51 protein-coding genes (2 of these 51 only partly in view) are annotated in these 57,254 nt (G+C 59.6%); 28 read left to right on the forward strand and 23 right to left on the reverse strand.

What is annotated here, in order from left to right; translation table 11 throughout:
- Positions 1-244, reverse strand: the 5' portion of a protein-coding gene (locus PFAS1_RS10725; protein WP_076029142.1) for a DUF2782 domain-containing protein. Its footprint begins 47 nt before the window's first position; the window shows 244 of its 291 coding nt (coding positions 1-244); the start codon lies at positions 242-244; its stop codon lies beyond the left edge, outside the window.
- Positions 245-318: 74 nt separating this feature from the next.
- Between PFAS1_RS10725 and polA the strand changes: the two genes are divergently transcribed.
- Entirely contained in the window at positions 319-3,090 is a 2,772-nt protein-coding gene (gene polA / locus PFAS1_RS10730; RefSeq protein WP_076029143.1) for a DNA polymerase I, read from the forward strand.
- 301 nt (positions 3,091-3,391) lie between these two features.
- On the opposite strand, the gene yihA is transcribed toward polA, so the two are convergent.
- Positions 3,392-4,033 carry a ribosome biogenesis GTP-binding protein YihA/YsxC gene (gene yihA / locus PFAS1_RS10735; protein WP_074872299.1) on the reverse strand — a complete coding sequence of 214 codons (642 nt, stop codon included), beginning with the start codon at positions 4,031-4,033 and terminating at the stop codon, positions 3,392-3,394.
- Between the two features lie 191 nt (positions 4,034-4,224).
- Here yihA and PFAS1_RS10740 point away from each other — a divergent pair, with 191 nt between their 5' ends.
- The 7 genes from PFAS1_RS10740 (at position 4,225) to PFAS1_RS10775 (ending at position 11,551) form a co-directional block, all read left to right on the forward strand.
- On the forward strand, positions 4,225-4,515 hold the full coding sequence (locus PFAS1_RS10740; protein WP_074872298.1) for a c-type cytochrome: 291 nt from the start codon (positions 4,225-4,227) through the stop codon (positions 4,513-4,515).
- Positions 4,516-4,561: 46 nt separating this feature from the next.
- Complete coding sequence (locus tag PFAS1_RS10745; RefSeq protein WP_074872296.1) at positions 4,562-5,173, forward strand: c-type cytochrome; 612 nt, start codon at positions 4,562-4,564, stop codon at positions 5,171-5,173.
- Positions 5,174-5,373: 200 nt separating this feature from the next.
- Positions 5,374-6,015, forward strand: a complete 642-nt coding sequence (locus tag PFAS1_RS10755; RefSeq protein ID WP_076029144.1) for a thiol:disulfide interchange protein DsbA/DsbL — start codon at positions 5,374-5,376, stop codon at positions 6,013-6,015.
- Positions 6,016-6,029: 14 nt separating this feature from the next.
- On the forward strand, positions 6,030-6,908 hold the full coding sequence (locus PFAS1_RS10760; protein ID WP_033059783.1) for an endonuclease/exonuclease/phosphatase family protein: 879 nt from the start codon (positions 6,030-6,032) through the stop codon (positions 6,906-6,908).
- Entirely contained in the window at positions 6,905-8,980 is a 2,076-nt protein-coding gene (locus PFAS1_RS10765) for a GGDEF domain-containing protein (RefSeq protein ID WP_076029145.1), read from the forward strand. The genes PFAS1_RS10760 and PFAS1_RS10765 overlap by 4 nt, the downstream gene beginning before the upstream one ends.
- Positions 8,981-9,083: 103 nt before the next feature.
- Positions 9,084-9,863 (forward strand): N-acetylmuramoyl-L-alanine amidase, encoded by a 780-nt coding sequence (locus PFAS1_RS10770; RefSeq protein WP_076029146.1) that lies wholly within the window; start codon positions 9,084-9,086, stop codon positions 9,861-9,863.
- Positions 9,864-9,937: 74 nt separating this feature from the next.
- The gene (locus PFAS1_RS10775; protein WP_076029147.1) at positions 9,938-11,551 is read left to right on the forward strand and encodes an EAL domain-containing protein; all 1,614 of its coding nucleotides are present in this window, start codon (positions 9,938-9,940) and stop codon (positions 11,549-11,551) included.
- A 12-nt stretch (positions 11,552-11,563) separates the two neighbouring features.
- Here PFAS1_RS10775 and PFAS1_RS10780 read toward each other — a convergent pair whose 3' ends face one another.
- On the reverse strand, positions 11,564-13,354 hold the full coding sequence (locus PFAS1_RS10780) for a KinB sensor domain-containing domain (RefSeq protein WP_076029148.1): 1,791 nt from the start codon (positions 13,352-13,354) through the stop codon (positions 11,564-11,566).
- A gap of 10 nt (positions 13,355-13,364) precedes the next feature.
- Complete coding sequence (gene algB / locus PFAS1_RS10785) at positions 13,365-14,711, reverse strand: sigma-54-dependent response regulator transcription factor AlgB (RefSeq protein ID WP_076029149.1); 1,347 nt, start codon at positions 14,709-14,711, stop codon at positions 13,365-13,367.
- 436 nt (positions 14,712-15,147) lie between these two features.
- On the opposite strand from algB, the gene PFAS1_RS10790 reads away from it, so the two are divergent.
- From PFAS1_RS10790 to PFAS1_RS10810, 5 genes are all read left to right on the forward strand, one after another.
- The gene (locus PFAS1_RS10790; RefSeq protein WP_074872280.1) at positions 15,148-15,435 is read left to right on the forward strand and encodes a hypothetical protein; all 288 of its coding nucleotides are present in this window, start codon (positions 15,148-15,150) and stop codon (positions 15,433-15,435) included.
- Positions 15,436-15,515: 80 nt separating this feature from the next.
- Positions 15,516-15,680: a DUF1328 domain-containing protein gene (locus PFAS1_RS10795; RefSeq protein ID WP_003177151.1), complete on the forward strand. Its 165-nt coding sequence runs from the start codon at positions 15,516-15,518 to the stop codon at positions 15,678-15,680.
- A 2-nt stretch (positions 15,681-15,682) separates the two neighbouring features.
- A complete protein-coding gene (locus tag PFAS1_RS10800; protein WP_076029150.1) occupies positions 15,683-16,147 on the forward strand; it encodes an inhibitor of vertebrate lysozyme family protein in 465 nt (154 codons plus the stop codon).
- 707 nt (positions 16,148-16,854) lie between these two features.
- On the forward strand, positions 16,855-18,186 hold the full coding sequence (gene gltP, locus PFAS1_RS10805) for a glutamate/aspartate:proton symporter GltP (protein ID WP_076029151.1): 1,332 nt from the start codon (positions 16,855-16,857) through the stop codon (positions 18,184-18,186).
- A 219-nt stretch (positions 18,187-18,405) separates the two neighbouring features.
- A complete protein-coding gene (locus PFAS1_RS10810; protein ID WP_074872274.1) occupies positions 18,406-19,635 on the forward strand; it encodes a nucleoside recognition domain-containing protein in 1,230 nt (409 codons plus the stop codon).
- 192 nt (positions 19,636-19,827) lie between these two features.
- On the opposite strand, the gene PFAS1_RS10815 is transcribed toward PFAS1_RS10810, so the two are convergent.
- The 9 genes from PFAS1_RS10815 to PFAS1_RS10855 form a co-directional block, all read right to left on the reverse strand.
- Entirely contained in the window at positions 19,828-20,454 is a 627-nt protein-coding gene (locus PFAS1_RS10815) for an ABC-type transport auxiliary lipoprotein family protein (protein ID WP_076029152.1), read from the reverse strand.
- Entirely contained in the window at positions 20,451-21,389 is a 939-nt protein-coding gene (locus tag PFAS1_RS10820) for an MlaD family protein (protein WP_076029153.1), read from the reverse strand. The genes PFAS1_RS10815 and PFAS1_RS10820 overlap by 4 nt, the downstream gene beginning before the upstream one ends.
- Before the next feature lies 1 nt (position 21,390).
- A complete protein-coding gene (locus tag PFAS1_RS10825; protein WP_076029154.1) occupies positions 21,391-22,194 on the reverse strand; it encodes an ABC transporter ATP-binding protein in 804 nt (267 codons plus the stop codon).
- Complete coding sequence (locus PFAS1_RS10830; RefSeq protein WP_076029155.1) at positions 22,191-23,339, reverse strand: ABC transporter permease; 1,149 nt, start codon at positions 23,337-23,339, stop codon at positions 22,191-22,193. Before PFAS1_RS10830 ends, PFAS1_RS10825 begins: the two co-directional genes overlap by 4 nt.
- A gap of 54 nt (positions 23,340-23,393) precedes the next feature.
- A complete protein-coding gene (locus tag PFAS1_RS10835) occupies positions 23,394-24,422 on the reverse strand; it encodes a DUF5924 family protein (protein WP_076029156.1) in 1,029 nt (342 codons plus the stop codon).
- 287 nt (positions 24,423-24,709) lie between these two features.
- Positions 24,710-26,086 carry a M16 family metallopeptidase gene (locus PFAS1_RS10840; RefSeq protein ID WP_076029157.1) on the reverse strand — a complete coding sequence of 459 codons (1,377 nt, stop codon included), beginning with the start codon at positions 26,084-26,086 and terminating at the stop codon, positions 24,710-24,712.
- 194 nt (positions 26,087-26,280) lie between these two features.
- Positions 26,281-27,939, reverse strand: a complete 1,659-nt coding sequence (locus PFAS1_RS10845; RefSeq protein ID WP_076029158.1) for a Na/Pi cotransporter family protein — start codon at positions 27,937-27,939, stop codon at positions 26,281-26,283.
- Between the two features lie 213 nt (positions 27,940-28,152).
- Entirely contained in the window at positions 28,153-28,920 is a 768-nt protein-coding gene (locus tag PFAS1_RS10850) for a TerC family protein (protein WP_076029159.1), read from the reverse strand.
- Positions 28,921-29,005: 85 nt separating this feature from the next.
- Positions 29,006-30,313, reverse strand: a complete 1,308-nt coding sequence (locus PFAS1_RS10855; protein ID WP_074872260.1) for a CitMHS family transporter — start codon at positions 30,311-30,313, stop codon at positions 29,006-29,008.
- 360 nt (positions 30,314-30,673) lie between these two features.
- Between PFAS1_RS10855 and PFAS1_RS10860 the strand changes: the two genes are divergently transcribed.
- Positions 30,674-31,075, forward strand: a complete 402-nt coding sequence (locus PFAS1_RS10860) for a GFA family protein (RefSeq protein WP_076029160.1) — start codon at positions 30,674-30,676, stop codon at positions 31,073-31,075.
- A gap of 5 nt (positions 31,076-31,080) precedes the next feature.
- On the opposite strand, the gene PFAS1_RS10865 is transcribed toward PFAS1_RS10860, so the two are convergent.
- Positions 31,081-31,407 carry a DOPA 4,5-dioxygenase family protein gene (locus tag PFAS1_RS10865; protein ID WP_074872256.1) on the reverse strand — a complete coding sequence of 109 codons (327 nt, stop codon included), beginning with the start codon at positions 31,405-31,407 and terminating at the stop codon, positions 31,081-31,083.
- Between the two features lie 82 nt (positions 31,408-31,489).
- Here PFAS1_RS10865 and PFAS1_RS10870 point away from each other — a divergent pair, with 82 nt between their 5' ends.
- Positions 31,490-32,161 (forward strand): NAD(P)-dependent oxidoreductase, encoded by a 672-nt coding sequence (locus PFAS1_RS10870; RefSeq protein WP_076029161.1) that lies wholly within the window; start codon positions 31,490-31,492, stop codon positions 32,159-32,161.
- Here the strand turns inward: PFAS1_RS10870 and PFAS1_RS10875 are convergent.
- Positions 32,148-33,098 carry a choline sulfate utilization transcriptional regulator gene (locus tag PFAS1_RS10875; RefSeq protein ID WP_076029162.1) on the reverse strand — a complete coding sequence of 317 codons (951 nt, stop codon included), beginning with the start codon at positions 33,096-33,098 and terminating at the stop codon, positions 32,148-32,150. The genes PFAS1_RS10870 and PFAS1_RS10875 overlap by 14 nt on opposite strands.
- 114 nt (positions 33,099-33,212) lie before the next feature.
- Between PFAS1_RS10875 and betC the strand changes: the two genes are divergently transcribed.
- From betC to PFAS1_RS10890, 3 genes are all read left to right on the forward strand, one after another.
- Positions 33,213-34,727, forward strand: coding sequence for a choline-sulfatase (gene betC, locus PFAS1_RS10880; RefSeq protein WP_076029163.1), 1,515 nt, complete (start codon positions 33,213-33,215; stop codon positions 34,725-34,727).
- 16 nt (positions 34,728-34,743) lie between these two features.
- Positions 34,744-35,664: a choline ABC transporter substrate-binding protein gene (gene choX, locus PFAS1_RS10885; protein WP_076029164.1), complete on the forward strand. Its 921-nt coding sequence runs from the start codon at positions 34,744-34,746 to the stop codon at positions 35,662-35,664.
- Positions 35,665-35,835: 171 nt separating this feature from the next.
- Positions 35,836-37,404, forward strand: coding sequence for a SulP family inorganic anion transporter (locus PFAS1_RS10890; protein WP_076029165.1), 1,569 nt, complete (start codon positions 35,836-35,838; stop codon positions 37,402-37,404).
- A gap of 143 nt (positions 37,405-37,547) precedes the next feature.
- On the opposite strand, the gene aroE is transcribed toward PFAS1_RS10890, so the two are convergent.
- Positions 37,548-38,369 carry a shikimate dehydrogenase gene (gene aroE, locus PFAS1_RS10895; RefSeq protein ID WP_076029166.1) on the reverse strand — a complete coding sequence of 274 codons (822 nt, stop codon included), beginning with the start codon at positions 38,367-38,369 and terminating at the stop codon, positions 37,548-37,550.
- 13 nt (positions 38,370-38,382) lie between these two features.
- Entirely contained in the window at positions 38,383-39,297 is a 915-nt protein-coding gene (hemF, locus tag PFAS1_RS10900; protein ID WP_008155665.1) for an oxygen-dependent coproporphyrinogen oxidase, read from the reverse strand.
- Positions 39,298-39,475: 178 nt separating this feature from the next.
- On the opposite strand from hemF, the gene PFAS1_RS10905 reads away from it, so the two are divergent.
- Positions 39,476-40,453 carry an NADPH:quinone reductase gene (locus PFAS1_RS10905; RefSeq protein ID WP_076029167.1) on the forward strand — a complete coding sequence of 326 codons (978 nt, stop codon included), beginning with the start codon at positions 39,476-39,478 and terminating at the stop codon, positions 40,451-40,453.
- Positions 40,454-40,551: 98 nt separating this feature from the next.
- Here the strand turns inward: PFAS1_RS10905 and tsaC are convergent, their stop codons facing one another.
- From tsaC to PFAS1_RS10920, 3 genes are all read right to left on the reverse strand, one after another.
- On the reverse strand, positions 40,552-41,109 hold the full coding sequence (gene tsaC / locus PFAS1_RS10910; RefSeq protein WP_076029168.1) for an L-threonylcarbamoyladenylate synthase type 1 TsaC: 558 nt from the start codon (positions 41,107-41,109) through the stop codon (positions 40,552-40,554).
- A 54-nt stretch (positions 41,110-41,163) separates the two neighbouring features.
- Positions 41,164-42,264: a DNA-processing protein DprA gene (dprA, locus tag PFAS1_RS10915; protein WP_076029169.1), complete on the reverse strand. Its 1,101-nt coding sequence runs from the start codon at positions 42,262-42,264 to the stop codon at positions 41,164-41,166.
- Positions 42,265-42,343: 79 nt separating this feature from the next.
- Positions 42,344-43,369, reverse strand: a complete 1,026-nt coding sequence (locus PFAS1_RS10920; protein ID WP_076029170.1) for a LysM peptidoglycan-binding domain-containing protein — start codon at positions 43,367-43,369, stop codon at positions 42,344-42,346.
- 170 nt (positions 43,370-43,539) lie between these two features.
- Between PFAS1_RS10920 and def the strand changes: the two genes are divergently transcribed.
- The 5 genes from def to PFAS1_RS10945 all read left to right on the forward strand — a co-directional run bounded on the left by def (position 43,540) and on the right by PFAS1_RS10945 (position 48,214).
- Positions 43,540-44,046: a peptide deformylase gene (def, locus tag PFAS1_RS10925; RefSeq protein ID WP_074872237.1), complete on the forward strand. Its 507-nt coding sequence runs from the start codon at positions 43,540-43,542 to the stop codon at positions 44,044-44,046.
- 57 nt (positions 44,047-44,103) lie between these two features.
- Positions 44,104-45,063, forward strand: coding sequence for a methionyl-tRNA formyltransferase (fmt, locus tag PFAS1_RS10930; protein WP_076029171.1), 960 nt, complete (start codon positions 44,104-44,106; stop codon positions 45,061-45,063).
- Positions 45,060-46,370, forward strand: a complete 1,311-nt coding sequence (gene rsmB, locus PFAS1_RS10935) for a 16S rRNA (cytosine(967)-C(5))-methyltransferase RsmB (protein ID WP_074872234.1) — start codon at positions 45,060-45,062, stop codon at positions 46,368-46,370. Before fmt ends, rsmB begins: the two co-directional genes overlap by 4 nt.
- 21 nt (positions 46,371-46,391) lie before the next feature.
- Positions 46,392-47,765 (forward strand): Trk system potassium transporter TrkA, encoded by a 1,374-nt coding sequence (gene trkA / locus PFAS1_RS10940; RefSeq protein ID WP_076029172.1) that lies wholly within the window; start codon positions 46,392-46,394, stop codon positions 47,763-47,765.
- Between the two features lie 134 nt (positions 47,766-47,899).
- On the forward strand, positions 47,900-48,214 hold the full coding sequence (locus PFAS1_RS10945) for a tetratricopeptide repeat protein (protein ID WP_076029173.1): 315 nt from the start codon (positions 47,900-47,902) through the stop codon (positions 48,212-48,214).
- A 24-nt stretch (positions 48,215-48,238) separates the two neighbouring features.
- Here PFAS1_RS10945 and PFAS1_RS10950 read toward each other — a convergent pair whose 3' ends face one another.
- Together PFAS1_RS10950 and tag are read right to left on the reverse strand one after the other, a co-directional pair.
- Positions 48,239-49,126 carry a lysophospholipid acyltransferase gene (locus PFAS1_RS10950; protein ID WP_074872229.1) on the reverse strand — a complete coding sequence of 296 codons (888 nt, stop codon included), beginning with the start codon at positions 49,124-49,126 and terminating at the stop codon, positions 48,239-48,241.
- Positions 49,127-49,166: 40 nt separating this feature from the next.
- A complete protein-coding gene (tag, locus tag PFAS1_RS10955) occupies positions 49,167-49,724 on the reverse strand; it encodes a DNA-3-methyladenine glycosylase I (RefSeq protein WP_074872227.1) in 558 nt (185 codons plus the stop codon).
- 81 nt (positions 49,725-49,805) lie between these two features.
- On the opposite strand from tag, the gene glyQ reads away from it, so the two are divergent.
- The 4 genes from glyQ to PFAS1_RS10975 all read left to right on the forward strand — a co-directional run bounded on the left by glyQ (position 49,806) and on the right by PFAS1_RS10975 (position 54,215).
- On the forward strand, positions 49,806-50,759 hold the full coding sequence (glyQ, locus tag PFAS1_RS10960; protein ID WP_003213601.1) for a glycine--tRNA ligase subunit alpha: 954 nt from the start codon (positions 49,806-49,808) through the stop codon (positions 50,757-50,759).
- Positions 50,756-52,810, forward strand: a complete 2,055-nt coding sequence (gene glyS, locus PFAS1_RS10965; protein WP_076029174.1) for a glycine--tRNA ligase subunit beta — start codon at positions 50,756-50,758, stop codon at positions 52,808-52,810. Before glyQ ends, glyS begins: the two co-directional genes overlap by 4 nt.
- A gap of 4 nt (positions 52,811-52,814) precedes the next feature.
- Positions 52,815-53,354, forward strand: a complete 540-nt coding sequence (gmhB, locus tag PFAS1_RS10970) for a D-glycero-beta-D-manno-heptose 1,7-bisphosphate 7-phosphatase (RefSeq protein ID WP_198044979.1) — start codon at positions 52,815-52,817, stop codon at positions 53,352-53,354.
- 81 nt (positions 53,355-53,435) lie between these two features.
- Positions 53,436-54,215, forward strand: coding sequence for a lysophospholipid acyltransferase family protein (locus PFAS1_RS10975; RefSeq protein WP_076029176.1), 780 nt, complete (start codon positions 53,436-53,438; stop codon positions 54,213-54,215).
- Between the two features lie 639 nt (positions 54,216-54,854).
- Here PFAS1_RS10975 and PFAS1_RS10980 read toward each other — a convergent pair.
- Positions 54,855-57,254 carry the 3' portion of a hypothetical protein gene (locus PFAS1_RS10980; protein WP_156886715.1) on the reverse strand. 135 nt of this gene lie beyond the right edge of the window, so the window shows 2,400 of its 2,535 coding nt (coding positions 136-2,535); the start codon falls outside the window, past its right edge; it ends in the stop codon at positions 54,855-54,857.

The following is a 57,254-nucleotide window of genomic DNA, read 5'->3' on the forward strand; positions in this document are numbered from 1 at the left end:
GATCCGAGCGGATGAAATTTGCATCGGTCCCGTCCGCGCGCACCAGGAAATACGGCGGTGCGCCCTTCGGTGTGACCTTGATTGCATACAGGAAACCGTTTTGACGGTACTCCTGGATGGTTTTATCCCCCTCCGTGCGGATAGTGACTTCCGGCTCCGGTGTCGGTGCATCGTCCGCCGCCATGACGGCCAACGGAACGGTTGCAAACAAGCCAGCCAGCAACAGGCGATTTAGTGTGCGCATGATAACCTTGTCCCTTTGTCGTCAACGGTCCCGCTATTCTAGCGCCGGACCCGCCGAAAAGGTTGATCCTGCTCATGAGCCAAGCCCCCCTCGTCCTGGTGGACGGTTCTTCTTACCTGTACCGCGCCTTTCACGCCCTCCCACCACTGACCACGTCCAAAGGTTTGCCAACCGGTGCGGTCAAGGGCGTATTGAACATGCTCAAGAGTCTGCGCAAGCAGTATCCGGACAGTCCGTTCGCTGTGGTGTTCGACGCCAAGGGCGGGACATTCCGCGACGAGATGTTCGCCGAATACAAGGCCAACCGCCCGAGCATGCCCGACGACATGCGGGTTCAGATCGAGCCGCTGCACCAGAGCGTGATCGCCCTGGGCTTTCCATTGTTGTGCGTCGAAGGCGTCGAAGCCGATGACGTGATCGGCACCCTGGCCCGCAGCAGTGCGGCAGCCGACCGTCCGGTGGTGATCTCCACTGGCGACAAGGACATGGCACAGCTGGTCGACGGCCACATTACCTTGGTCAATACCATGACCGGTAGCGCGCTGGACGTGGAAGGCGTGAAGGAGAAATTCGGCGTCGCTCCCGAGCAGATCATCGATTACCTGGCACTCATGGGCGATTCTTCCGACAACATTCCGGGCGTTCCGGGCATTGGCCCGAAGACCGCTTCCGGCCTGTTGGTCGGTGTGAACGGCGGCCTGACCGAGCTCTATGCGCAGCTCGACATCGTCCCGACCTTGCCGATTCGCGGGGCCAAAACCCTGCCGGCCAAGCTCGAAGAACACAAGGAGATGGCGTTTCTCTCCTATCAATTGGCAACCATCAAGATCGATGTGCCGCTGGATATCGGCCTCGACGACCTGCAAATGGGCAAGCCGGATCACGACAAGCTCGCCGAGCTCTACACCTTGCTGGAGTTCAAGAGCTGGTTCGAAGAGAACCAGCGCGACGCCAAGCGTTCCGGCCAGGAAGTCGTCGCGCCGGTGGCTGAAGAAGCGGCTGTCGGCACCGAACTCAACTACACAACGATCCTCACCCAGGCTGATTTCGACCTGTGGCTGAAGAAGCTCAACGACGCCAAGCTGTTTGCCTTCGATACCGAAACCACCGGCATCGATGCGCAGCAGGCGCAACTGGTCGGCCTGTCTTTCGCTGTACAAGCCAACGAAGCGGCCTACATCCCGCTGACCCATTCCTACATGGGCGTGCCGGATCAGCTCGATCGCGACACCGTGCTGCGCGCGCTGAAGCCGATTTTGGAAGACCCGAGCAAACTCAAGGTTGGCCAGCACGCCAAGTTCGATATGAACATCCTGGCCAACTGTGCCATCGGTGGCGATCAGAGCTGCGGCATCATTGTGCAAGGCATCGCTTTCGACACGATGCTCGAATCCTACGTGTTGGACTCCACCGCGACCCGTCATGACATGGACAGCCTGGCGCTCAAGTACCTGAATCACACCACCACCGGTTTTCAGGACATCGCCGGCAAAGGCGCCAAACAGCTGACATTTGACCAAATCTCCCTGGAACTGGCCGGACCTTACGCTGCCGAAGACGCCGACGTAACGCTGCGCCTGCATCAAACCTTGCTGGAAAAACTCAACGCCATCCCGAGCCTGAGCAAGGTGCTGAGCGAAATCGAAATGCCGTTGGTGCCGGTGCTGGCGCGGATCGAACGCCAAGGCGCGCTGGTCGATGCCAACCTGCTGGGCATTCAGAGCGTTGAGCTGGGCGAGAAAATGGTCGCCCTCGAGCGTGAGGCGTTCGCCATTGCCGGGGAAGAATTCAACCTCGGCTCACCGAAGCAATTGGGCGTGATCCTGTACGAAAAGCTCGGCCTGCCAATCCTCAGCAAAACCGCCAAGGGCCAGGCGTCCACCGCCGAAGCCGTGCTGGCGGAACTGGCCGAACAGGATTTCCCGCTGCCCAAAGTGCTGATGCAGTACCGCTCGATGAGCAAGCTGAAAAGCACCTACACCGATCGTCTACCAGAGCAGATCAACCCGCGCACCGGGCGAATTCATACCTCTTACCATCAGGCCGTCGCGGCAACCGGGCGCTTGTCGTCCAGTGACCCGAACCTGCAGAACATTCCGATCCGCACCGCTGAAGGGCGGCGGATTCGTCAGGCGTTCGTCGCCCCCAAAGGCTACAAGCTGCTGGCGGCGGACTATTCGCAAATCGAATTGCGAATCATGGCTCACCTGGCCAAGGACGAAGGTTTGCTGCACGCGTTCCGCAACGATCTGGACGTGCACAAAGCCACCGCCGCGGAAGTCTTCGGGGTTGAACTAGCAGACGTCACCACCGACCAACGGCGCAGCGCCAAGGCGATCAACTTCGGTTTGATCTACGGTATGAGCGCGTTTGGCCTGGCCAAACAGATTGGTGTTGATCGCAAGCAATCCCAGGCCTACATCGACCGTTACTTCGCCCGCTACCCAGGCGTACTCGAGTACATGGAGCGCACCCGCGCCCAGGCCGCCGAACAAGGTTTCGTCGAAACCATCTTCGGTCGTCGCCTGTACCTGCCGGAAATCAACGCGAAAAACCCGGCCCTGCGCAAAGGTGCCGAACGCACGGCGATCAACGCCCCGATGCAAGGCACTGCGGCGGACATCATCAAGAAAGCCATGATTGCCGTGGACAGCTGGCTGACAGCGTCAGGCCTCGACGCCAAAGTCATCCTGCAGGTGCACGATGAATTGGTGCTGGAAGTACGTGAGGATTTGGTCGATCAGGTCCGCGATGAAATTCGCGTGCACATGAGCGACGCAGCGAAGCTTGATGTGCCGCTGCTGGTAGAGGTTGGTGTAGGAAATAACTGGGATGAGGCTCACTGAACCGTCTGAAAAGGTGTTTTCCGCTGCGGCATAGTGCCGCGGCAGAAAGACCGAAGGGCGCTTAGTCCGGAAAATTCGAGGGCCTATTCCAAAGGCTTTTTAAAAAATTCTGAACTAAACGACTGAATCGTCACTCAGAGTTACTGAATGGGTGGTGAAGCCCTTCGATGCTCCTAATGTTGTGTTAAGTGTTGGCAGATATCTGGACCCCGCCCTAGCGGTCCGGAACTTGAACCCCGGAACTTCCCCCTCCCCATAAGAAGTCCGGGGTTTTTTTTGCCCGCGGTTTTTGCAAACGAGCTTACTCCGCGAGCTCGGAGCCCTTGTCCGCCAGTTCCATCCAACCTGCCAGTACAGTGTAGGCGTCTTCCAGACCCAGGCGTTTTGGCGCCGAGAACAGCTGGATGCTGATCGCATCTCCCCAACCCTTGCGGATGTCTGCCTGAACCTTGAGCAGGACGTTTTTTGCCGCGCCGTAAGTCAGCTTGTCGGCTTTGGTCAGCAAGATGTGCATCGGCATGCCGCTGGCGACAGCCCAGTCGAGCATCAGCAGGTCGAAGTCGGTCATTGGATGACGGATGTCCATCATCAAAATCAGCCCCTTCAAACTCTCACGACCACCCAGATAGGCTTCCAGGTGACGCTGCCAGTGCAGCTTCAACGGGATAGGCACTTTCGCGTAACCGTACCCCGGCAAGTCGACCAGACGACGATCATCGTCTAGCTTGAAGAAGTTCAAGAGCTGTGTGCGACCTGGAGTTTTCGAGGTCCGCGCAAGGCTGGCGTGCGTCAGGGTGTTCAGCGCACTGGACTTGCCGGCGTTGGAACGCCCGGCGAAGGCCACTTCAAAGCCTTCGTCGTCGGGGCATTGATCGACTTTGGCAGCGCTGAGCATGAAGGTGGACTGTTGGCACAGGCCGAGGATGGGGTTCTTGAGTTGCATGGGATTTCCGATGTGGGCGGCGCCGGGAATGGACGCGGCGAGCAGTGTCGTTTCCGTTTCAGTGACGCCAGTATATAATGCCGCAGATTTTGTGTGCGCTTTGTCCCAGCGTAGGATGAAGTTCACGAGAGCGATTGACCTTGATTGCGCACTAGAACGCAGAACGCTCTCAACCCTGAAAAGGTCGTTTTATGACGAAATGGCTGCTAGCTGCCGGTATCTTGATGCCGCTTTACAGCGCTCAGGCTACACAGGATCCGGAAGCTGTGTACAACCGTGTTTGTGGTGCCTGTCATTCCGGCCAACTACCCATGGCCCCCAAAAAGGGCGATCAGGAAGCTTGGACGCCGAGGTTGGCGAAAGGTATGGAGACGCTGGTGCAACACGTGACCCAGGGTTTCAAGGCGATGCCGCCGCGTGGTTTGTGCATGGACTGCAGTGCCGAGGATTACCAAGCAATCATCCAGTGGATGAGCGAGTGATCCCGGTCCATAACTCTTTAACCCTTAGCCGTAGTTGGATTAGCTGATGAACAAATTGATCGTGAGTCTGCTGTTGACCGTGGGGATCTCCGGCATTGCCCATGCTGCAGGTGATGCGACTGCTGGTCAGGCGAAAGCCGCAGTATGTGGCGCCTGTCATGGCCCGGATGGCAACAGTATGGCGCCTAACTTTCCGAAACTGGCAGGCCAGGGCGAGCGTTATCTGAACAAGCAGCTACACGACATCAAGTCCGGCAAACGCACGGTACTGGAAATGACCGGCCTGCTGACCAACCTGAGCGATCAGGACCTGGCCGATATCTCCGCCTACTTCGCCAGCCAGAAAGGCAGCGTTGGCGCCGCCGATCCGAAAGTCGTCTCTCGCGGTGAAGCACTGTTCCGCGGCGGCGATCTGGCCAAGGGCCTGCCAGCCTGCACCGGTTGCCACTCGCCGGATGGTAAAGGCAACGCAGCTGCCGGCTTCCCGCACCTGGGCGGCCAACATGCTCAATACATCGCCAAGCAACTGACCGACTTCCGCAAGGAAGAGGCCGGCCGCACCAACGATGGCGATACCAAGCCAATGCAGAGCATTTCCAAAAAGCTGAGCGACGAAGATATCGCAGCGGTGTCCAGCTACATTCAAGGCCTGCACTAAGACCGACGAATCGGGCGTTGCGCGAGGTGTACACCTCTCGCAACGTTAACGCTCGATTAATCCGTCGATGCAAGCATAAAAAGGGTGGCTTTGGCCGCCCTTTTTTGTGGCCGCTGCCGTTACACTACAGAACTCAAGCCCGCCAGTACCTGTCTGAAAACAGGTCGCGCGAGGCGACCAAAATTGTCCAGGAGTAAAGCATGCGTAATCTGATCATCAGCGCCGCACTCGTCGCTGCCAGCCTGTTCGGCATGACCGCCCAGGCTGCTGAAGCACCCGCCGCCCCTTACGTCGAACTGACTAACGCGGTTCCGGTGGCTGTACCTGGCAAGATCGAAGTGGTGGAGTTGTTCTGGTACGGCTGCCCGCACTGCTATTCATTCGAGCCGGTGATCAATCCTTGGGTTGAAAAACTGCCTTCCGATGTCAATTTCGTGCGTATTCCAGCCCTGTTCGGCGGCCCTTGGGACGCCCACGGGCAAATGTTTCTGACCCTGCAAAGCATGGGTGTCGAGCATAGCGTGCACGCTGCGGTGTTCAACGCCATCCAGAAGGAACACAAGAAACTGACCGACAAGGACGAAATGGCTGACTTCCTGGCGACCCAAGGCGTAGACAAGGACAAGTTCCTCGCTACCTTCGACTCCTTCGCCATCAAGGGTCAGATGACCAAGGCTCGCGAACTGGCCAAGAAGTATGAAATCTCGGGTGTTCCAACCATCATCGTCAACGGCAAGTATCGCTTCGACGTTGGCTCTGCCGGCGGTGCCGAACAAGCTCTGCAGTTGGCCGACAAACTGGTCGACAAAGAGCGAGCGGCTAACAAGGCTGCTGCCAACTAAGCGCGGCGACCACCATGCGCCGCTGGGGCACTGAACGCGTCGTTGGCCTGCATGATCCGCGGGTCAACGAACATCATCTGGAATCCACGGGCCTGCCCGCAGACAGTCGTCTGCGCTTGCTCAGTTTCAATATCCAGGTCGGTATCAGTACCGAGCGCTATCACCACTACCTGACCCGGGGCTGGCAGCACCTGTTGCCGCATACCGGGCGCGCCGACAATCTGCAAAAGATCGGCAATCTGCTGGGCGACTTCGATCTGGTCGCCTTGCAGGAAGCCGATGGCGGCAGCCTGCGATCAGGCTACGTCAACCAGGTCGAACACCTGGCCCAGCTCGGCGCATTCCCCTACTGGTATCAACAACTCAATCGCAATCTCGGACGCCTCGGCCAGCACAGCAATGGTGTGCTCAGTCGCCTGCGCCCGTGGGCGATTGAAGATCATCCGCTACCGGGGCCCAAGGGTCGCGGAGCGATTCTGGTGCGCTTTGGCGAAGGTCCTGAGGCGCTGGTGGTGGTCATGATGCACCTGGCGCTGGGCGCTCGCGCCCGCAGCATGCAACTGGCTTACATCCGCGAGCTGATCGGCGGCTATAAACACCAGGTGCTGATGGGCGACATGAATACCCATGCCAGTGACTTGCTGCAAAACTCCCCGTTGCGTGACCTCGGCCTGCTCGCGCCGCAATTGGAAGCGACCTTCCCCAGCTGGCGCCCGCAGCGCTGTCTGGACCATATTCTGCTGAGCCCTACCCTGACGCTTGAAAAGGTCGAGGTGCTGGCACAACCCATTTCCGATCACCTGCCGGTCGCGGTAGAGATTCGTCTGCCGGGTTCGCTCACGGCCGATGCATTGCCCGCGTTGAGCCCTGCCCCTCGCGGATCCCATGAATGAGCGACGAAGCACAGCGCTGGAAAGAGAAATACCTCAAAAGCATCGAACAACAGGAAAAGCTCGAACGTCGATGGGACGCCCGGCTCGACCTGCTGCGTCGTGGCCTGGTGCGCAGCACGCTGGCAGCCGAGGGCACCGACCGCGCCGTTGACCTATGCATGAAGGAGATGCGCGAAGTCGTGCGCACCGACGACATGGACGCCGGCCTGGCCGCCCTGCTTCCGCGGCTGGAAAAAGCCGTCCTCGACTCCGAACAACGTCGGGAAACCCGGGTCAATCAGACCAGCGCTGCATTGACCGCGCTGGTCTCGCAGCTGCAAACATTACCGCTGCCCCGCGAAGTAAGCCGGCCGCTGAAAAACTTCGCCAAGCAACTGGATGCAAGAGTCGGGCAGGCGCGCGAAATTCCGTTGCTGCTCAGCGAACTGAGTGGCCTGCAAGGCAAAGCTCTGAATCAGCTTGAAAACCCGGCAGAGCCCGGCCGCCCTGGTTTGCTGCAACGACTGTTTGGCAGCCGTGAAGCGGATGAAACGGATGAAACGGCATTGCAGGTTGTATCCGGCACCTTCACGGCGCCCGCCCCGCAGCCAGCCAAAGCAGTTGCAGCGCCTTATGCCGTAACACCACAGGTCACTGTCGATCTCGCGCCAGAGGTCGATAAGCGGCAAGTGCCCGCCGCACATGTTGCCGCTTCCGCTACTGCATCTGAGCCGGCAATCGAGGCGCCGCCGCCCTCTCCTGAAGTTGTAACGTTTGTCCCGCCGGTACTCGAGTTCGAGCAAGCACGCGCCCAGACTCCAGAGGCGCAACCGCAACCAGACATAGAACATCCAGAAGCACCCGCTCCATCGATCATCGAGCCAGAAATGCCGGCTCAATTGGCGATCAATCCCGACGAATTGACTCCGGTGGTCTATCTCGACAGCCTGCCGCTGCCCCCGGCCATGGCCGAGGTGTTGGCCGCCGCAGGCACTGAACAATCCGAGCCGGATGCTCTCTACGCCCTGCCGGACTCACCCGAGCCGTCCTACAGCTCGGTGGCCAAGCATATTGAAGACACGCTACTGGGCCTGCTGGACGACCTGACGCTGCCCGAGCGTCATCGTCCACAAGCCGAAGCGATGCGCGATCGTCTGCAAAACGGGTTGAACTGGTACGAATTACTACCAATCCTCGACGATCTAGCCACCTTGATGCTGGCAATCACCGACAGCGGCCAGCATGAATTCGAAGCCTACTTGCAACAGCTGAACGAACGTCTCGAGTCGTTCCAAAGCAACTTGCAAGCTGCCAGCGAAGGCCATGCCGACAACCGTTCCGCCGCCCGCGACATGGACACGCAGATCCGTGAACAGGTCGACGGCTTGCAGAGCAGCATGCAGGAAGCCGCCGACCTGGACGATCTCAAGCACGTCTTGGAAAACCATCTGGAAGGCCTGCTCGGCACCATGGACCAGCACCAGAAGCAGCGGGACGAGCGCGAGCAAGAAGTCGCCGCCCGCCTTCACAGTCTGGCCGAACGCGTTGCGCACATGGAGCAGGAAGCCCTGGGCTACCGCGAGCACCTTGAGGAGCAGCGTCAGAAAGCCTTGATCGACCCGCTGACCGGCCTGCCTAACCGGGCCGCCTGGAGCGAACGGCTGGATCACGAAATCAACCTATGGCAGCAACACGGCAACAGCCTGTTGCTGGCCATGCTCGACCTCGACCATTTCAAACGCATTAACGATAACTACGGTCACCTGGCGGGCGACAAAGTACTGAAAATCATCGCGAACGTGCTGCGCAAGCGCCTGCGTGGGACGGATTTCATTGCCCGGTTCGGTGGTGAGGAGTTTGTGCTGTTGATGCCAGACACTGGGCCAACCGCTGGTGCGAAATTGCTGGAAAAGCTGCGCGCCTCGATCGAAGCCTGCCCTTTCCACTTCAAGGGTGAGCCGGTAACCATCACCATTTCCATGGGCCTGACGGCCTTCAAACCCGGTGAACATAGCGATCTTGTGCTTAAAAGAGCCGATCAGGCTCTATATCGCGCGAAACATGCCGGTCGCAACCAAGTGGCACTGGGCTGAGAATCAATTGTTCCATTTTGTTTAAAATTGCCCGTCGGCCGTTTGCGTGCAAGGCCGTACGTTACACTGTTGCATTACTGTCTTGCGTGTATTGCCTTCTGCCATGAAATATCTAGCGCTTATCGTGTCTCTGATTCTGTTGGCCGGCTGTGCCAGCGGCCCCCGGCTCAACACCAGTCACCCTTCACCCAACTTTGACAGCCGAATTCAGTTCGTGGTCGTGCACTACACCTCCGCGTCTTTGGAGCGCTCGCTGCAACTGCTGACTCACGGCGACGTCAGCAGCCACTATCTGATTGGCGACGACAAGGGCGCCACCATTTACAAGCTGATGGATGAAAACGTCCGAGCCTGGCACGCCGGGGAAAGCGAATGGCAAGGCCGGACCTGGTTGAACTCCAGCTCCATTGGCATCGAAATCGTCAACCCGGGTTTTAAAGACACCCCTGCCGGGCGCCTTTGGTACCCCTACAGCGAAGACCAGATCCAGTCCCTGATCGTGCTGCTCAAGGACATCAGCAAGCGTTACGCCATCAATCCCCGCAGCATCATCGGCCATAGCGACATCGCCCCGCTGCGCAAGCTCGATCCGGGGCCGCTGTTCCCCTGGAAGCGTCTGGCTGCCGAAGGCCTGGGAGTCTGGCCCAATGAGCAGGCCGTAACGCGTCAGCAAGTACAGTTTGAAGTAAAACTGCCAACCATCAGCTGGTTTCAGGCACAGCTGGCCCGCGCGGGTTATCCCACGCCGCAAACCGGTGAACTGGATGTGGCGACGCGTCATGTGATTGCGGCCTTCCAGATGCATTTCCGACCGACACGTTTCGATGGCACACCGGACGCGCAAACCGCGGCGCTTCTACAAGTGTTGAACCAGACAAAATAATGACGCCCGCCCGACGGTCAGGGCTTTTTTTCAATCAGCAGCTATAACTCATTGGTAATACTTCGGATATTCCTATGACGGCTGCTCGAGAGACACTACGTAGTTGGTTCTTTCGCCCTTGGTTTTTGGCGATGCTGGCTGCTGCCTTGAGCGCGATACTCCTGATGACCGGCAGCCTGTTCGTGGCCATGCATCAAGTCGAGCAGAACGAAAGCGCAGAGATGAATGCCCAGGGCGAGCGCTTCCTTGCTCGCCTGGAGCAGTTGTTCGGGCAATTGCGGGAAAGTCTCGACGACCTTGAAGCCCAGCCGTTACGCGGCTGCGATGACGAAATGATCGCGACCTTGCAACAGGTCAGCTTCAACTACCGTTTCGTTTACGAAGCCGCTTATATGGACGCCTCGCGGATCTGTTCCAACCGCCCCCGCCAGGAAGGGTTGTCGATGATAAGACCGCCCGACATTAAGGGGCCGACCTACAGTTATTGGCTGAACACCACCACCGAACCCGATGAAAACCGCGCCGCGCTGATGCTCGGACGCGGTAATTTTCGCGTCGCGACGTCTCGCGGTCATTTGACCGACATGGTCGACTTGCCACCGGGAAGCAGCCTGCTGGTGGTGCTCGACCACGGTACGCGTGCGATTCCGGTACTGGGTGTCCCCCAGGTCTGGCCACCAACAGAACCCTGGCCCCCGAAAAGCCTCGACGCGCTACAAGTAACGCATTCCCGCTTGATCTACCGCATGCCCACCAACAACCCGGAATACCAATTGGTGCTGATCAGCCCGCGCACCGGCATGCATGTGCCCGCCGTCTGGTGGTGGTTGCTGCCGGCCAGCCTGTTACTCGCCTTATGCGTGGGTTTTCTGGTGCTTCTGCTGGTGCGCCAGCGACAGTCGCTGGACGCCGAACTGAGTGGCGCCATACGACGAGGCGAATTGCAGGTGCTGTATCAGCCGATCTTCGACCTCGACAGCCGCAACTGTGTCGGGGCCGAAGCCTTGCTGCGCTGGCGAAGACCGGACGGCACCCTGACCAGCCCCGACCTGTTTATTCCAATGGCGGAGAACACCGGCCAGATCCGCCAGATGACCGACTTCGTCCTGCAACGCCTGCTTGAACAGCTGGGGCACTTGTTGCGGGCCAATCCGCAACTGTACATCTCGGTCAACCTGGCGGCCTGCGACGTGATGGTGCCGCGTATCGGCCAGGTAATGGCGCGCCTGCTGACCTTGCACCGTGTCGCGGCCAAGCAAATTGCCTTTGAGGTTACCGAGCGGGGATTGATCGATGTCGTGGTTGCCCGGGAAAACCTGCAAGCCTTGCGGGATGTCGGGCATCAAGTGCTGATCGATGACTTTGGCACCGGCTATTGCAGCCTCGCCTATCTGCAAACCCTGCCAGTCGATTGCCTGAAAATCGACAAGGCGTTTATCGATGCACTGGGTCATGACGCTGCTAGTAGCGGTGTCGCACCGCACATCATTCATATGGCCCAGGCCCTGCAACTCAAGGTGATCGCCGAGGGCATCGAACTTGAATCCCAGGCGGCGCTTCTGAGCAGCGAAGGTGTGAAGTTCGGTCAGGGCTGGCTGTTCGCCCATGCCTTGAGTGCGGTGCAATTCATCGAGCTGATTACCCGTGGCCGCCGATTGGCCGCCCGACGTCTCGATGACGAAGCCTGAAGCGATTGCGGCTTAAACCGACAACGCCATATAGAACTGAGTACCCTGCCCTGGCCGCGAATAAACACCCATCCGACCGCCGTGCAACTGCACGATTTCCTTGCACAGTGCCAGACCGAGCCCGGCGCCGCCCTTCTTGCGACCCACCTGTACAAAGGGTTCGAAAATCCGCCCCTGCTGACCATAGGCAATGCCTTCGCCGTTGTCCTCGACGCTGATAATCACCCGCTCCCCATGGCGTCGAGCCTGCAAACGTATTTGCCCGCCGGTGGCGGTATGGCGCAACGCGTTGTCGATCAGGTTGTCGAGCACCCGGTCCAACTGCGGCTGATCGGCCTGCAATCGTGGCAATGTCCCTTGCACTTCCACTAGCAGTTCGAGGCCCCGCTCTTCTGCTGGGCCAGCAAAACGTGTTCGGGCCTGCTCCAGCAAATCCTCGATGGAGCACGGAGCCAACGTGAGTTTCTGCAATCCGTTCTGGTAGCGGGAGAAGTTCAGCAGGTCGTTGATCAGCTGCATCAAACGCTGCATTTCCTCATTCACGGTGTCCAGCAGATCAGCTTCACGCGAGTCCTTGGCAAAGTGTGCGCGCTCGCGGAAAAGGCCGAACGCCATGTGCATTCCAGTGACCGGCGTTCGCAATTCATGGGAGGCGCGCAGCACGAACTCGCTGCGCACCCGCTCAAACGCCCGCTGTTCGGTGACGTCATGCAGCACCATCACGGCGCCCAGAATATGCCCTTGGGTGTGGCTGACTGGCGTCAGGCTAAAGGTCAGCAACCGCGACTCCCCGTCGACCTCGATACTCAGGTCCTCAGGCGCGCGCTCCAGGGAGCCCCCGCGCAGTACCAGTTGCAGCTGATCATCGAGTTCGGGGCGCTCAAGCGCCGCACCCAGACCTTGACCGAGACGATCGCTTTCCCAGCCCAATTGACGTTGCGCAACCGGGTTGAGGTGTTCCAAACGGCCATCGCGGTCGATCATCAGCAAGCCATCGTCGATGCTGTCGAGTACGGCCTGCAACCGCTGCTGGCCTGCGAGCAGCTCATCGATATTGGTGGCCTGGTGCTCACGCAAGGCCTGGGCCATGATCCCGAAGCGCTTGGTCAGCAGGTTCATTTCCACGGCCGAGGAAATCGGTAGCGTCACTTCGAAATTGCCTTGGCCGATGTTGTCCGCCGCTTGGGCCAGCGCCTCGATCGGCGCACCAAAACGCTGAGCGATAGCGTGGGCGGTGACGAAGCCGATGATCAGCACCGCCAGCCCCACCAGCCCGAGCAGGCCGGCAACCAGCAGCGCCCTCTCCCGAGCCTGCCGTTCGGTGGCACTGATGTTATCCAGCGCACGCTGTTGCTCGACGATCAAACCATTGCGTAGCGCATTGAATTTTTCGGTGAGTTCTTGGTTGCCACTGAACGCCTGCGTCGAGTCACGTGACAGGTCGTACGCCTGGAGAAAGCTCAGGTAGTCCGTCCTGGCCTGTTCGAAACCGTGCTGGCGCTCATCGCCAGCCTTGGCTTGGACAATGCCGTCGTCAAGCAACTGGAAATATTGCTGCTTGGACGCCTCGAACGCTGCAGGATCCGGCTTCTCGCTGAGCATGATCATCATCTGATCGCCCAAGGTCTGACGCAATTTCAGTCCAAGGTCCAGCGTGACGAAATTATTGCGAATCAGCGCTTCCTGGGAACTCGCCATCTGCATCACGCTGACCAGCCCGAGCAACAGGCCGAGCAGTGCCACGGTGATCAGCGCGGAAATACTCAAGAACAGCCGCGTGCGCAATTTCATCGCTAGTCTCATCGGAGACAGCTCACAAGTTGTACTGCTTGCGTTTTCGGTACAGCGTCGAGGCATCGATACCGAGGGTCTTGGCGGCCTGGTCCAGCGTATCTGCCGTGGCGAGGACCGCTCCGATGTGGGCTTTTTCCAATTCATCCAGGCTCAGCGCAGCGCCGATGCGAGGCGCGTTGTTCACCGGGGTTTCAGCCATGCCCAAGTGGCTGATCTCGACCCTTTCCTGTGGACAAATGATGCTTGCCCGCTCCACAACGTTGCGCAGTTCGCGAATATTCCCCGGCCAGCGGTAACCGAGCAGCGCTTCACGGGCGTCATCGCTGAAACCCCGAGCCGGACGCGCGTATTCCTTGACGAAACGGGCCAGAAAGCGATCGGCCAGGTTCAGGATATCTTCCCTGCGCTCGCGCAGTGGCGGCAGGTGCAAGGTGATGACGTTCAGGCGGTAGAGCAAATCTTCACGGAAACGGCCGTCGCGGACCATGTCTTCGAGGTTCTGGTTAGTGGCCGCGAGGATGCGCACATCGGCGCGGCGGGTGATGGGGTCGCCCACCCGTTCGTATTCTTTATCCTGAATAAAACGCAACAGCTTTGGTTGCAAAACCAATGGAAAATCGCCGATCTCGTCAAGAAACAGCGTCCCACCGTCGGCCTGATTGACACGCCCCAGAGTACTTTCGCTGGCACCGGTGAACGCGCCACGGCTGTGGCCGAAGAGCTCGCTTTCCATGAGTTCGGCGGTCAGGGACGGGCAGTTGATCGTGATGCAGGATTTCTTCGAGCGCTTGCTCCAGCCGTGAATGGCCTGGGACAGTTCGCCTTTACCGGTGCCGGACTCGCCGAGAATCAAAATGTTGGCATCGGTGCTGGCCACCTGGCGGGCGGTTTCGAGCACGACTTTCATCGCCGGGCTGTGAGAGTCCAGGCCATCCTTGGGTTTGCGCACTTCGCCTTCAAGGGCTTCCAGACGTGCCGACAGTTGCCGCACTTCCAGTTGCTTGGCGGTGGCCAGGCGTAATTGGTCGGGGCTGCAAGGCTTGACCAGATAGTCGGCGGCCCCGGCCTGAATGGCATCGACCGCAGTATCCACCGCAGAGTGAGCGGTGACGATCACCACCCTCATCCACGGCGCCTGAATGCGCATTTGAGCCAGCACATCAAGGCCGTTGTCTTCCCCCAGGCGCAGATCAAGGAAACACAGGTCGAACACTTGACGCTGAAGCAGTGCATCAGCCTGAGCGGCGCTGTTGGCGGTAGCGACGCTGTAGCCTTCATCTTCGAGGCAATAACGAAACGTACGCAGGATGGCGGACTCATCGTCCACCAGCAGAATGCGGCCTTGATGCTCAGTGGCTGACTCCATTTTCCTACGCTCCTTAATGAATAATCTTGGTTAGTCCCGGAATAATCGGGCAAGTTGCATGGTTGATTCTGGTCGATTTCAGCCACAGCAGCGTAGCTTTCCCCTCACCCTACGGCTAATCGCCTGATTTTGTTGTTTTTTTATCAGATAGCCGGTTCGCAGGCGTTTGCCGGTGTCCCCTTGTGACATCCATGTCCCCCTCGCAATTCAAAAATATTGAAAGTTCCTACAAAGCCCATCGTGCATTACGCACGACTTCCAAAGGACCATCGTGCAGGATGCGTCCGTCACGTTATCCACCACACTCATAACTAATTGATTTTATTGGATTTTATTATCTCAACAAGCTGGCATGGCGCCTGCAACACTCTGATTACCCGGGGCCTTCAAGATGTCGCCCCTAACAAAATCACCACAGAGTGGGAGGAGCTTCAGGATGAGTCGCCAACGTGCCGCCCAGTTGCGTATCTCGCCACTGCATATCCAGCAAGGTCTGTTTGCTGTTCTGGCGCTACTGATCACTTTGATCGCCGGGCAGCAGTTTCAGCGTTGGGAGCAGAACCAACAGCAAGAAGCGCCACGCTTGTCGTTTCAACAACCGACCCAAACCCATTTCAGTGCGGCCAGCAGTAACCAGGCTGACAGCCCCCCAATGCGAATGATGGACGTCGACCAGGCTCAGCCTGCGGATGAGATGCCTCACCAGGAACGTTGGGTGTTCTAAACACATGAACTTGGCGCGCTCGATGCGCCGGGAAACGCACCACAAGCAACACCTCTAATAGAAGTGTAAGGAGAATCACCATGTTGAGCTGGGCAATCACATTCTTGATCATTGCCATCATCGCTGCAGTACTGGGCTTCGGTGGTATCGCGGGCACCGCCACGGGTATCGCCAAGATTCTCTTTGTCGTGTTCCTGGTGATGTTCATTGCTTCCTTCTTCTTTGGCCGTCGCGGTCGAGGGTGAATATGAGCGTTTTGTTAAAGACACTGGCAGCCGCCCTGCTTCTGGGCGGTAGTGCCATGGCAACAGCGGCCAATGACGGCCAGGCGCGGGTCAATGAGTTGCTGACGGCAGACCCGCAGTACCGCGAAACCTGGCAAGGCGTAGTGAAGAAGGAAGAACGCTTGCCGGAATGGGTCATGAACCTGTCCGGCGACGCCGAGCAAATGAATGCCGTTGAAGAAGATGGTGAAAAGTATCTGGTTGGGCCGTTGTGCGAATCGCAGTCGACATGCCTCAACAAGCGCTTGATCGTCGCCGTCAGCTTCGACAAGAAGGAAGCCTACGCCATGCTGGTCGAAGTGCCTGCGGGACTGCCGGCCGACAAGTCGCCCACGCGGCATGCCGACTACCGCTTTCTTGGAAAGCCAGACCAGGGCATGCAGGACTTGTTGATGGAACAACTGAAGAAAGATCCACACTGGTACTGAATTCGTAACATGAAAGAAGCAGCATGGCTTCTTCCACTGCGCTACCCGAGGAGGGTAGGCGCATGATCAGGGGGCCGGGACGTTCTGCCTGTTGCAGGGGCGGAGTGACCTACGGGTACAGGGAGTGCCTGCGCAAAGGGCCGGATCAGGCAGAAGCTGCGACGCAAGTTCGTCGGTCCCTCGTGGATCGACGGACTTGCGAAGAGCTTCCTCGGCGCAAAGTATTGTCCTAGAGCGTTCTGCTCGCCTCCTCCGCGCCCTCTTCGCTAATTCCTCGCAAAACCATTTCGCCGTGTTTCGTTGGTGACCGTATATCGAGAAAACTGCCACTCAAAGGCCGAGAGTTTTCGCCCTAGAACGTAGGCTTTTTCCCAAGTTTCAGTCCTCATTCCCTTGATCAAAAAACAACCAACCTCCTCTGCGATGGCCGGTTCACGGCACTTATGCCTGCCGAAATGTCGTATTCGAACCGGTTGGGACGCGAGTTTCAGTTGAAAAAGCTCATGCCGATTCGGCATAGGGTAGGCGTTTACGGCATTAGACGTCGCTTCCTTGCATCTGAATAGTTGCGCCTTTTTTCGCCTGCCAGAGAGCCGATAACAAGCGCTCCGGGGCACCTTATACGGGGGTAGATGCACAAGACTTTTTCGCCACAAGCGTTCCAGTTCTTGCATCTGCCTGAGTCAAACGCAAGTAAGGGTAAAGATATGAAGAAGGCAAAGCTTAGCCTCGCCTGGCAGATCCTCATCGGTCTGGTATTGGGGATTGCAATCGGTGCGCTGCTCAACCATTTCAGTGCCGAAAAGGCCTGGTGGATCAGCAACGTCCTGCAACCAGCAGGCGATATCTTTATCCGTCTGATCAAGATGATTGTGATCCCGATCGTGATCTCTTCGCTGATCGTCGGTATTGCAGGCGTCGGCGACGCGAAGAAGCTCGGGCGTATCGGTCTGAAGACCATCATTTACTTCGAGATCGTCACCACCATCGCCATCGTGGTCGGTCTGGTGCTGGCCAACGTGTTCCATCCGGGCACCGGCATCGACATGAGCACCCTGGGTACTGTGGACATTTCCAAGTACCAGGCCACTGCCGCCGAGGTTCAGCATGAACATGCGTTCATCCAGACCATCCTCAACCTGATCCCGTCGAACATCTTCGCGGCCATGGCCCGCGGCGAGATGCTGCCGATCATCTTCTTCTCCGTATTGTTCGGCCTCGGTCTGTCGAGCCTGCAATCGGACCTGCGCGAGCCGCTGGTGAAGATGTTCCAGGGCGTGTCGGAAAGCATGTTCAAAGTCACCCACATGATCATGAACTACGCCCCGATCGGCGTTTTCGCACTGATCGCGGTGACCGTGGCCAACTTCGGCTTCGCCTCTTTGATTCCGCTGGCCAAACTGGTGATCCTGGTTTACGTCGCCATCGCCTTCTTCGCCTTCGTGGTGCTGGGCCTGATCGCTCGCCTGTTCGGCTTCTCGGTGCTCAAGCTGATGCGCATCTTCAAGGATGAGCTGGTGCTGGCCTACTCCACCGCCAGTTCCGAAACCGTGCTGCCGCGCGTGATCGAGAAAATGGAAGCCTACGGCGCGCCGAAAGCCATTTGCAGCTTCGTGGTACCGACCGGCTACTCGTTCAACCTCGACGGTTCGACCCTGTACCAGAGCATTGCGGCCATCTTCATTGCCCAGCTCTACGGCATCGACCTGTCGATCAGCCAGCAATTGCTGCTGGTATTGACCCTGATGGTCACCTCCAAAGGCATCGCCGGCGTTCCGGGTGTGTCCTTTGTGGTGCTGCTGGCCACCTTGGGCAGCGTGGGTATTCCGCTCGAAGGCCTGGCGTTCATCGCCGGTGTCGACCGCATCATGGACATGGCCCGTACCGCGCTGAACGTGATCGGTAATGCCTTGGCCGTGCTGGTCATCGCACGCTGGGAAGGCATGTACGACGATGCCAAGGGCCAGCGCTACTGGAACTCCTTGCCGCACTGGCGCAGCAAGGAAAAATTGCCAGTGGGTGAAGTTTCCAGCAACTGATCACACCCCTGTAGGAGCATGGCTTGTGTGGCGAGGGGGCTTGCCCCCGTTCGAGTGCGCAGCGCTCGCAAATCCGGGTCCGCTGCGCGGCCCAACGGGGGCAAGCCCCCTCGCCACAGTCGCTCCCACAAGAGCCAAAACAAACCCCGGAGAAATCCGGGGTTTGTCGTTTCTGGCTACCCCGCTATCATTCGCCGCATTCTTCGGGGGATTTAACTGATGCTCAATGGCCTGTGGCTAAGCTTCTTCATCGTGGCTGCCGTTTCGGCACTGGCGCAATGGCTGATCGGCGGTAACGCCGGGATCTTCGCGGCGATGGTGGAAAGCATTTTCGCCATGGCCAAGTTGTCGGTCGAAGTCATGGTCCTGTTGTTCGGCACCCTGACGCTCTGGCTGGGCTTTCTGCGGATTGCCGAGAAGGCCGGGATCGTCGAGTGGCTGGCCAAAGCGTTGGGCCCGTTGTTCCTGCGGCTGATGCCGGGAGTGCCGGCCGGGCACCCGGCCATCGGCCTGATCACGCTGAACTTCGCCGCCAACGGCCTGGGCCTGGACAATGCCGCCACGCCAATCGGCCTCAAAGCCATGAAGGCGCTGCAAGAGCTCAACCCCAGCGACACCATCGCCAGCAACGCGCAGATTCTGTTCCTGGTGCTCAACGCCTCCTCCCTGACCCTGCTGCCGGTGACGATCTTCATGTACCGCGCCCAGCAAGGTGCGCCCGACCCGACCCTGGTGTTCCTGCCAATCCTGCTCGCCACCAGTTGCTCGACATTGGTCGGCCTGCTGTCGGTGGCGTTCATGCAGCGCCTGCGCCTGTGGGACCCGGTGGTGCTCGCCTACCTGATTCCCGGCGCCTTGGCCCTCGGTGCGTTCATGGCGCTGCTGGCGACGCTGTCAGCGACCGCTCTGGCCGGCCTGTCATCGATCCTCGGCAACGTGACGCTGTTCGGGCTGATCATGGTGTTTCTGGTGATCGGCGCGCTGCGCAAAGTGAAGGTCTACGAAGCGTTCGTCGAAGGCGCCAAAGAAGGCTTCGACGTGGCCAAGAACCTGCTGCCGTATCTGGTGGCGATGCTGTGCGCCGTCGGCGTGCTGCGGGCATCCGGAGCGCTGGATTTTGGCCTGGACGGGATTCGGCATCTGGTGGAATGGGCCGGTTGGGACACGCGTTTCGTCGATGCGCTGCCGACCGCCATGGTCAAGCCGTTTTCCGGCAGTGCCGCCCGGGCGATGCTGATCGAAACCATGAAAACCTCTGGCGTGGACAGCTTCCCGGCGCTGGTGGCGGCGACGATTCAGGGCAGTACCGAAACGACGTTCTATGTATTGGCGGTGTACTTCGGCGCGGTGGGGATCCAGCGGGCGCGGCATGCGGTGGGATGTGCGTTGCTGGCGGAGCTTGCCGGCGTTCTCGGCGCGATTGGCGTCTGCTACTGGTTCTTCGGCTAACCACAAAACCCTTGTGGGAGCGAGCCTTTGTGGCGAGGGGACTTGTCCCCGTTGGGTCGCGAAGCGGCCCCAATTTCTGAATTCAAGTTGTATCTGATACACCGAGAACTCAGATTTTGGGACTGCTGCGCAGTCCAACGGGGACAAGTCCCCTCGCCACAAAGGCTCGCCCACATTGATGTGTGCAGGTATTCAAGGCCTCAGCGGCGGCGCAACTTTCTGTCCTTGCTCCACCGCCCAGCTCACCACCTGCGCCGTCAGTTGATCACTGGCTTGGCCAAACCCGGCCACCACCGCCGGCACCTGAGCATCGCTCAACGGCTGGCGCACTTCGAAGCGTCGGCTGGCGAGGATTCGCTGGTCGTAGCCGCGCACCAGCAACGCATCCAGTCGCACGACGACATTCGCATGCGTTCCTTGGTATTCAGTCTGGAAAGCCTGCAGGCTACCGCCCAATTCAAGATCCGCCTGGAAATTGCTGTCGTCGGTGCTCAGCAATGTCACCCGACCATCACGCTGGAAACCATCCAACAGACGATTGCGCAGCAACACCGGGGCCGGGTCGCTCCAGCGCGAGGCCTTGTAGCTGCTGATCAGGTCACCTTGAGGGATCACGGCGATCCTCGAGCTGTTCAAGGCTTCGCTGGTCTGCGGCTTGGACAGACGCAATGACCAACGCTGCGGCGCCCCGTGACTGGCCGATGCGCTGCTCTGGGCCGAAGGCAACCGATAGACGTCGGACGGCTCGGACTTGGGCAGGATCGAGCAGGCGCTGAGCACCATGAAGCTGGCGAGGAGGGTGAGATGAAGCAGTTTCATGGCGTGAACTCCTTGTCCTTGTCATTGCCCAGCAGATAACCGGCGGGGTTGGCTTCCAGACGCTGGGAAATTGCCCGCAACGACGTCAGGGTGTCGCGCAGTTCACGCACCGCCGGGGCCAGGCCATTGAGGCCTTGCATGCCGCTGTTGATCGAGTCCTGATTGGTCGTGAGCAATGTGTTGATGGTCGCGCTGCTCTGTTCCAGCGACTTCATTGCCTGCTCGGCACTGCCGAACATCTGCTTGCCTTGATCGTTGAGCATGCCATTGGCGTTGCGCATCAGCGCCGACGTCTGCTCCAGCATGGCGCCGGCCTGTTTGCCGACCGAGGCCAGTTGCTGCATCGCCTGGCGAATATCGCCGCGCTGGTCGGCGATGGTGCCGGTGGTTTGTTCAAGATGCTCAAGAGTCTTGCTAATGCGCTCGACGTTCTGCGAAGAAAACATCTTATTGGCGTTGAGCATCAGCATGTTCACACCGGCCACCAGGTCGCCGCTGTCATTGAGCAAACGGGCGATGGGCGAGGGCGATGCAATGATCGTCGGCAAGTTACCGTCCTTGCCCTTGAGCTTCGGACTCTGCGGCGTACCACCGCTGAGCTGGATGATCGAGGTCCCGGTGATCCCGGTCAGCGCCAATATGGCCTGGGTGTCTTCCTTGATCGGTGTGTCACCGCCCAGGCGGATCCGCGCCAGCACCCGGCGCGGGTCTTTCGGGTCCAGACGCAAGGTCACCACGTCACCGACCTTGATCCCGCTGTACTGCACGGCGCTGCCCTTGGACAGGCCGCTGACGGCCTCGTTGAAGACGACTTCGTAATCCTTGAATTCGGTGTCGACGCTGGACTTGGCCAGCCACAAGCCGAAGAGCAGGGCGCCCGCCACCACAATTACGGTGAACAGGCCAATCAATACATGATGAGCTCGGGTTTCCATGTCAGACCTCCTTGAGCTGTTGAGCGGCAGTCAGTGCCGCGCGGCCGCGAGGGCCATGGAAGTATTCGTGAATCCACGGATCGTCGGTTTCCGAGACCTTGTCGATGGCGTCCGCCACCAGCACTTTCTTCTGCGCCAGCACCGCCACGCGGTCGGTGATGGTGTAGAGCGTGTCGAGGTCGTGGGTCACCAGAAACACACTCAGGCCCAACGCATCGCGCAGGGTCAGGATCAATTGATCGAACGCAGCCGCGCCAATCGGATCGAGGCCGGCGGTGGGTTCGTCGAGAAACAGGATGTCCGGGTCCAGCGCCAGCGCGCGGGCCAGTGCCGCACGCTTGATCATGCCGCCGGACAGCGAAGCGGGGTACTTGTCGGCCGCCGACAGCGGCAGCCCGGCCAAGGCCATTTTCACTGCCGCCAGGTGCTCGGCGTCCTCTCGGCTCAAACCGGCGTGCTCGATCAGGGGCAGGGCGACGTTCTCGGTCACGGTCAGCGAAGAGAACAGGGCGCCTTTCTGGAACAGCACGCCAAAGCGTCGTTCGACCATCGAGCGTTCGTGTTCAGGCAGCGTCGGCAGGTTTTTGCCGAAGACCTTCACCATCCCTTCGCTGGGCTGGCGCAAGCCGACGATGCTGCGCAACAGCACTGACTTGCCGCTGCCGGACCCGCCGACCACCGCCAGGATTTCGCCCTTGTGCAAATCCAGATCGAGGTTCTCGTGCACGCTCTGACTGCCGAAGCGATTACACAGACCACGGACTTCGATCACCGCCTCGGAGGGCGCTCGGGTTAGACGACTCACCAGCCCATCTCCATGAAAAACAGCGCAGCCACGGCGTCGAGCACGATCACCACGAAAATGGACTGGACCACGCTCGACGTGGTGTGCGCGCCGACGGACTCGGCACTGCCGCTGACCTTGAATCCCTCAAGACAGCCGATGGCGGCGATCAGAAACGCGAAGATCGGCGCTTTGACCATCCCCACCAGAAAGTGCTGAACACCGATATCGGTTTGCAGCAGCGACAGGAACATCGCGGGGGAAATATCCAGCGACACCGCGCAGACTACGCCGCCGCCGATGATCCCCGACAGCATCGCCAGAAAGGTCAGCATCGGCAGCGCGACCAGCAGGGCCAACACGCGCGGCACCACCAGCAGCTCCATCGGGTCGAGGCCCAGGGTGCGGATAGCGTCGATTTCTTCGTTGGCTTTCATCGAACCGATCTGCGCGGTGAAGGCACTGGCGGTGCGGCCGGCCATCAGGATCGCGGTCAGCAACACCCCGAATTCCCGCAGGAAGGAGAACGCCACCAGGTCCACGGTGAAAATACTCGCGCCGAAACTCGCCAACACCGTCGCCCCGAGAAACGCCACCACCGCGCCCACCAGAAAGGTCAGCAGGGCGACGATGGGGGCGGCGTCGAGGCCGGTCTGTTCGATGTGCGCGACCATCGGCGTAACGCGCCAGCGTTTGGGGCGAAACAGGCCGCGAGCGATGGTTTCCAGAATCAGGCCGACGAAACCCAGCAGTTGCAGAGTGTCCTGCCAGACCGCGTCGACCGCACGGCCGATGCGGATCAGCAGTTGAATGCCGACGCTGATTTCCGGTTCCTTGATCGGCACGCAGAAGTCGGTCAGCGAGCAATAGACGGTCTGCAACAACGCGCGGTCGGCCGAGGACAGTGTGCAATCGGGATGCTCGGCGGATCGACCCAAACGCTCGGAACCCAGCAACTCCACCAGCAGCGATGCGCCAGCGGTGTCGAGCGCGCCGAGGCCGTTGAGGTCGATGTGGGTGTTGTTGTCGTATTGGCCGCGGAGCTTTTCGCTCAGGCGGCTGAGATCGGTGTAATGGGCGAGCGTCCAGTCACCCGTGACCCGCAATAGGGCAGGGCTTTGCGAGGTGTCCAGTCGGGCACTGCCGGGCAATGTGCTGCTAGTCATAAGCTCCGTGCTTGTTCGGCTATTACGCAGATCTGACTAATAGCACGAACCGCGTTACTTTTCTTTGATGGGTGTGCTGTCCTTGACCTTGAAGCGCAGCACGCCAATCAACTGACCGTCCTCGGTCAGCACCCGGACCTGCCATTTGCCTGCGGGGTTGCCGGGGAAGTTCTGCTTGTGGGTCCAGGCGCGATAGCCTTCCTTGCGCCCTCCATTGATATCCAGAGGGATACGGTCGACTTCTTTACCGTTGAACATCCAGACGTGATAAATCCGTTCAGCCAGACCTCGCGGGGCGTTGATCGCGGTATACGCGTACAGCCCACCTCCGCGAATCTGCTCGGCGCTGACTTCTTCCAGGCTCTTGCCGGGAGTGCGGTCCTGCATTTGGGTGCTGATCGCCACATCGGTCATCCACAGGGTCGCCGGCGGAACCCAGGAGCGCAGCACCCAACCGGCGGCGCCGATGCCGACGGTGATGCTGAGAATCGCCAACGCATTGCGCACCGTGCGAATCGGGAAGATCGAGGCCAGGCTCGGGAACGACAGCAACATGGCAATGCCCAGCGCCAGCTTGAAGCTCTGGGCGGTGGTGAGGTGCAAAATGACGGGCAGGGCGGTCAGCAGGGCCGCGAACAGGGTCAGGGTGTGCAGCGCCAGGAACGCCCAGCGGCGCGGTGCCAGCCATTTGTAGTAGAGCGGGTCGATGATCGAAATCAGCGCCGCCATGCTCAGTAATCCAGTGAAGAACAACTGGCCGCTGTTCCAGGTGGTGGTGATCAAAAAGAACGGCAGGACGAAGAACAGGCTTTCCTGATGGATCATCTGCGTTGCATAACGCAGCAATGGCTGGGGTATTTCGCGTTTGAAGACCCTGGCGAACAGCTTGGTGAGGCTGTTTTCCAGCATCAGCCAGATCCAGCTGACCAGCATGATGGTGGTGATCCAGGTCGCCAGCCCCTGTTGGCGATCCACCAGCATGAAGCTGCCGACCCCTGAAATGAACCCACCGAGCGCAATGGCCCCCGGGTAGCGCTTCATCAGCTCCAGGATGCGCTGGACGTATAGGGTCAGATTAGGCATTCGGCGGTTCACAATAGTCGTGGGAAAAATCCTCGACAGGGTACCGCCCGGACAGCGGTGTGGCGAGGGCCCGGTCAATTTGGCCAAACACAAAATCTGGGCCTAAACGCTTACCTGTGGCGAGGGGGCTTGCCCCCGTTGGATCGCGAAGCGGCCCCAAAACTGATGACCCGTTTAGGCAGATACACCGCATTAACCGGTTTTGCGACTGCTGCGCAGCCGAACGGGGCGGTGCGGCGTTCCGACAAGCCCCCTCGCCACAAAAGCCCCCTCGCCACAAGGATCGGTTACCGCCTGCGATGTACTCGCCAAGCCACGAGGCCGAGTACAAGCAAACCGAGCCCCCCGGCAATCACCCACACAAACTGGTCATCACTGATCAACGGCTGTTCGATGCGCAGGTAGCCCGGCTGCATCAGCAATTCACGCATGGCCTTGTTTGCTTCTTCCAGCGTCACCCCTTGCAGTTCCTTGGCCGGGTTGGCGAAACGGCCGTCCTCGTAGTCCCCAAGGGCACTCCAGTAATAATCGGCCAACGCGCTATTGCCTTGCACGGCCCAGGCCTGGCGGGCGATGGCGGCCTGCTTGATGCGGTTGAAAGTGTCGGCATTCAGACCGTCCCTGAGCAACCCGGCCTTCAGATCATCCAGCACCCGTTTGGCTTGGGGCACGTCGTCGCGCTCAAGGTCCGCGTTCAGGCTCATGAAGCCCACACCGCCAAACACCTCGCGCTCGGCCGAAGGCCCGTAGGACAGGCCATGGGCCAGGCGCAATTGGCGGTAGAGCGCCCAGTCCAGATAATCCTTGAGCAAGTCGAAGGTTTGGTCGTGCTGATCTTCCAGCACCGGCTCTGGCACCAGCCAATGCAACTTGGCACTGCCGCCAACCAGACCGCGACTCAGGGTGCGTTCATGGGCGGCACTGGCCTGGATCGCCGGCAGGGGCAGGTGATCAGTCGGATCGACCGCTTCAAGCGCGCCATAAGACCGCTCCAGATAGGCCGGCAGCAACCGCTCAAGGTCGCCGACGACGATCAGGGTCATGTTGTTGGGCGCGTACCAGGCCTCGCGCACCTTTTCCAGCTGATCGCGGCTCAGGTGGTCGACCTCAGGCCGCTCGGGGCATTTGAGGCCCAGTTCCACCGCCAGCTGATTACTCGCCGTGTGGCCAAGATCCTGGCGATCCAGCCAGCGTTGCAGGTGCGTGTAATGGCCGCCGTCTTCACGCTCGACCACTTGTTTGGCGGCGTTGATGGCGTTGTCGTCGATTCGGGTCTGGGTCAACAGCGCCAGCAGCAGGTCGAGGACCTTGCGCTGGTTTTTCGCCGGGGCTTCGATGACGAACGTCGTATCGGCATTGCTGGTGTAAGCGTTCCACTCGCCACCCAGGGCCTGCATGCGCTCTTCCAGCCCGCCTTCGCCGGTGGCGTCGATGCCGCTGAACAGCAAGTGCTCAAGCAGGTGCGGCAGCGCCTTTTTGGCGCAGCTGAAATCATCGATGCCGACGCCGACCACCAGACGAATCGCCACATGCCCGCGCTCGGTACCGGGCTTGAGCAGCAATTGCAGGCCGTTGGGCAGCGTGTAGCCCTCGACCTGAAAGCGATCCAGGGCAAATGAAGGGAATGAGCCAAGCAACAGACAAGCGAACAACAGACAACGCATAACAAGCTTCCAGGCAACCCATCGGAGATCCGTGTCGTCAGCCAGGCCGCCATCGCGAGCAGGCTCGCTCCCACAGTGGATCTCCGGTGAAATCGGAAAGTGTGTCCGACTCAGATCACCTGTGGGAGCGAGCCTGCTCGCGATGGCGGCCTTAACGCTGAATCAATGTACTGACTGACCACTCTGCCAGACGTTCAAGGTGAATGTGTGATGTCAGCCAAATCGTCGACCGCCAGGGCTCCGGTGTCGGAAGTTTCCAGCACCACATAGGCGCTGCTGCAAAACAGTGAATTCAGACGCTTCATGTCGGCAATCAACTCAAGGTGCAACGAGCTGGTCTCGATACTCTGCATGATCTTACGTTGCAGTCGGCTGACGTGAGCATGGGCCAGGCGCCGTTCCTGTGCGCGAAAGCGACGTTTCTCACGCAATAACTGGCGGGCACTTTCCTTATCGGCACTGAGGAACACCGACAACCCCAGGCGCAGATTGGATATCAATTGACTGTGCAGCCCCGCCAACTCTTCCAGGCCAGCCTCGGAAAAAGACCGTCGCTGCGAGGTTTTCTGCTGCTGAACCTTGCGCAGCATGCGTTCGATGAGGTCGCTGGCGAGTTTAAGGTTGATCGCCAGCTCGATGATTTCCGCCCAACGCCGGCTGTCCTGCTCGCTGAGGTCTTCGCGGGGCATTTGCGCCAGATACAGTTTGATCGCACCGTAGAGCGATTCCACATCATCGGTCAGGCGCCGCATTTCCTGGGTCACGGCGGTTTGTTTGCCGTGCAGCACGTCGAGCATGGCTTCGAGCATGTTGTCGATCAGGTCGCCGATGCGCAGGGTTTCCCGGGCGGCATTGGCCAGTGCCAGGCTGGGCGTAACCAGCGCTGTTGGATCAAGATGCCGCGGTTTCGCTGTGCCGTTGATTTGCGGGCGCTCCGGCAGCACCCACGCACAGAATCTGGCCATCGGTCCGACGCTGGGCAGCAAGATCAGGCAACGCGTGGTGTTGTAGAGCAGGTGAAAGCCAATGACCATTTCCTGAGGGCTGAAGTCCAGGCTGTCGATCCAGTGCACCAACGGTTCAAGCACCGGAATGATCAGCAACAGGCCGATCAGTTTGTAGAGCAGGCTGCCCAACGCCACCTGGCGTCCGGCGGCGTTCTGCATGCTGGTGCTGAGGAAGGCAAGGATGCCGCTGCCGATGTTGGCGCCGATCACCAGACCGATGGCAACGGGCAGACTGATCACCGCAGCACCGGCCAGGGTCGCAGTCAGCAGGACAGCGGCGAGACTGGAGTAGGAAACCATCGCAAACAGCGCGCCGACCAGGGCATCGAGCAAGATGTCGCCGGTCAGCGAGGCGAAAATCACCTTCACGCCTTGGGCCTGGGTAATCGGCGCGGCAGCCTCGACGATCAGCTGCAGCGCCAGGATGATCAGTCCCAGGCCGATGCTCACCCGGCCCATCTGTCCTGCCCGGGTCTGTTTGCGCGACAGGAAGAAAATCACCCCGAGAAAGATCAGTAGCGGCGACAGCCATGACAGGTCCAGGGTCAGCACCCGCGCCATCAGCGCGGTACCGACGTCGGCCCCGAGCATGGTCGCCAGGGCAGGGGTCAGCGCCATCAGGCCCTGACCGACAAAGGAAGTGACGAGCATGGCGGTGGCGTTGCTGCTCTGGACCATCGCTGTCACGACGATCCCCGAGATGAACGCCAGCCAGCGCTTGGACATGTTCCGGCCAATCACATGGCGCAGGTTGGAACCGTAGACCCGCAGGATGCCGGTTCGGACGATGTGCGTGCCCCAAATCAACAAGGCCACGGCAGATAACAGATTGAGCAGGGTGAGCATGCAGGCCCCCTGTGGTGGTAGCGCCCCAAAGGGGCAAGTTGACGGTGCCGCGTGTTCTTCTACGTTCTGTACTTAAGCTGTAGTTGGCTAACGCTCTGCGCGCCAGCATTGCACAGCTAAAGAAGCGATTGAAACAAAACTGTCATGAAAACAGCTTGATGGGGATATGAAAAAGGGACCCGAAGGTCCCTTTGTCATCACATGGCATTCGGGTTACTGCCCCGGAATGTCCTTGCGCAGCTTCACCGGATCCTGCTGTTTGCGCTTTCTCGCCATGGCGGTGCGCATCTTGATGTTGATCGCTTCCACCGCCAGCGAGAACGCCATGGCGAAGTAGACGTAGCCTTTTGGCACGTGAACGTCGAGGGATTCAGCAATCAGCACAGTACCGACAATCAACAGGAACGACAGCGCCAGCATCTTCAGCGACGGGTGCTTGTCGATGAACTCGCTGATGGTGCCGGAAGCCCACATCATCACCAGTACGGCAACGATGATCGCCGCGACCATGACCGGTACGTGGGACACCATGCCAACAGCGGTGATGACCGAGTCCAGCGAAAACACGATGTCGATGATTGCGATCTGAATGATGGTGTAGAGGAAGTTGCCGCCTTTGCCGCCCGGCTCCTCATTGGTTTCGTCTTCACCTTCCAGCGCGTGGTACATCTCTTGCGAGCTCTTCCACAGCAGGAACAGACCACCGAAGAACAGGATCAGGTCACGCCCGGAAATACCCTGGCCGAACACTTCGAACAAGTCGGCGGTAAGGCGCATGACCCAGGTGATCGACAGCAACAACAGGATCCGCGTGATCATGGCCAATGCCAGGCCGAAAATCCGGGTGCGCTGTTGCATGTGCTTGGGCATGCGGCTGACCAGGATCGAAATCATGATGATGTTATCGATACCCAGGACGATTTCCAGGGCGGTCAGGGTAAAGAAGGCAACCCAGATTTCAGGGTTGGTCAGCCATTCCATGTGTATTCCTTTGTGCGAGTGTTAAACCACGAAGGGCCCAGGCTTCAAACAACAAAGCCTGGACCCGTCATGGTGAGTCTTGGGCTTATAGAGTGCTGAACAGCGGAAAAATCCCCATCAGCAAAGCGGCGACCAGTATGCACATGCAAACCAGTACTGCCCACTTCAGGGTGAAACGCTGGTGATCACCGAAGTCGATACCGGCCAGGGCCACCAACAGGTAGGTCGATGGTACCAGCGGGCTCAGCAAGTGGACGGGCTGACCGACGATCGAGGCACGTGCCATTTCAACCGCGGTTATACCGTAATGGCTGGCGGCTTCCGCAAGTACCGGTAACACGCCGTAATAAAATGCATCATTCGACATGAAGAACGTGAACGGCATGCTCACCAGTGCAGTGATCACCGCCAGGTACGGGCCGAGGAAGTCCGGGATGACCGCCAACAGGCTTTTGGACATCGCATCGACCATGCCGGTGCCCGTCAGGATACCGGTGAAGATACCGGCCGCGAAGATCAAACCGACCACCGCCAGCACGCTACCGGCGTGGGCCGCGACGCGGTCCTTCTGCTGTTGCAGGCATGGGTAGTTGACGATCATCGCGATACTGAACGCCACCATGAACAGCACCGGCAGCGGCAACAGACCGGCGACCAGGGTGCACATCAGGGCCAGGGTCAGGGCGCCGTTGAACCAGATCAACTTCGGACGACGGGCATCCGGGAATTGCGAAACGCTGATTTCACTGTGATCGATTTCCTCGCCCACCAGATGCAGCTCACCCAGGCGCGCACGTTCACGCTTGCCATAGAAATAGGCAATCACGAGGATGGCCAGCACCCCGAAAGCCATCGCCGGAATCATCGGTACGAAGATGTCGGACGGGTCCACGTGCAGCGCACTGGCCGCACGAGCGGTCGGGCCGCCCCAGGGCGTCATGTTCATCACGCCACCGGCGAGGATGATCAGGCCGGCCATGATCCGCGGGCTCATGCCGATACGGGCGTAGAGCGGCAGCATGGCGGCCACGCAGATCATATAAGTGGTCGCGCCGTCCCCATCGAGGGAGACGACGAGCGCCAGTACGGCGGTGCCGACCGAAACTTTCAACGGGTCGCCCTTGACCAGTTTGAGGATCTTGCGCACGGCCGGGTCGAACAGGCCGGAGTCGATCATCAGGGCGAAGTACAAAATGGCGAACATCAGCATCACACCGGTCGGCGCGAGCTTGGTGATGCCTTCGAGCATCATCGGGCCGATCTTCGGCGCAAAACCACCGAACAGAGCGAACAGGATCGGAATGATGATCAGAGCGATCAGCGCGGACAGGCGCTTGGTCATGATCAGGAACATGAACGTGATGACCATGGCAAAGCCAAGGAAAGTCAGCATGGGAATACTCCAGGCATAGCGCGGCTAGGGAATGGGCGAACCGGGTGGGTCAGCGCAGAACGGGAAGCACGAGGCGTATGGGTGGAGTGACAGCGAAGTGGCGGGTTGCAAAGGACATCAGGATCACCATTGTTGTTGTTAAATGGGCTGTGCGAGCAATAAAACACTGGCATTGGCCGACCGGTCTGTTGCCGGTAGTGGGGCGATCCTAATCGCGGAAGCTTTCACCCAGCTTTCGCGGATGAAAGCATTGACCAGTTGTGCAACCGGTCGTCGGACCGGGGCAGGGACGTTAAACCGAGTCGACGCCTTCGCGAGCAAGTCGAAGGCGTCAGAACATACGCATCAGGAGGAAACAGAATGGGCGAAATTTATACGGGCGGCTGCCACTGCGGACATCTGCGCTATCAATTCAGCGGGCCTTTGCGCGACATCGCCCATTGTCATTGTTCGATTTGCCGACGGGTCAGCGGCGGGATCGTGACCACCTGGATCACCGTGCCTGCGTCAGCCTTTGAATGGGTGAAAGGAACGCCAGCGCAGTACGACTCTTCAACAACCTGCGTGCGCTATTTCTGCGGCAACTGTGGGGCGCAACTGGCGCTGGTCACCGACCTGAGCCCGGACAGCATCGATGTGACCGTCGCCACCCTCGATCATCCCGAATACGCACCCGCCCAAAGGCATATCTGGACTGACAACCGACTGCCCTGGCTGCATCTGGACGAACATTTGCCCGGCGAAGCCGAGGAACAGTTGTAAACTGATCAAAAAATAGACAGGTCCAGTGGCCGAATGGCGCCCATCCAGATCGCGTGCTCGGTGTGGTCGAGCAGATCGTCACCGGTGTCCGGGTGCAGGAACACCACCAGACCCTTGCGGTTGAGCGCAAGCCAGGGCAGCACGTCGCCGATGTATTGCGGCTCAAACGCCAATTGGCAGCTCCAGTCCGGGTGCGGACCCACCGGGCGTTCATGGACGCGCCCCATCTTCACTGGAAACAATTGCGCTGCCTCCTCACACAAGGCTCGCGCCTGAGCAAGGGTGTTGGCGTCGAAGTAGACATGAGCGTGGTAGCCCTTGATCTGCTGCATTTAAAACCCTCTGAACCGAGTCGAACCGGCGTTGTTGCCCACAGGTCACACGCCATAGAGATAGGAAGAACGGAGCACGGCCATGAAAAATGCCGAAACCCCGGTAGTGAAAGTAGTGCTTTATGGTGCCATGAGTAGCCTGGGCAGTGCGCTGATGGCTGAAATGCTGCGGCGCCAACATGAAGTGATCGCCATTCTTGATGACCTGACAGCGCTCGCGCCGCGCCCGGGATTGCGCACCAAGACCGGTGATTTGTTCGACGCCAAGCGGGTCAAGCAGAGCGTCGCCGGATGTTCTGCGGTGATCTGCCTGCTGGATGCACCCGGATTGCCGATGAGCAGCGAGCACGTGGAAAAATCCATCGTGCCCGGCCCGGTCGAGCAAGTGCTCGCGGTGGACGCTCTGATCGATGGCATGCAGGCCTCAGGGATTGCCCGGCTGTTTCTGGTCGGTGATTTCGAGGCACTGGACGATCCGGAGATAGAAGATCGACTGCAACGCCACGCCGCCGAAGAAATCCGCGAGGCCCTGCAAAGCAGCACGTTGCACTGGACGCTGGTGAATGCGCCGCGCGGGGTGCCAGGGCTGACCATCGAGCATTTCAGCCATGTCAGCAGCAGCCTGGAGCCAGGTCTCGCCGAGCCGCTTGAACGGCTGAGCCGGGTGGCGGTGGGGATTGCCGATGAATTGCGGTTGAACCTGCATGTCGGCGAACACGTGACCTTCGTCGCGACCGAGGCTATACAGCGATAGACGGCAACGGCAAGCCATTGAGCGATTGCGCACTGCTGGCCTGCTCAGCCATCAGCCAGTCCACGAACTGTTGAATCAGCGCACCACGCCGTTTCCGCTGGGGCAGGACCACGTAATAGCCGAGCCTGGAAATCACCGTTTCCGCGATCGGTCGGCACAACAAACCTTGCGCCAGCAAGTTATCCACAAGGTGCCGCCACCCAATCGCCACCCCTTGGCCGCCAATCGCGGCCTGGATCAGCAGTGTGTAATTGTCGAAGCGCAATTGCCCGGGCGCAGGTGCCGAAGCGATCCCCAACTCGCGAAACACGCCGCTCCAGTCGAACCAGTTGCTGCTGTTCTCGCCTCGAAGATGCAGCAGCGGGAACTCGAGCAATGCCTGACAGGGCAAGGGCAGCGGACGATCCTTCAACAGCAGCGGGCTGCACACCGGAAACACTTCTTCGCTGAACAGCCAATGGCTTTCGCCCTGCTTGAATCGGCCATCCCCAAACAACACCGCCACATCGATATCGGTGCGCAGCATATTGAGGCTGCGTTCACTGGTGACCAGGCTGACGTCCACTTGAGGATTGGCGGCATGGAAGCGGTGCAGGCGCGGCATCAGCCAATACGCGGCGAAGGCGAAATCGGTGGCGACCTGCAACACTTCATGTTGGTGTTGTGCGCTGATTGCGCTCAATCCTGCATCGATATTCTGCAATCCGAGCTGAACCTGCTCAAACAGTATCGTCCCGGACTCAGTCAGTTCGATGCCGCGATAGATCCGGTCAAACAGCCGTGTCCCGAGTTGTTCTTCCAACCGTTTGATCTGCTGGCTGATCGCCGGTTGCGTGGTGCCGAGCTCCAACGCGGCCGCCGTGAAGCTGCGCTGACGGGCCGCCGCTTCAAAGGCGCGAAGCAAATCCAGAGACAAATCACCAAGGGCGTCATACATAAGCTGTGCTTATCCTAGTCATTGCCGCGCATGGGCTTTACCACAAGTTGCTTGGGCTACATGCTCGATCGCAGCACTTTCGCATAAATATTCACTATGGAATGCCGCGATCACATGAAGCGCAAGAATATTCTTTTCATCATGGCCGATCAGATGGCCGCGCCAATGTTGCCGTTTTACGGCCCTTCGCCCATCAAACTGCCCAATCTCAGCCGCCTCGCCGCCCAAGGCGTGGTATTCGACGCCGCGTATTGCAACAGCCCACTGTGCGCGCCGTCGCGTTTCACCCTGGTCAGCGGTCAGTTGCCGAGCAAGATCGGCGCCTACGACAACGCGGCCGATTTCCCTGCCGACGTACCGACTTATGCCCACTACCTGCGTCGACTCGGCTACCGCACCGCGCTGTCGGGCAAGATGCATTTCTGCGGCCCGGATCAACTACACGGCTATGAAGAACGCCTGACCAGCGACATCTACCCGGCCGATTACGGCTGGTCTGTGAACTGGGACGAGCCAGACGTGCGTCCAACCTGGTTTCACAACATGTCATCGGTGTTGCAGGCCGGGCCGTGCGTACGCACCAATCAGCTGGATTTCGACGAAGAGGTGGTGTTCAAGGCCCAACAGTACCTGTTCGATCATATCCGCGAGGATGGCGATCAGCCGTTTTGCCTGACCGTTTCGATGACTCACCCACACGACCCGTACACCATTCCCAAGGCTTTCTGGGATATGTACGACGACGCCGATATCCCGTTGCCCGAAACCCCGGCGCAGACCGAACTGGATCCGCACTCCCAGCGTTTACTCAAGGTTTACGACCTGTGGGACAAACCGCTGCCTGTGGATAAGATTCGCGATGCGCGCCGTGCGTACTTCGGTGCGTGCAGCTATATAGACAGTAATGTCGGCAAACTCCTGCAAACACTCGAGGAAACCGGCCTGATCGAGGACACCATCATCGTCTTCTCCGGCGACCATGGCGACATGCTCGGCGAGCGTGGGCTCTGGTACAAAATGCACTGGTTCGAAATGGCCGCCCGCGTGCCGCTGTTGATCAGTGCGCCGGGGCAGTTCGGGGCTGGCCGGGTCAGCGCGGCGGTGTCCACAGCCGATCTGTTGCCGACCTTCGTAGAACTGGCCGGCGGTTCGCTGGAGCCGGGTCTGCCACTGGATGGCCGCTCATTGGTCTCGCACCTGCAAGGGCAGGGCGGTCATGACGAGGTCTTCGGCGAGTACATGGCCGAAGGCACCATCAGCCCGCTGATGATGATTCGCCGTGGCAACTACAAATTCATCTACAGCGAAGACGACCCTTGCCTACTCTTCGACGTACACAACGATCCGCGCGAACTGGAAGAACTCAGCCAATCGCCACAACATCATTCGCTTTTCGATGAATTTCTCGCCGAAGCCCGGGCCAAATGGGATATCCCGACGATCCATCAACAGGTGCTCGCCAGCCAACGGCGCCGACGTTTTGTCGCCGAGGCATTAACCATCGGCAAGTTGAAGAGCTGGGATCACCAGCCGCTGGTGGACGCCAGTCAACAGTACATGCGCAACCACATCGACCTCGACGATCTGGAGCGTAAAGCACGTTATCCACAACCCTGCCAAAACCAATAATGTTAAGGGGAATGCCATGCGTAGGTTATCCACAGCAATGACGGTCGGGCTTCTGGCTCTGGGCAGTGCATCGGCGTATGCCGAGCAGAGTTGCGAGACGGTAAAAATGGCCGACCCTGGCTGGAGCGACATTGCCGCCACCAACGCCATCACCGGGTTTCTGCTGGACGGCATGGGTTACAAGGCCAAGGTCGACACGCTTGCAGTGCCGATCACCTTTGGCGGCTTGAAAGATGGCCAGGTCGACGTGTTTCTCGGTAACTGGATGCCGGCGCAACAGGGTTTCTACGACAAATTCGTGGCCACCGGCGATGTCACGCAACTGGCGAAGAACCTCGACGGCACCGAATTCACCCTCGCGGTCCCGGATTACGTCTGGGACGCGGGTGTGCGTAACTTTTCCGACCTGAACAAATACGCCGACAAGTTCGACAAGAAAATCTACGGCATTGGCTCCGGCGCTCCTGCCAACATCTCCTTGCAGGAAATCATCAAGAAGAACGACTTCGACATGGGCCAGTGGAAACTGGTCGAGTCCAGCGAGCAGGCCATGCTGGCCGAAGTGTCTCGCGCGGTGAAAAAACAGAAGTTCGTGACCTTCCTCGGCTGGACCCCGCACCCGATGAACGTGCAACTGAAAATGCATTACCTCAAGGGCGGCGAGAAGTACTTTGGCGACACCGGCAGCGTTTACACCCTGACCCGCAAAGGTTATGCACAGGCCTGCCCGAACGTCGGCAAACTGCTCACCAACCTCAGTTTCACCCAGGAAATGGAGAACAGCATCATGGCCGAGGTGGTGAACAAGAAGGTCAGCAACGCTGATGCGGCCAAGGCGTGGATCAAGGCCAATCCAGCGGTGCTGGATAAGTGGCTGGATGGGGTGAAGACCGTGGATGGGAAGGATGCGCTGGGGGCGGTGAAAGCCAAACTCTGAATCCCTGCCGCCGATCGTTCCCACACTCTGCGTGGGAATGCCGCCATGGACGCTCCGCGTCCGCTCGGTAATGTGACGCTGAGCGTCACGGGATGCATTCCCACGCGGAGCGTGGGAACGATCAACGGCTAGTCCTGCTACCCTTGCGCAAAATCCCACCCGAGAGGACCCATGGCCTTTCCAAGCCGCCATTCGCTCTTCCCCTTCCTCAGCTGGATGCCTCGGCAAACCCGCGCCAGTGTCGGTCGTGACCTGATTGTCGGTCTCAGCGGTGCGATTCTTGCGTTGCCGCAATCCATTGCCTACGCGCTGATCGCCGGTCTCCCACCTGAATACGGCCTGTACGCTGCGATTATCCCAGTGCTGATCGCCTGTCTCTGGGGTTCTTCGTGGCACTTGATCTGCGGTCCTACGGCGGCGATTTCTATCGTCTTGTACGCCAGCGTCAGTCCTCTGGCCGTTCCGGCGTCAGAGGACTACGTCACCCTGATCCTGTTGCTGACGCTGCTTGCCGGCATTTTCCAGTGGTTGCTCGGTTTGCTGCGCTTCGGCGCCTTGGTCAATTTCGTCTCGCACTCGGTGGTGCTGGGTTTCACCCTCGGCGCGGCGGTGGTGATTGCCATCGGCCAACTGCCGAATCTGCTGGGGCTGGATTTGCCCAACCAGGCCACAGCGCTGAACAGCTTGGTGACGCTCTTCAGTCACCTCGGCGAAGTGGACAAACCGTCGCTGATGCTGGGCCTGGCGACGGTCGTCGTCGGCGTCATCCTCAAATTGCTCCTGCCGCGCTGGCCGACGCTATTGATCACCCTGGTGCTGAGCGGATTGCTGGTCTGGCTTTGGCCATCGATGTTCGGCCATGTGCAATTGGTCAGCGCATTTGTCGGGCGACTGCCGCCCTTCAGCCCGTTGCCGCTGGATCTGGAGCTGATTCTGCGTTTGCTACCCAGTGCAGTGGCGGTGGGCATGCTCGGGCTGGTCACCAGTTTGTCGATTGCCCGCTCCTTGTCGGCCCGCTCCCAGCAGTTGCTCGACGCCAACCAAGAAGTCCGCGCCCAGGGTTTATCGAACATGGTCGGAGCGTTTTTTTCCGGATCGCTGTCAGCCGGTTCCTTCACCCGCTCCGGCCTGAGCTACGAAGCAGGCGCCTGCTCGCCGATGGCCGGTGTTTTTTCGGCGGTGTGGGTGGCGCTGTTCGCCATCTTCGGCGCGAATTTGATCGCGCACATTCCGATCCCGGCCATGGCCGGCAGCATTTTGTTGATCGCCTGGGGGCTGGTGGATCATCGCGGCATTCGCGCGTTGTTGCGGGTCAGTCGCGCCGAGTTCCTGGTCATGGCGCTGACCTGCGTCGCCACGCTGCTGCTGGAATTGCAGACCGCGATCTACGCCGGGGTGCTGGCTTCGCTGTTCTTCTACCTCAAACGCACCTCGCAACCGCGAGTCCAGCATTGGCAGGATGGGGATGAAGACATTCTGCGGGTGGGCGGTTCGATCTTTTTCGGCGCCAGTCATTACCTGCAAGTACGCCTGCAACGGATGCACGGCGCGCGCGTGGTGATCGAAGCGCAGCAGATCAACTTCATCGATTATTCAGGCGTGGAGATGCTGCATCAGGAGGCGCGGCGGCTACTGCGCCAGGATCGCAGCCTGACCCTGCGGCGCGCGCGGCCGCAGGTGGTGGAGGAATTGCGGAAGCTGGAAGGGGCGGAGAAGTGCCCGATTCGGTTTGAAGATTAAACACATCCTTGGCTAAAACACCAATTCCTGTGGCGAGGGAGCTTGCTCCCGCTCGGCCGGGCTGGCGCACCAGTGCGAAGCGCCCGCAGATTTTTAGGGTCGCTACGCAACCCAGCGGGAGCAAGCTCCCTCGCCACAAAGAATTACAGCGCGAGTTGGCGGCGAAGTTCGGCCAGCACCGGCGCCGTGTCCGGGCGCACACCGCGCCACAGGAAGAAGGCTTCTGCCGCTTGTTCAGCGAGCATCCCCAAGCCATCCATCGACACCGCCGCGCCATGTTCACTGGCCCAACGGCAGAACGAGGTCGGCTCCTTGCCGTACATCATGTCGTAGCACACCGTTTTGCCCGGCTCGATCAAACTGCTGGCAATCGGCGGTACATCCCCTGACAGGCTGGCGGACGTCGCATTGATGATCAGGTCCACCGACTCCTTCAACCAATCAAAACCACTGGCCGACACCGGCCCCAGGTCCGCGAATAATTCCGCCAACAGTTCGGCTTTTTCCACCGTGCGGTTGGCGATGATCACCGAGGCGGGTTGCTCGGCCAGCAGCGGCTCCAGCGCGCCGCGCACCGCGCCACCGGCACCAAGCAGGAGGATGCGTTTGCCCTTGAGGCTGAAACCGGCGTTGACCGTCAGGTCCCGCACCAGCCCGGCGCCATCGGTGTTGTCACCCAGCAGGCCGCCATCAGCGAGTTTGCTCAGGGTATTCACCGCACCGGCGCGTTGCGCCCGCGCCGTCAGACTGTTCGCCAGACGATAGGCCTCTTCCTTGAACGGCACTGTCACATTCGCCCCGCGGCCTTCGAGGAAAAACGTCCGGGCGCAGGTGGAAAAATCGTCGAGGGGCGCCAGCAACGTGCTGTAGTCCAGTTTCTGAGCCGTCTGCTCGGCGAACAGACGGTGGATCAGCGGCGACTTGCTGTGGCCAATCGGGTTACCGAATACGACGTAACGGTCCATCAGGATTCCTCGTTCAGGCCTTGGCCAACCAATCGCGGTCTTGCAGGAAGTACTCGGTCAGCCGCGCTTCTTCGCTGCCCGGCTCGGCTTTCCAATCGTAACTCCAGCGTACTTGCGGCGGCAGGGACATCAGGATCGACTCGGTGCGCCCGCCCGATTGCAGACCGAACAGCGTGCCACGATCGTAGACCAGGTTGAATTCAACGTAGCGCCCACGGCGGAATTCCTGGAACTCACGCTGTTTGGCGGTAAACGCATCGTTTTTGCGGCGCTGCACGATCGGCAGGTAAGCGTCGATGAACGCGTCACCGATGGCACGCATGAAGGCGAAACTGGTGTCGAAGTCCCACTCGTTCAAATCATCAAAGAACAGCCCGCCGATACCGCGTGGCTCGTGGCGATGCTTGATGTGGAAATAGCTGTCGCACCAGGCCTTGTACCGCGAGTACACGTCCGGACCGAACGGCGCACAGGCCTGCTCGGCGACACGGTGCCAATGCACGCAGTCTTCTTCATTGCCGTAGTAAGGGGTCAGGTCGAAGCCACCGCCGAACCACCACACCGGTTCTTCGCCTTCTTTTTCAGCGATGAAAAAGCGCACGTTGGCGTGGGACGTCGGCACATGCGGGTTGTGCGGGTGAATCACCAAAGACACGCCAAGGGCTTCGAAGCCACGGCCGGCCAGTTCTGGTCGATGAGCGCTGGCGGACGGTGGGAGGCCGCTGCCGAAGACGTGGGAAAAGTTGACGCCGCCCTTTTCGATGACCGCGCCGTTTTCGATCACCCGGGTGCGACCGCCACCGCCGGCAGGCCGGGTCCAGGCGTCTTCGACGAACTGCGTGCCGCCGTCTTCAGCTTCGAGGGCCGCGCAAATGCGGTCTTGCAGGTCGAGCAGGTAGGCTTTTACGGCCTCGGTGCGGGTCGTCATGTCATCACCTTGAATCGGGCAAAGCTACGCGGCGCTCCATGGGAGCGGGGCCGGCGCAAATGGGCGCGTAGCATAACATCGCAGATGGGCCTGCCACAGTTGACGAAGATCAAGCATGGGAGTTCGATAGGGAGCTTCGCGCTACAACTCCAGTAGCCAAGACCTAAGGAGAGTTCTGATGGCTAAGCGTATCCAGTTCCGCGCCCATGGCGGCCCCGACGTACTCGAGTATGTCGATTACCAACCCGCCGAACCCGGCCCGCAGCAGGTTCGCGTGACCAACAAGGCCATCGGCCTGAATTTCATCGACACTTATTACCGCAGCGGTCTCTATGCACCGCCGGCCCTGCCATCGGGTGTGGGCTCGGAAGGTGCGGGCGTGGTCGAGGCGGTGGGCAGTGAAGTCACCCGGTTCAAAGTGGGAGATCGCGTGGCGTACGGCAGCGGTCCGTTAGGCGCCTATAGCGATGTTCACGTGTTGCCGGAAGCCAATCTGGTGCACTTGCCGGACGCGATCAGCTTCGAACAGGCCGCCGGGGTCATGCTCAAGGGCCTGACCGTGCAGTACCTGCTGCGTCAGACGTATGAACTCAAGGGTGGCGAAACCATCCTGTTCCACGCCGCGGCCGGTGGCGTCGGCTCCCTGGCTTGCCAATGGGCCAAGGCCTTGGGCGTGAAGTTGATCGGCACGGTCAGCTCACCGGAAAAAGCCGCACTGGCGAAGGCCAACGGCGCTTGGGCGACCATCGATTACAGCCATGAAAACGTCGCACAACGCGTACTGGAATTGACTGACGGGAAAAAAGTCCCGGTGGTGTACGACGGCGTGGGCAAAGACACCTGGCTGACTTCGCTTGATAGCGCGGCGCCTCGCGGCCTGGTGGTGAGCTTCGGCAACGCGTCGGGTGCGGTAGACGGGGTGAACCTGGGCATTCTGTCGGCGAAGGGTTCGCTGTACGTGACCCGCCCGACCCTGGCGACTTACGCCAACAATGCTGAAAACCTGCAGCGTATGGCGGATGAGCTGTTTGAGATGATTACCAGCGGCAAGCTGAAAGTGGACATCAGCCAGAAGTACCCATTGGCCGAAGCGGCGAAGGCGCAGACCGAGTTGTCGGCGCGACGTACGACTGGCTCGACTGTTTTGGTGCCCTGAGGGCCTCTTCGCGAGCAAGCCCGCTCCCACATTGGTTAGGTGTCGATCACCAATACCCTGTGGGAGCGGGCTTGCTCGCGAATAGCCGCACCTCGGTCTTAATCCGGGCGGATGACGTTGCCCGTCGCCAGATCGCGAATCACGCTCGGATTCTTGCGCCCACCCAGATTCCCACCCAACACGTAATCGACCTGCCCACGGAAATACTGCTCGACGCGAATCCGCGTCCGCGCCGCCAGTTGGCCCTGCGGGTTGGCCGACGTTGAAACCAACGGCCCAACTACCGCGCACAAATCCCGTACCAACGGATGATCGCTGACCCGCAATGCCACCGTTTCATGCACGCCGGTAATCCACTGGGGCAACATATTCTGATGCGGCACCAGCCAGGTGTTCGGCCCTGGCCAGGTGCTGGCCATGCGATCCATCCACAATTCAGGAAAGTCTTCGAAGAGGAAGTCGAACTGGCGAATGTTGTCGGCCACCAGGATCAACCCTTTTTCCACCGACCGCCCCTTGATCGCCAGCAGACGATAGACCGCCTCTTCGTCCCACGGGTCGCAACCCAGACCCCAGACCGCTTCGGTTGGGTAGGCAATCACCGCGCCTGCGCGAATGGCTCGTGCGGCTTGTTGCACACGCCAACTGTTGACCATGAAAAACTCTCCGGAATAAGGCTCTGCGCAGTTTACCGATCTTCCTTATAAAACCTAGCTCACCCGCGCAAACCAGCGCCCGCTTTCGCAGACCGCCCGGCCGTCCATTTCCAGCTCCGTCAGCGCTGCCAGCACTTTTGGCAAGGCCCAGCCGCTGGTGACGGACAACGCTTCACTGGTGTGAGGCGCGGCATGCAGCAGCACGAGCAACGGATGTGTCACCGCAGGTGTCGCTGTGGATAACGGCAAATGCTGCCAGCCGCGCAATGCTTCAAGGATATGCTCGATGGTTTCCACCAGCACCGCGCCGTCGCGAATCAGCTGATGACACCCCTTTGCGCCCGGGTGATGAATCGACCCTGGGATCGCATACACCTCGCGCCCTTGTTCCGCCGCCAGCCTCGCGGTGATCAACGAACCGCTGGCGACACTCGCCTCGACCACCAGTACGCCCAGGGATAAACCGCTGATGATCCGATTGCGCCGGGGGAAGTTACTGGCGGTCGGCCCGGCGTCCAGCGGGAACTCCGAAAGCACTGCGCTGCCCGAGGCGATCATGGCGTCTGCCAGCCGTCGATTGCGCTGTGGATAAAACTTTTCAAGTCCCGTGCCAAGTACACCGACCGTTCGCCCGCCCACGTCCAAAGCGGCTTGATGGGCGGCGGCATCAATGCCCAGCGCCAGACCACTGGTAATGACAAAACCGGCGCCGGCCAGACTGCGGGAAAAAGCCGCTGCGGTGTCCATGCCCGGCCGCGAAGCGCGACGACTGCCGACCATCGCCAGTTGCGGCTTTTCCAGAATGCCGGGATCGCCCGCCACGAATAACAGTGGCGGCGCATCACTGATTTCCGCCAGCAGTGCCGGGTAGTCAGGTTGGTCCCACATCAATAAATGCTGGCCCTGGCGCTCTAACCAGGCCAATGCATGGCTCGCGCCATCACGGATTTCACTGGAGCGCCTGGCCTCCGCGCAAGCGAGGGGCAAACCCAGCGAACGCCAGGCACTGGCCGGCGCGCTGATAGCCTTGGACGCCGAGCCGAAGGCCTCAAGCAATTTCTTGAATCGCACAGGACCGAGTTCCGGCAGGCGATGCAAGCGTAAACGAGCTTCCAGTTCCGCAGGGGAAACCGGTGCAAAAGCAGACAGCGACATGGATCATCCTTGATCGTTATGAGCCCCGTTCAAACGGGAGTAAGCTGTGGATAACTCTGTTGGTAACTTGTGGAGCCTGTTAAGGATTTCGCACCTTGTCCAGCACCGCCAGGGAGCGTGATGCATTGAGCACCAGCCCGTAGCTGAGCTTGTCGTAGGTGCGGAAAACCATCAGCAGACCGGCGCGCTCATCCGGGATTTTCAGTGGCTGACCGGTTATCCGGTCCCGCACGGTCTCGCCGGTCTTCATCACCACCAAGACGTTGCCTTCGACCAGGCCATCGCGCTGACCCTTGTTCAGCGTGACCACATCCAGCGCGCCAATTTGGGTAACCCCGCGCGGCACGTCGATGATCAGCCCATTGATCTCGGTTTTTGGCGCACTGGGCATGAAGGCCGAGTTGATGGAGCGCTCTTCACCGCTGAACAAGCGATCGCCGAGGCGAACTTCCTGAGTGGTGCGTTGCAGCGCCAGGGTAGCAACGTCGCCTTCGGTGGCCACAATTTCGCCACCGCCGATGTCGTCGGCATTGATCCCCAAAAATTCCTTAGTGTCAGGATCGGTATAGACCTTGCCCTGACGGAAGATGCCGTAAACCGGTTGAGCCAGATCGAAATGGCCGCGAGCGAAGATTCGGTCACCGGTGCCACTGAGTACGCGTTCGGCATCGCCGGCGACGATGTAAGGCGCCTTGTCGAAATCCTCGACCTTGTCGACGATGCGGTTGCTCAGCAGAAAGCTGTTGATCGATTGCAGTGGAATGCTCGGGATCGCATCGGCAACCGGGCTGCTGCGGATGCGTGGCGACAGCTTGATGGTGCCCCGGGAAGCGCCGCGGTTGAGGGTCAGACGCGGCTGCCCGTTGACATAGACCAACGACAGTGAGTCGCCGGGGTAGATGAGATTGGGGTTTTCGATCTGTGGATTCGCCTGCCAGAGCTCCGGCCATTTCCACGGCTCACGAAGGTATTTCCCGGATATGTCCCAGAGTGTGTCACCGGGTACCACGGTGTATTGCTGTGGAAAACCTTCCTTGAGTTGCACTTGCCCGTGCGCAAAACCGGCCGAGGCCAGAAGGAGCAAGGCGAGTAGTGATTTCCTCATGCGGTGAATCCCTTTATTATGTGCATTCGCGTAGAACGCCAGAGCCCTCGTGGCTCGCTCCTGACCCTTTACCAAAAGAGAAGGAGCTACGTTTTACAACGGTAGCCTGCATCTTCGGACCCGCCAGGCCATCGACCCGACATTACCTCACATGTGCAGCAATTGAGCTTATGGCCATTTTAGACATCCTCGAATTCCCCGATTCGCGCCTGCGCACTATCGCCAAACCAGTGGCCGTAGTGGACGACGAAGTGCGCCAGTTGGTCGATGACATGTTTGAAACAATGTATGAAGCGCCAGGCATCGGCCTCGCCGCGACCCAGGTCAACGTGCACAAACGTATCGTCGTGATGGACCTCTCCGAAGACCGCAGCGAACCACGGGTGTTCATCAACCCCGAGTTCGAAACCCTGACCGACGAGATGGAGCAATACCAGGAAGGCTGCCTCTCGGTGCCAGGCTTCTACGAAAACGTAGATCGCCCACAGAAGGTCAGGATCAAGGCCCTGGACCGCGACGGCCAGCCTTACGAACTGATCGCCGAAGGCCTGCTCGCCGTGTGCATCCAGCATGAATGCGACCACCTGAATGGCAAATTGTTCGTCGACTACCTGTCCAATCTCAAACGCGACCGAATCAAGAAGAAACTGGAAAAGCTCCATCGCCAGAACGCTTGATGCCCTCCTTTCAAAGGCTTGCTGCGGCAAGCCTTTTTCTTTTGCGAGACCTTTTGAATGACTGAGCCACTGCGCATCGTCTTTGCCGGCACCCCGGAATTCGCCGCCGAACACCTCAAGGCCCTGCTCGACAGCCCTTACGAGATCGTCGCGGTCTACACCCAACCGGACCGTCCGGCGGGTCGCGGGCAAAAGTTGATGCCAAGTCCGGTCAAGCAGTTGGCTCTGGAAAACAACATCCCGGTGCTGCAACCGCCAACCCTGCGCAACGAAGACGCTCAGGCTGAATTGGCCGCGCTCAAGCCGGACTTGCTGGTCGTGGTTGCCTACGGCCTGATCCTGCCGCAAGTGGTGCTGGATATTCCGCGTTTGGGCTGCATCAACAGCCACGCCTCGCTGCTGCCACGCTGGCGCGGTGCGGCGCCGATCCAGCGCGCCGTTGAAGCAGGCGACAGCGAAAGCGGTGTGACCGTGATGCGCATGGAACTGGGCCTCGACACCGGGCCGATGCTGCTCAAAGTCACCACGCCGATTACCGCGGTAGATACTGGCGGCAGCCTCCACGACCGTCTGGCGGAAATGGGTCCGCCAGCGGTAATTCAGGCGATCGCCGGCCTCGCCGCGGGTACTTTGGAAGGCGAAGTCCAGGACGACAGCCTCGCCACTTATGCGCACAAATTGAACAAAGACGAAGCGCGCATCGACTGGAGCCGTCCGGCGGTTGAGCTGGAACGCCTGGTTCGCGCCTTCAACCCCTGGCCGATCTGCCACAGCACGCTGAATGGCGAAGCCTTGAAGGTACTGGCCGCCAGCCTCGTTGAAGGGCAGGGCGCTCCCGGTGAAGTACTCGGCGCCAGCAAGGATGGTTTGATCGTCGCCTGCGGTGAACAAGGCCTGTGTCTGACTCGTCTGCAATTGCCCGGCGGCAAGGCGCTGAACTTCAGCGACTTGTTCAACAGCCGTCGTGAGAAATTCGCCGTCGGCACCGTCCTCGGTCAAGCGGCGGACGCTCAATGAATCCACGTCTGGCCGCCGCCAAGGCACTTGCTGCTGTTCTTAACGGAAAAGCCTCACTCAACAGTTCCCTGCCAACACAAATGGACAAGGTCGAAGATCGCGACCGCGGCTTCACCCAGGACCTGGCGTTCGGCACCGCGCGTTGGCAGCCGCGTTTGTCGGCGTTGGCGGCCAAGTTGCTACAGAAGCCGTTCAAGGCAGCCGACGCCGATGTCGAAGCGCTGTTGCTGGTCGGTCTGTACCAGTTGCTCTACACACGGGTTCCGGCCCATGCCGCCATCGGTGAAACCGTGGGTTGCGCCGACAAGCTGAAAAAGCCCTGGGCCAAGGCCTTGCTCAATGCCGTGCTACGCCGCGCCCAGCGTGAAAGCGAAGCGCTGCTGGCCGAGCTGGAACACGATCCGGTGGTGCGCACTGCCCACCCGCGCTGGCTGCAAAAATCACTCAAGGCGTTCTGGCCTGAACAGTGGGAAGCCATTTGCGCGGCGAACAACGCGCATCCGCCGATGATCCTGCGGGTCAACCGTCGGCATCACAGCCGCGATGCTTACCTCGGGTTGCTGACCGACGCCGGCATTGCCGCCACGCCGTGTGTTTACAGTCGGGACGGCATCATTCTCGACACCGCTTCCGACGTGCGCAGTTTGCCGGGGTTCGCCGAAGGCTGGATCAGCGTGCAGGACGAAGCCGCGCAACTGGCCGCCGATCTGCTCGACCTGGCACCGGGCCAGCGGGTGCTGGACGCCTGCTGCGCACCGGGCGGCAAGACCTGCCACATTCTTGAAGCCGAGCCGGCACTCGCGGGCGTGGTGGCGGTGGACCTGGAAGCCAAGCGTCTGGTGCGAGTGCGGGAAAACCTCGCACGCCTGGGCCTGAGCGCCGAACTGATCGCCGCCGACGGCCGCGATACCGCCACCTGGTGGGACGGCAAACCGTTCCAGCGCATTCTGCTGGACGCGCCATGCTCGGCCACCGGTGTCATTCGTCGTCACCCGGACATCAAGCTGACTCGCCAACCAGACGACATCGCTGCTCTGGCGGTGCTTCAAGGCGAGCTGCTGGACGCTATGTGGATAACTCTGGAAGTAGGCGGTGTTCTGCTTTACGCCACCTGCTCGACGCTGCCGACCGAGAACACCGAAGTCATCGAGGCCTTCCTCGCTCGCACGCCGGGCGCCCGTGAACTGGACCTCGCGACTCAGGCCGGCATCAAGCAACCTCACGGTCGCCAATTGCTGGCCCAGGACGGCGGCCATGACGGGTTCTACTACGCCAAGTTGATCAAGATCGCCGCCGCACGCGGTTAATGGGTTTTAAGGAGTGACTGGATGAAAATCATCATCCTCGGCGCAGGGCAGGTCGGCGGTTCGCTGGCAGAACACTTGGCCAGCGAGGCCAATGACATCACTGTGGTCGACACCGACGGCGAACGCCTGCGCGACCTCGGCGATCGGCTGGACATCCGCACCGTGCAGGGCCGCGGCTCGTTGCCGACGGTGCTGCGTCAGGCCGGCGCGGACGACGCCGACATGCTGGTGGCGGTAACCAACAGCGACGAAACCAATATGGTGGCCTGCCAGGTTGCCCACACCCTGTTCCACACCCCGACCAAAATCGCCCGGGTTCGTGAAGCCGCGTACCTGACTCGTTCCGAGCTGTTCGACAACGAAGCGATTCCGGTGGACGTGCTGATCAGCCCGGAGCAAGTGGTCACCAATTACATCAAGCGCCTGATCCAGCATCCGGGCGCCTTGCAGGTGATCGACTTCGCCGAAGGCAAAGCCCAATTGGTGGCGGTCAAGGCGTACTACGGCGGCCCGCTGGTGGGTCAGCAACTGCGTCAGTTGCGTGAGCACATGCCGAATGTCGAAACCCGTGTGGCGGCGATTTTCCGGCGTGATCGGCCGATCCTGCCGCAGGGCGATACGGTGATCGAGGCAGACGACGAAGTCTTTTTCATCGCCGCCAAGGCGAATATTCGCGCCGTGATGAGCGAAATGCGCCGTCTCGACGAGAGCTACAAGCGCATCGTCATCGCTGGCGGCGGGCAGATCGGTGAACGTCTGGCCGAGGCCATCGAAAGCCGTTACCAAGTGAAGATCATCGAGATGAACCCGGCGCGCTGCCGTCATCTCTCGGACACCCTCGACAGCACCGTGGTGTTGCAGGGCAGTGCCTCCGACCGCGACTTGCTGATCGAGGAGAACATCGCCGACGCCGATATCTTCCTGGCACTGACCAACGACGACGAAGCCAACATCATGTCTTCGCTACTGGCCAAGCGCCTGGGTGCGAAGAAGGTGATGACCATCATCAACAACCCGGCCTACGTCGACCTGATCCAGGGTGGCGACATCGACATCGCCATCAGCCCGCAATTGGCGACCATCGGCACCTTGCTGGCCCACGTGCGTCGCGGCGATATCGTCAGCGTGCACTCATTGCGCCGCGGCGCGGCGGAAGCCATCGAGGCGATTGCCCACGGTGATGAGAGGTCGAGCAAGGTGATCGGCAAGGCCATCGAGAACATCGGCCTGCCGCCGGGCACCACCATCGGCGCAATTATCCGCGACGAAGAAGTGATCATTGCCCACGACAACACGGTGATCGAAGCCGGCGACCACGTGATTCTGTTCCTTGTGGATAAAAAGCATATTCGGGATGTGGAAAAGCTGTTCCATGTGGGGTTGAGCTTCTTCTAACTGATCGTTCCCACGCTCTGCGTGGGAATGCCTCAACGGACGCTCCGCGTTCGGCTTCAGATGGGACGCGGAGCGTCCCGGGCTGCATTCCCACGCGAAGCGTGGGAACGATCACTGACTGAGGGGAAATACCAATGATCGAATCCCTGGAAAAAATGCTCGCCAAGGGTGTGGATAACTCATTGCTGCGCTTCGGCCTGGGCAAGGGTTATCTGGATCTTGGGGAAAACGCCAAGGCTGCAGAGCATTTCCAGCGCTGCGTCGAATTCGATCCGAAATATTCGGCAGCGTGGAAGCTATTGGGCAAGGCGCATCTGGGGCTGAAGGATTTCGCGTCCGCACGTCAGGCGTGGGAACAGGGCCTGGACGCTGCTCGCGCCCATGGCGACAAGCAGGCCGAAAAGGAAATGACCGTGTTTCTGAAGAAGCTTGAGCGGCAGGCGCACTGATCAAGGGGATTATCCACAGCAGCATCAGTACCAGCGTTCTTCACCCGGCGGCCGCTTCTTGAAGCGCTTCATGCTCCACATGTACTGGCTCGGATACGCCCGCACATAGCGCTCGACCACTTGGCTCATGGCCGCGCAGGACGTTTCGGTATCGGTGCTGTACATGGCCTCTGGCGCGGCTTCGAGAATCACTTTGTAACCCGAACCGTCCGGCAACCGCAGGGCATGCAGGAACACGCCGACCGCTTTGCCACCGGCGAGCATGTTCGGTACGAATTTACTGGTCAGCGCCTGAGTGGCGAAGAACGGCACGAAGATCCCAGCGGATTCTGCCGGTTCCGGGTCAGCGGGAATGCCCACTGCCCCCCCCTTACGCACTTCCTTGATGACGCTGAGGATGCCTTCCTTGGTGGAAGCGGCCACCCGGTTGCCCAATTGCACCCGCTGCTTGCGCAGCAAATCATCCACAGCCTTCAGCTTTGGCGGACGATAAAAAATGATCGGTTTGCACTGGTTGCAATAGAAGTGGTTCAACACTTCCCAGTTGCCCAGGTGACTGGTGATGCCGACGACACCTTTGCCGGAGGCGAGGGCATCCTTCAATACGTCGAGCCCTTCGACTTCACGCACCAGGTCGATGGAGCGCTGGGCCGGCCAGATCCAGGCACAGGCGCTTTCGGTCAGGGATTTGCCGATGTCTTTCAGGCTCTGGCCGACCAGACGCTCACGCTCGGCCGGGTCCATGTCCGGGAAACACTTGGCGAGATTGATCCGCACCACATCGCGGGAACGGTTCGGGGTTTTCCACATGACCCAGCCGATGACCGAGCCCACGGCTTGTACTGCCCGCCACGGAAGCAAGGCAAACAACCGCAGAGCGCCTACCAGCAAGGCGCCTTTCAACTTATCCACAGGTCACTCCTGATCTTGTGCTGTGCGCGAGGCGGCTATTCTAACCGCCGTTCGCCAGCGCCGCGTAGCGATCGCAATCCCGGGTGTGGTCCATGACCATGCCCGAGGCCTGCATCAACGCGTAACAAATAGTCGGGCCGACGAACGTGAAGCCGGCCTTTTTCAGGCCTTTGCTCATCTCCACGGCGGTCGGCGTCACGGCCGGCACTTCGCTGCGATCCTTGAAATGATTGATCACAGGCTTGCCATCGACGAAGGACCAGAGAAACGCCACCGGATCCTCCAGCGCCAGCCAGGCCTGGGCATTGCGCCGGGCCGCATTAAGTTTGAGACGATTGCGAATGATGCCCGGATCGAGCATCAATTCATCGATTTCGGCGTCGCTCATTTGCGCCACGCGTTGTACGTCGAAGCCGAACAGCACTTCGCGATAACGCTCACGTTTGCGCAACACGGTGATCCAGGAAAGGCCGGCCTGGAACCCTTCGAGCAAAAGCAACTCGAACAATCCCTGCGCATCGCGTAGCGGCGTGCCCCACTCCTGATCGTGATAAGCCATGTACAGCGGATCTTCGGAACACCAAAAGCAGCGTGGCATAAGGCTCCAGGGGGCGTGCGCAGGACCGAATCGGGTATACTCCCGCTCTTTAAATCGCAGCCCAAGAAACAGGTGAATTTCGTGAGCCAGCCTACGCCAGCCGTGCGTACCTTCCAAGACTTGATCCTCGCCCTCCAGCAATACTGGGCCGAGCAAGGTTGCGTGGTACTTCAGCCCTACGATATGGAAGTAGGCGCCGGGACTTTCCACACTGCCACGTTTCTGCGCGCCATTGGCCCGGAAACCTGGAACGCCGCTTATGTGCAGCCCAGTCGTCGCCCGACTGACGGCCGCTACGGCGAAAACCCGAACCGTCTACAGCACTACTACCAGTTCCAGGTAGTCCTGAAGCCGAACCCGGACAACTTCCAGGAACTGTACCTGGGCTCCCTCAAGCACGTCGGCCTGGATCCGTTGGTTCATGACATTCGCTTCGTCGAAGACAACTGGGAATCGCCAACACTGGGCGCCTGGGGTCTGGGATGGGAAGTCTGGCTCAACGGCATGGAAGTGACGCAGTTCACTTACTTCCAGCAAGCGGGCGGCATCGAGTGCTACCCGGTGACCGGCGAGATCACTTATGGCCTCGAACGCCTGGCCATGTACCTGCAAGGCGTGGACTCGGTCTATGACCTGGTCTGGGCTGACGGCCCGTTCGGCAAAGTGACCTACGGCGACGTGTTCCACCAGAACGAAGTGGAGCAGTCGACCTACAACTTCGAACACGCCAACGTCGAGAAGCTGTTCGAACTGTTCGATTTCTACGAAAGCGAAGCCAAGCGCCTGATCGAACTCGACCAGCCGCTGCCGTTGCCGAGCTACGAAATGGTGTTGAAGGCGTCCCATACCTTCAACCTGCTGGATGCGCGCCGGGCGATCTCGGTGACCGCGCGTCAGCAATACATTCTGCGTGTCCGCACCCTGGCGCGTTCCGTTGCGCAAGCCTATCTGCTGGCTCGCGCCAAGCTGGGCTTCCCGATGGCGACCCCGGACCTGCGTGACGAAGTGTTGGCTAAGCTGGAGGCTGCACAATGAGTGCTCTGGATTTTCTGGTTGAACTGGGCACCGAAGAGCTGCCACCCAAAGCCCTGAACACCCTGGCCGACGCGTTCCTGGCCGGTATCGACAAGGGCCTGCAAGCCGCTGGCCTGAACTACGAGACCAAAACCGTTTACGCCGCGCCACGTCGTCTGGCTGTGCTGATCACCGATCTGGCGACTCAGCAGCCGGATCGCAGCATCAACCTCGACGGCCCGCCACGTCAGGCCGCGTTCGATGCCGAAGGCAACCCGACTCAAGCGGCATTGGGCTTCGCCAAGAAGTGCGGCGTCGACCTGAGTGAAATCGATCAAAGCGGCCCGAAACTGCGTTACAGCCAGAGCATCGCCGGCAAACCGACCGCGAGCCTGCTGGCGACCATCGTCGAAGATTCCCTGAACGACCTGCCGATTCCCAAGCGCATGCGCTGGGGTGCTCGCAAGGAAGAATTCGTTCGTCCGACCCAGTGGCTGGTGATGCTGCTCGGTGACCAGGTCATTGATTGCACCATCCTCGCCCAGAAAGCCGGTCGCGATTCCCGTGGTCACCGCTTCCATCACCCCGAAAGCGTGCGCATCACCTCGCCGGCCAACTACCTGACTGACCTGCGTGCTGCTTACGTACTCGCCGACACAAACGAGCGTCGCGAGCTGATCAGCAAGCGCGTCGAAGAGCTGGCGACGATGCAGGAAGGTACTGCGATCGTCCCTCCTGCCTTGCTCGACGAAGTGACCGCGTTGGTTGAATGGCCGGTGCCGCTGGTGTGCTCGTTCGAAGAGCGTTTCCTCGATGTGCCGCAAGAAGCCCTGATCACCACCATGCAGGACAACCAGAAGTACTTCTGCCTGCTGGATGCCGACGGCAAGTTGCTGCCACGTTTCATTACCGTGGCCAACATCGAAAGCAAAGACCCGCAGCAGATCATCGCCGGTAACGAGAAAGTGGTTCGTCCACGCCTGACCGACGCCGAGTTCTTCTTCAAGCAAGACAAGAAGCAGAAACTCGAAGACTTCAACCTGCGTCTGCAAAACGTAGTGTTCCAGGAAAAACTCGGCAGCGTTTACGACAAGGCCGAGCGCGTTTCCAAACTCGCCGCGTTCATCGCTCAACGCATTGGCGGTAACGCCGCGTGGGCGTCCCGTGCAGGCCTGCTGTCCAAGTGCGACCTGGCGACCGAAATGGTCGGTGAGTTCCCGGAGATGCAAGGTGTCGCCGGTTACTACTACGCCCTCAACGATGGCGAGCCGGAAGAAGTCGCTCTGGCGCTGAACGAGCAGTACATGCCGCGCGGTGCCGGTGCTGAACTGCCGACCACCCTGACCGGTGCGGCCGTGGCCATCGCTGACAAGCTCGACACACTGGTGGGCATTTTCGGTATCGGCATGCTGCCAACCGGCAGCAAAGACCCGTATGCCCTACGCCGTGCTGCACTCGGCGTGTTGCGCATCCTGATCGACAAGAAGCTCGACCTCGACCTGAACGATGCCGTGGCGTTCGCCGTGAATGCGTTCGGTACCAAGGTCAAGGCGGCCGGCCTCAACGATTCGGTGCTGGAGTTCATCTTCGACCGTCTGCGTGCCCGTTACGAAGACGAAGGCGTGGATGTCGGGACTTACCTCTCGGTGCGTGCCCTGAAACCGGGTTCGGCGCTGGATTTCGATCAGCGCGTACAAGCGGTAGAAGCGTTCCGCAAATTGCCGGAAGCCGCTGCCCTGGCCGCGGTGAACAAGCGCGTTTCGAACTTGCTAAGCAAGGTCGAAGGCTCTGTTCCTTCGGTCGTGGAAGCCAAGTACTTCGACAACGCCAACGAGTTCTCCCTCTACTCGGCGATCCAGCAAGCTGACCAGGCTGTCCAGCCGATGGCTGCGGCGCGTCAGTACAGCGAATCGTTGGCACGGCTGGCTGCCTTGCGCGAGCCGGTGGATGCATTCTTCGAGGCCGTGATGGTCAACGCTGAAGATGCCAAGGTCCGCGCCAACCGTTATGCACTGCTGTCGCGTCTGCGTGGGCTGTTCCTCGGCGTCGCCGATATTTCGCTGCTGGGTTGAGGGGCTGCTGTTGAAACTGCTGATTCTCGATCGGGACGGGGTGATCAATTACGACTCCGACGCTTACATCAAGTCGGTGCAGGAGTGGATTCCGCTCCCGGGTTCGATCGAAGCCATCGCGCAGTTGAGCAAGGCCGGCTGGACGGTAGCGGTGGCTACCAACCAGTCGGGCATCGCTCGCGGCTATTACGACATCACTACCCTGGACGCCATGCATGAGCGCTTGCGCTCGCTGGTGGCGGAGCAGGGCGGTGAAGTCGGGCTGATCGTCTATTGCCCGCACGGGCCGGACGATGGCTGCGATTGCCGCAAACCAAAACCCGGGATGTTGAAAACCATCGCCGCGCATTACAACGTATCGCTGACCCATGTTTGGTTTGTCGGCGACACCCTTGGTGACCTGGAGGCCGCCAAAGCCGTCGATTCTCAGCCAGTTTTGGTAAAGACCGGGAAAGGCGAAAAGACTTTGGGCAAGACCCTACCGGCAGGCACCTTGATTTTTGACGATCTGGCGGCGATTGCCGCAGAACTTATCCACAATTAGAGTGCTTCGATTGTCCTGACCAGGGATTGATCGGGAGTGCGCTTTATATAGACGGGCAGAGCCCGCACGGTAAACGTCGCCATGTCGATACTGCAGGCCATCAGAACTTTCCTCTTTTATCTGTTGTTGGGCACCACCTCTTTACTCTGGTGCAGCCTGAGCTTTTTTATCGCGCCTTTTCTGCCGTTCAAGGCGCGCTATCGCTTCATCAATGTGTACTGGTGCCGTTGCGCACTGTGGCTGAGCAAAGTCTTTCTGGGTATCAGCTACGAAGTGAAGGGCGCCGAGAACGTGCCTGACCAGCCCTGCGTGATTCAGTCGAACCACCAGAGCACGTGGGAGACTTTCTTTCTATCCGCCTACTTTGAGCCATTGAGCCAGGTACTGAAGCGCGAACTGCTCTACGTTCCGTTCTTCGGCTGGGCCATGGCCATGCTGCGACCCATCGCCATCGATCGCGACAATCCGAAAGCGGCACTCAAGCATGTGGCGAAGAAGGGCGATGAACTGCTGAAAGACGGCGTCTGGGTCCTGATCTTCCCTGAGGGAACACGCGTTCCTTACGGCACCATCGGAAAGTTCTCTCGCGGTGGTACCGCTTTAGCCGTGAACGCCGCACTTCCCGTGCTGCCGATTGCGCACAATGCTGGCAAGTTCTGGCCGAAAACCGGTTGGGCGAAGAAGCAGGGCGTGATTACCGTAATCATCGGCGCTCCCATGTATGCCGAGGGCAGCGGGCCGCGAGCGATTGCCGAGCTGAATGATCGGGTCCAGGCCTGGAACGAACAGATGCAACGTGAAATGGGTTCGCTGCCGGCCGCTCCTGCGGCCCCTTCTGCCAACGATCAAATCGCTGTCTGAGATTCTGTGGATAACCTGTGTACCGTTTTGTTGAAAAGCGTCTAATTAAGTTCTTAACTATATGATTTATATAGATATTTTATAAACCATTAAAAAACCGAAAAAAGTGCATAAGTTTTTTTCGGATGTAAAAAAACCGGCTGATATAGCCGGTTTTTTTATGCCTTCGGTTCGGCAGCATTCACCGGGTTAACGGACGCAAATTTCGGTCAAAAAAAAGGCCAACGCTCAAGCGTTGGCCTTTTTCGTTTGGCAGGTTTGCTGGATGTAGGGTCACAAAATATATGATTCATACCTACCAGCAAACGCAGGGATAATTTCATCTTTTCTGTAACTTCCGAAAACAGAAATCACAAAAAAGATGAGAAAAACCTATCGCCTTCACAAAATAAATGTCTCCAGTAACTGCCCTTCGGACGACGTTCTATCGTCTGACGACGCCAGCGTCACCGAGAAGACGGTTGATGACGACGATTGCCATAACATCGGATATTGCGGGGCTCCAATTCAAAACAACAAAGTCGAAAACTGTAGCCGCCGAGTCCCGGCGGGCACTGTCCCAAGTCCGACTCGGCTGCGGATCTTCCTGATCCAGGAGCTTGAGCGATGTTGTCCACCGAAACTAGGTGGACAGGAGCATCATTCGATCCTGCGAAGGACACTAGTGTGAAGCGCTGGTGGCGACTCGCGGCTGTCCGCCTTCCTGACGTTGCACACGCCAACCATGTATCGATCGTTCTCGGCAAATGATGTGAGACGGCTAAACGCATCAAACAAGACAGCACCTTCGAAAGGAGCCTGGGCGCCGAAGATACCGTCTGATTTATTCGCCTGAAACATCTCAAGGACTGAAGGAGGATCCTGAGTAGGAGGCTTGGTTTCTAGTGGCGGCAATAAAGCATCAGGGTCCAGTTGCTTCTCGGTGAATTCTGCCGAGACCGCCACCCGCATATCGTAGCGGGGTTCGAACGGTTGACATGCATTAGCTTCGATGCGAACGATTACGCGCCCATAATAGTCAGTTCCGAGTTGCTGGGTACCGAGACAATTTGACGGAGCAGGCGGAGCCGGATGGATGTACGGCGCCGGGAGGGGCGTTGTCAGCTTGCTTTTGTAGTCCGTACCTTCGAACGCAAACTTCAACTGAGTGGCGAAGAACAGTGTCGTAGACGCAATGAGCGGGGGGAGATCTGTTGTAATGGTGTAGCGCTCCGGTTTGCCGACAGGTAGAACTGGAATGGACCCGGGAAGAGGCATCCAGAGTCGCATCGACTGAGGGTCTTCCCAGAGCTGCGCAGCCAGCCAACCAGTCGGACACCCATAGAGATTCGCGCCCGCGCAGCTCGTGATCACCTCAAACGTGCAGCGGGCCTGACCACCGCTCACCAAGCCCATTGACAGAATTCGTGCAGTGAACCCCCCAGTCGCGAGAGTGCCACCGACGAAGCAATCCAACTGTTGTTGCGCGAGGCTACTGTGCAGATCAGCCGACCATTGCCCATCAGACGTTGGGCTTGGAGGCCCCAACTCGATGTCGGCCTCAGCAGGTGAGAGCCTCGGATCGCGCATGAACAGAGCAATTGAAGCCCTGGAGTAGGCGGCTAGTGGATCGGCGACCCAGGAGAGTTTCGGATCAACCGCCTGTTCGAGTGAAAACTCAACAACGGCACCGCGGGCGTTGTCCGGCGCAACGCACCTGGCTGTGAAGAGCGGCACCGCAGTCCCTGCATATTCGATCCGTGGCTGGATTAACTTGGCAGGGCCGCCGGACAGACGCCGGTCCCAGAAATCCCAAGCGTCCGCTTCGCAACCGACGTCGCTGTCGAAATAGGGAATGTCGAAACGGTGCTGGCGCTGCTCGACCAGCCTGTTACCACGCAAGGTACTCGGCGGCCGGTTAAACCCATTCATGAAGTTTCCGGCCGGGACGTATGGCTGCCCGGTGATTACGCTGTCCTCGGCGAGCGGGCGGGTCACGACGCAGTCCACCATGTAAGGGTTTGACACTAGCTCCCACTGGCCGGTGCATGTCACTCGCCAGTCGGGCGCGGCAAATACCTCAGGTTGATCAGGTTGTGGACCAGGCCGCACTGCGTTGGTGAGCTCGGAACGCGATACCGGGGGCATCGAGACTGTACATTGGGGCTCCGCCAGCATTGGGGCGAGCGAGGCCAGTGTGAAGGCCCAACTACTGACTTCTTCGATAGCGGCGGCGTTGTCCGGTGGCTGCAACCGTGCTCGCACTCGATAGACGAAAACCTCGTCGCTTGGACCTGTGAGTAACTGCCCCCGGATTTTGTCGAGCCGGGGCGCTGGCGCGTGGTCACCGTCGACGAAGCCCCATCCCATCAGCGCAGCTGCCTCGAACCGGGTGGCCGCGATCAGTGCCAGCCCCATTACCGCACTGGGGGCCTCGGCGCCAGTTTCCATAGCCTGATCGACACTGCTACCGAGCGCGCGGAACTCGTCCCAGTCCCCTGGCACCAGCGAAAGGAAGGGCACGTCCGCAGCGTTAGTTACCCGCTCAGCAGCTTCGTCGAGTGTTAAATTCCACCAAATGTCAGCCGCTATCTCGGCGATTGGGGTGAAATCGTAGCGCACGGCGTCAGTGTGACCACTAAGGTTAAGACCAAGCACCTCCGGTACTTGAGCGTCGATAGAGAAGGACACAATTTTCAGGTCTGCCCATTCGACATGGAAGTCTTCGCCAGGGCTGATATTAGCAACGATCTGTGCCACGCCGTTGACGTCAATCAGGGTCACAGTGGTGGTTGTGCCATTGGAAGGTAAGGTGAAGGAGACCGCGGCGACCCCGCTACAGTCCGGTCCGCGCACCCGGAACGTTGTGGCATCGGTTCGTACTAGTGGTTCCCACAGCTGTGCCGGAGTTGGGGTACGTGAGCGATGCCCTACGCTCGGCTTGAACTCAATCATCGCATCACGAGATAGCGGGCCAGAACGCTCGACGACGAACGCGACTGGTTTGCCCAAACGTTCGGCGGGCGTCGCCGCCAGAAATGGGCAGGTCCAGCGAAGTCG

The organism is Pseudomonas frederiksbergensis (assembly GCF_001952935.1).
Classification (GTDB): domain Bacteria; phylum Pseudomonadota; class Gammaproteobacteria; order Pseudomonadales; family Pseudomonadaceae; genus Aquipseudomonas; species Aquipseudomonas frederiksbergensis.

Excerpts from the sequence above, each read along its gene's own strand:
- PFAS1_RS10920 (WP_076029170.1), bottom strand. The coding sequence starts at position 43,369 with ATGAGGAAATCACTACTCGCCTTGCTCCTTCTGGCCTCGGCCGGTTTT.
- tsaC (WP_076029168.1), bottom strand. The coding sequence starts at position 41,109 with ATGGTCAACAGTTGGCGTGTGCAACAAGCCGCACGAGCCATTCGCGCA.
- PFAS1_RS10800 (WP_076029150.1), top strand. The coding sequence starts at position 15,683 with ATGAGCGTTTTGTTAAAGACACTGGCAGCCGCCCTGCTTCTGGGCGGT.
- betC (WP_076029163.1), top strand. The coding sequence starts at position 33,213 with ATGAAGCGCAAGAATATTCTTTTCATCATGGCCGATCAGATGGCCGCG.
- PFAS1_RS10765 (WP_076029145.1), top strand. The coding sequence starts at position 6,905 with ATGAGCGACGAAGCACAGCGCTGGAAAGAGAAATACCTCAAAAGCATC.
- dprA (WP_076029169.1), bottom strand. The coding sequence starts at position 42,264 with ATGTCGCTGTCTGCTTTTGCACCGGTTTCCCCTGCGGAACTGGAAGCT.
- aroE (WP_076029166.1), bottom strand. The coding sequence starts at position 38,369 with ATGGACCGTTACGTCGTATTCGGTAACCCGATTGGCCACAGCAAGTCG.
- PFAS1_RS10945 (WP_076029173.1), top strand. The coding sequence starts at position 47,900 with ATGATCGAATCCCTGGAAAAAATGCTCGCCAAGGGTGTGGATAACTCA.
- PFAS1_RS10975 (WP_076029176.1), top strand. The coding sequence starts at position 53,436 with ATGTCGATACTGCAGGCCATCAGAACTTTCCTCTTTTATCTGTTGTTG.
- PFAS1_RS10845 (WP_076029158.1), bottom strand. The coding sequence starts at position 27,939 with ATGCTCACCCTGCTCAATCTGTTATCTGCCGTGGCCTTGTTGATTTGG.
- PFAS1_RS10770 (WP_076029146.1), top strand. The coding sequence starts at position 9,084 with ATGAAATATCTAGCGCTTATCGTGTCTCTGATTCTGTTGGCCGGCTGT.
- PFAS1_RS10740 (WP_074872298.1), top strand. The coding sequence starts at position 4,225 with ATGACGAAATGGCTGCTAGCTGCCGGTATCTTGATGCCGCTTTACAGC.
- PFAS1_RS10890 (WP_076029165.1), top strand. The coding sequence starts at position 35,836 with ATGGCCTTTCCAAGCCGCCATTCGCTCTTCCCCTTCCTCAGCTGGATG.
- choX (WP_076029164.1), top strand. The coding sequence starts at position 34,744 with ATGCGTAGGTTATCCACAGCAATGACGGTCGGGCTTCTGGCTCTGGGC.
- PFAS1_RS10815 (WP_076029152.1), bottom strand. The coding sequence starts at position 20,454 with ATGAAACTGCTTCATCTCACCCTCCTCGCCAGCTTCATGGTGCTCAGC.
- glyS (WP_076029174.1), top strand. The coding sequence starts at position 50,756 with ATGAGTGCTCTGGATTTTCTGGTTGAACTGGGCACCGAAGAGCTGCCA.
- PFAS1_RS10810 (WP_074872274.1), top strand. The coding sequence starts at position 18,406 with ATGCTCAATGGCCTGTGGCTAAGCTTCTTCATCGTGGCTGCCGTTTCG.
- PFAS1_RS10840 (WP_076029157.1), bottom strand. The coding sequence starts at position 26,086 with ATGCGTTGTCTGTTGTTCGCTTGTCTGTTGCTTGGCTCATTCCCTTCA.
- tag (WP_074872227.1), bottom strand. The coding sequence starts at position 49,724 with ATGCCACGCTGCTTTTGGTGTTCCGAAGATCCGCTGTACATGGCTTAT.
- PFAS1_RS10745 (WP_074872296.1), top strand. The coding sequence starts at position 4,562 with ATGAACAAATTGATCGTGAGTCTGCTGTTGACCGTGGGGATCTCCGGC.
- PFAS1_RS10760 (WP_033059783.1), top strand. The coding sequence starts at position 6,030 with ATGCGCCGCTGGGGCACTGAACGCGTCGTTGGCCTGCATGATCCGCGG.
- PFAS1_RS10875 (WP_076029162.1), bottom strand. The coding sequence starts at position 33,098 with ATGTATGACGCCCTTGGTGATTTGTCTCTGGATTTGCTTCGCGCCTTT.
- rsmB (WP_074872234.1), top strand. The coding sequence starts at position 45,060 with ATGAATCCACGTCTGGCCGCCGCCAAGGCACTTGCTGCTGTTCTTAAC.
- PFAS1_RS10755 (WP_076029144.1), top strand. The coding sequence starts at position 5,374 with ATGCGTAATCTGATCATCAGCGCCGCACTCGTCGCTGCCAGCCTGTTC.
- PFAS1_RS10795 (WP_003177151.1), top strand. The coding sequence starts at position 15,516 with ATGTTGAGCTGGGCAATCACATTCTTGATCATTGCCATCATCGCTGCA.
- fmt (WP_076029171.1), top strand. The coding sequence starts at position 44,104 with ATGACTGAGCCACTGCGCATCGTCTTTGCCGGCACCCCGGAATTCGCC.
- PFAS1_RS10835 (WP_076029156.1), bottom strand. The coding sequence starts at position 24,422 with ATGCCTAATCTGACCCTATACGTCCAGCGCATCCTGGAGCTGATGAAG.
- trkA (WP_076029172.1), top strand. The coding sequence starts at position 46,392 with ATGAAAATCATCATCCTCGGCGCAGGGCAGGTCGGCGGTTCGCTGGCA.
- PFAS1_RS10820 (WP_076029153.1), bottom strand. The coding sequence starts at position 21,389 with ATGGAAACCCGAGCTCATCATGTATTGATTGGCCTGTTCACCGTAATT.
- PFAS1_RS10905 (WP_076029167.1), top strand. The coding sequence starts at position 39,476 with ATGGCTAAGCGTATCCAGTTCCGCGCCCATGGCGGCCCCGACGTACTC.
- PFAS1_RS10860 (WP_076029160.1), top strand. The coding sequence starts at position 30,674 with ATGGGCGAAATTTATACGGGCGGCTGCCACTGCGGACATCTGCGCTAT.
- algB (WP_076029149.1), bottom strand. The coding sequence starts at position 14,711 with ATGGAGTCAGCCACTGAGCATCAAGGCCGCATTCTGCTGGTGGACGAT.
- PFAS1_RS10830 (WP_076029155.1), bottom strand. The coding sequence starts at position 23,339 with ATGACTAGCAGCACATTGCCCGGCAGTGCCCGACTGGACACCTCGCAA.
- PFAS1_RS10850 (WP_076029159.1), bottom strand. The coding sequence starts at position 28,920 with ATGGAATGGCTGACCAACCCTGAAATCTGGGTTGCCTTCTTTACCCTG.
- PFAS1_RS10790 (WP_074872280.1), top strand. The coding sequence starts at position 15,148 with ATGAGTCGCCAACGTGCCGCCCAGTTGCGTATCTCGCCACTGCATATC.
- yihA (WP_074872299.1), bottom strand. The coding sequence starts at position 4,033 with ATGCAACTCAAGAACCCCATCCTCGGCCTGTGCCAACAGTCCACCTTC.
- PFAS1_RS10780 (WP_076029148.1), bottom strand. The coding sequence starts at position 13,354 with ATGAGACTAGCGATGAAATTGCGCACGCGGCTGTTCTTGAGTATTTCC.
- PFAS1_RS10870 (WP_076029161.1), top strand. The coding sequence starts at position 31,490 with ATGAAAAATGCCGAAACCCCGGTAGTGAAAGTAGTGCTTTATGGTGCC.
- hemF (WP_008155665.1), bottom strand. The coding sequence starts at position 39,297 with ATGACGACCCGCACCGAGGCCGTAAAAGCCTACCTGCTCGACCTGCAA.
- polA (WP_076029143.1), top strand. The coding sequence starts at position 319 with ATGAGCCAAGCCCCCCTCGTCCTGGTGGACGGTTCTTCTTACCTGTAC.
- PFAS1_RS10855 (WP_074872260.1), bottom strand. The coding sequence starts at position 30,313 with ATGCTGACTTTCCTTGGCTTTGCCATGGTCATCACGTTCATGTTCCTG.
- PFAS1_RS10775 (WP_076029147.1), top strand. The coding sequence starts at position 9,938 with ATGACGGCTGCTCGAGAGACACTACGTAGTTGGTTCTTTCGCCCTTGG.
- def (WP_074872237.1), top strand. The coding sequence starts at position 43,540 with ATGGCCATTTTAGACATCCTCGAATTCCCCGATTCGCGCCTGCGCACT.
- PFAS1_RS10865 (WP_074872256.1), bottom strand. The coding sequence starts at position 31,407 with ATGCAGCAGATCAAGGGCTACCACGCTCATGTCTACTTCGACGCCAAC.
- gltP (WP_076029151.1), top strand. The coding sequence starts at position 16,855 with ATGAAGAAGGCAAAGCTTAGCCTCGCCTGGCAGATCCTCATCGGTCTG.